Here is a 55124-nt window from a genome sequence, read left to right as displayed (position 1 = left end):
GCGCGGCGGCCATACCCATTGCCATCGCCTGCTGCTGCTGTTGCTGCTGCGCGCGCTGCTGGCGAATCTGCTCAACCTGCTCTTGCGGTACGATGACCGTCGGAGATACGCCGGACATTTCAGCGAAGGCATCGATAGCCTGATCAACATCAAGCTTGTCGAGTGCCTCAGGCTTGGCCTGTGCAAGCTGGCCAATAAAGCCAACGGTGGATGACAGACTGGATAGCCCGATAGATTTCTGCGCCTGCGCCATAACGGAGATGTATTCGATGCGCAGCGGCATACCCTGCAGGACGTCCGGCGGCGGCGGGAGGAGGTTTTTACGCGCCATGATGGAGAAGGTGCGATCGATAAGCGGGTTCAGGCATTCATCGTTCAGACGCTCCAGCACCGGGCCCAGCATCAACAGCTTCTCTTCTTTCATCTCGATCACTGCTTCAACCGGCATCGAGCGGGTATTGATGTTCTGCAACATCATGAAGAGGTCGACAAAGTAGGCGCTGTTGATGATCTGCCGGGTATCCTGGATATCGGCGAGCAGGTCGGCGGTATTCGGGTTAACCAGATAGGCTGGCTTAAACCCGTCCTGGCCGGTGACCTGATCGATGTAGGTGATATCGCCAGGCAAAAGAGAAACGCGCTGATTCTTAAGCGATGACGGACCAACCATCGGCGGGTTTGTCGCTTTGTCGATGAGTTGGCTTTTGCGTTTCTGCTCCAGTTGCAGGGCCTTAACCTGCCCCAGCGCAATCATGCCCGGGCAGGAAGAGCCGTAAACGTCCTCGCCGTTGACTTCCCAGCGCGGCGCCATAATGGGGAATTCATCGAAACCTGACTCACGCAGCACTTTGTCGCTGTCGCCGCCAACCTCGTAATAAACCGATTTGACCGGCTTATTTTTGCTGTTGAGCTTGGCAGTATCTCGGTCAATGTTCGGATAAACGGCGTGAATTACCTCGATCCAGCTTTCGTAACTCCCGGCATCCCAGAGACTTTTCACCGAGGTGCTGACATTCTTCATGCCGAATTCCATCACCAGTTGACGCACAGTCATGGAGAACTTACGGAAGTTGGTATCAACGCTGCCGCGTGCGGAGTTAGCCATGTAGTAACTGCCGATCGGGAACATCATCGTGCGGATAACATCGCTGTCATCTTCAAGGACGGCCATCGCGCCTGTGCTGTAATTCCCCAGGCTGGCGTAAAGCAGCGGTAAAGACTGATAAAGATTCGACTTGTTGAACACTTCATTCATGCGGCGCTGGACAACTTCAAGCCAGAGCTTGACCGGGCCATAGTCCATCATGTCAGGGTCAGGCGTTGCCAGCTTGAACCACGGGCGCGCCGGTGAAGTGATCCCCGACATCATGCCGCTTGATAGCGTGCGGGCTGCAAGTGTGGCGGTGGGGTCAACAATTTTCGTATTGCGGCGGTCATCGCGGTTTACATCGGTGACAAGGAAACGGGAACCACGCGGATTGATGAAGTCGCTCAGTTCGCGCCAGTGCGGTTCGAACGATGAACGATCATTGGTGAGTTGAGCCTGCTGTTTTTGCAGTTGCTCTTTCAGGGTTTCCGCTGCCATTCCCCGCGCTCCTGTTACTGGCCGAGCAGCGTTTTACCGCTGGTATTGGCTGTTGAGGTGTCACCCTGGGCACCAGTGAGCAGAGTCGATGCTCTGCCTGCGGCGGCACGGCGGCGGCGGATTTCTTCATCACGGGAATCGACTACGGCCTGATCCTGCTCCTGCGGTGCTGCCTGAATCTCCGGCGCTGCGGGTACAGATGGCGAACTTCCGATGCACATAGCGATGCTCCATACGCGTTTAAATTATTACCAATTTAATCACATATGATTTATTTAGCGTAGTGTATTGACTTTATGAGATGCAATTATTACCTTTAAGGTAATTAAACGGTGTATGGCACATGCATCGTGGCATTTATGCCGAAGCGGTCCGGCGGGGTTCCTTGATATTCCTATCCCCGAGCGGGTAGCCGGAATGTGCAAGCCAGTGAACGGTATGCACTGACAAGGGATTCACCATCCCGGCGATACGGTGTGACACCTCGGAAGAGACGAGGATGCAACAGGTAAGAGAATTGGACGTTATCGGGCTGTTCCACCCAGCATAATGTCGAGCCAAACCAGTTCTCTTTCCGTTGTGGTGAATGCGCAGGCTGATGCGCTAACTTGAGTGGGATGCGGTATTTTACCGTGATTCCGGGGATTAACTGGCCCGGATGCGTAGCCGAAGGGATGCGCCCACACGACACTAGGAATCGGCAAGCCGGAGATCAGCACCGGCCACCACAACCCAATCACGCCTCAGGACCGTGATGCAGTACCAGTGTGATGCAGTCTTGGCGGTGGCAGTAGTTCTCCCACTTACTGACCACCGCCCTTTTTACAGCAGGACGCCATTGCGATGACTTCATGCTGTAAACCCTGTGACACCCAGCCAAGGATGGAACCCCTCATTGCTTCCATTTCGCCCGGTTCGCCGGGCATTTTTTTAAGGTGAAAATCATGAATGAATGTTTATTAGAAATGCCGAAATACCAGTGCCATAAAAAAGTATGGGCGCTAAAGATTCAGCAGGTTTATTCTGTTGGCACTCAAAACTTCATCGTTCCAGCCGATTACGGATATGATGATTTTCCTGTTTCTCAGGAATACATTGATAAGCACAAACCACAGGAAGGCGGTTATTACGTTCAGTATGAAGATGGCTACGAATCATACAGTCCGGCAGAAGCATTTGAATCTGGTTATTCGCGCATTTAACACCGTGACATGTCACAATAGCCCGCCGATGCGCGGGCTTTGTGTATACTGACTGAATTAAATCGATGGGGGGATTGGATATGCAAGACCATATTTTCACACATGAAAATGAGTTGCTCGCCATGGCACCACTTAGTGCCGAAGATGATCACAGCCTTTTCAAAAAACAACAAGTTCAAATATCCGTCGCCGGTTATATCCAGTGGGATTTCCTTCTGCACGATGGCCGTGAATGGCATTTCAGAGAGAAAATATTTCATCTAAAAAGTGAAAATCAGCCGAAAGAGTTTAAGCAATTCATCCGCTATGAACTGTGGTCTTCCTCTTATGCCCAAGGATCGTAGTCAGTGATAGCCTTGCCCTGCTGCTGCCCAGGTATATTTAACTTTTTGGCGACCGGGAAGGCAAACGTTAGCAGCAGAGCATCACCCTTGCCGGGCGACCGTCCCAGACGATCTTTGATATCTTCCTTAGGCTCCATGACTATCTTACCGTCAACCCTGACCTTGTACTCTGCCGCCGACAGGTCATCAGCCGTCTCCTGGTCATCCAGTGCGCCACCGAGTTTAAGCCACGTTTTGCAGGCGTTGAACATCTCGCCCCGCTTATTCAGCATCTGCGGATCCGTTGATGCGCCGCCGAACGGCACAAGCTGCCATGAGCGGCCCCATCCGTCACCGATGGACTTGAGCCCGGTGCCGTATCCGAAGTCGATAAATACCGCATCGGCTTTGTATTCGTCCTCAAAGTCGGCGATACGCTTTGCCATAATCAGATCGTCCGTGGTCTTGTTGCCGGTCCAGAGAACTTTGCTGTGCAGTCCCTGGCGAAGATAAATAACCACGTCATCCACGCCGGAATACGCCGGGTCGACGCCGATAATCACCGGAGCATGCGCCACCTGCGCCGCGGTAACGACTCGCTTCATGGCCTCATCGGTCAGGCCTGTGGGGATAAACTGTAGCTCTGATGCATCAGGGAAGATCCCGCGCACGCGGACCTTCACAAAGTCGCTGTCCTCGCCGTAGTCGTCAACCCACTTCTGCAGCTGCTGCTTGTTGGTGCCTTCCACCGTGCGGCTGTCGATCTGCGCGCACTTCCAGCGGTGCTTGTACTTACGGAAGCACTCGCGAAATCGCCCGGTGTTACGCGTCGGGTTACCGAATGCCACCCAGATAATCTCTGTATCTTCGTCCGTCAGCGCCCCCTCGGCTACCTCCCACACCAGATCGGCAATATTGGAGGCCTCATCGAATACGACGATGATGCGCTTGCGCTCGTTATGCAGTCCGGCGAACGCCTCGGTGTTGTGCTCAGACCATGGTATTGCATCAGCGCGCCAGCGTTTATCATGGCCCGGGTCGTTGCTGTACATCGCCGTAGCGGTGCAGGTGAACCATTCTTTCGTTATGGCCAGGTTCGACCATTTGATGATCTCCGGCCAGGTCTTGGTACGCAGCTGGTTGTCGGTGTTGGCGGTCACCACCACCTTGCAATCCTCGCATGTGGACATGCCCCAGTTAATCAGCATCGAGATAAACGCAGATTTACCGATACCGTGACCGGATGCACGGGCCAGCATCAGCGGCTGATGACGCGTCGCGGGGTTCTGCAGGTGGTCACGTATCTCTCTGAATGCATCAGCCTGCCATTTACGGGGGCCGGTGGCGTGCGCCAACTCTGTGCCATTCTCGCCCCACGGAAACGCATACAGCGCATAGCCCAGCGGGTCATACGTGAAAGAGGCGATATCCTCGACAAGCTGCTCTTCCGGCGACAGGGCTGCGGCTGTCATTCTTCACCACCAGCCTGTTCTTTGACGCGGCGCCGGGCGGCGGCCATGCGGTCGGCAATCGTGACTGTGCCGGAAACCTCCAGGCGCTCTCTGAACGCATTTACGTCGACGTGCTTACCAATCAGCTCGAGGTTCTTCACCTTGTCGGGCCATTTTATTTTCTTGAGGATGGTCTCTATCGAGGACTCATCCATGTTCATGATGGTTGACGACAGGTCAAAGCCGCTGAGGGTTGTGCGCCATATCTTCGGCCAATCTCGGATAGGCTTAAGGCTGCCGTCATCGTTCAGGATATCCAGCACATCCATCTGGTCGATTTCCACCAAGCGCAGCAGAACGTAATCAGCGCTGACACGCAGGCGCTTATTGCGCTCTTCCATGAGCTCAGCTATCCGTTTCTGAATTCGCTCATCGCGCATCATCACGCTGGCTTTGACGGCTGCTGTCTTAGGCGAAAATCCGGCGTTAATCGCCGCCTGAGTCTGATTCTCAGGGCATTTCGTGTATTCCTGGGCGTAAGCTTCCTGCATTGCCGTCAGCGGCTTGTACTGCGTGGATTTGCGTTTGGGGTCCTTTGGCATGGTAACTGCTCCGCAAATAATTACCGTTTTGGTAATAGTATCATGCCATTCGCGATGTTACATGATCGGAATATCATCTTCGTTGTGCCAGCCCTCCCGGTTTATCAGGTATGTCACCACCCCTTTAACCTCGACATCATTCAGAGCGTCACCCTCGATCGCTTCTCCGTCACTGGTAATCAGCGCCCGCCCGCGCACAATGGCGAACTGCGCGCTGCCGCAAAACGAGATGAGCACGTGAGAGCCCTGCTTTGGCCTGATGGATACGTTGATAACTGCATAGCCTGCACTGGTTTCGATAGCGCGGCAGTTGGCGTCAAACTGGCAGAGAATGGTTACGCTGAGACGCTGCTCGATGTAGTCGGTTGCTGGAGAGGGAAAACCCATAGTGGACCTCACATAAAAATACTGTATATTTAAACAGTATAATCATGTGAGGATTTAGTCAAATCGTCGTGACATGTCACAGAGGTAACTTTGTTTCATGCCAGCCAAGAGTTGCCCAGCATTGGGAATCTCCAGCGCACGGGCATGATGCCACCGGCAGTTGATCGCCGCACTTACCACAGCGCCGTTTGCTGATGGCGTTAATCTTACCGCGAACCCGGGCATCATCCTGACGGATCAGCAGCGCGATGTACTCGGCCATTTCATACGGCGCACGCCCAGGGCGCCGGGCGGCGCAGTTCCGCGCCAGCATTTCCTGCTCCTGTTCATCCAGCACCAGCTCAATCTTGCGTTCACCGGCGGCGGACTGCCGCGCGCGCTGCGCGGCTTTGCGTTCTGCGGGGGACTTGCTCACTGTTTTATCCCCTGCTCGGTATTTTTCAGATCGTTTTCTGCGAAGAGGATTGACGTTCTGGTAGAGCGCAACCGGGCCTTTGCGTTTTTCTCTTCGCGTTCGAGGTTGGCGACGGCTTCGCGCAGCTCATCACGACGATTATGAAGCTGCTGAATCTCTCTCACCACAGCCTCGCCATCAGTCGCGCACTGAAGAACGTACTGGAAAGGGTCAACGGCACAGCCACATTGAAGGCACAGAATGATCCGCCCTTTCTCATCGACTTCAACGGCTTTATGCTTGCAGTGTTGCTGCCTGTAGTCCTTTCTGTCGGTTACGGTGATATTCAGTAGCTTCTCTTCGTCTCGCTTGGGCTGCACCAGAGTGATGACGTTGTCGCTCTCATTTTCCATCTGGCACCTCCTGCGGGGCGGCTGCGAGCGTGGCGGCGTTCCAGGCTTCAAATTGACCATCAATGCCATCGTCACAATAGCCGTCAGTTGTCCGTAACGAATCCCAGCCATCGAGGGGCGCTCCGTTCTGTGATTCCCACCATTTTTCAAATATGGAGCGGTCAGGCACTACCGGCGCTGGCTGCTCTTTGATATGCAACCGTGGCTCACCGTCTTTCGGCTCAGGCCATTCGCGCTGTTTGTTCACTGCCAGCTTTTCGATCATTGCCTGAGTAATCTGCTCGTCATTGATACCGGCACGGCGTTGGGCATCCCACATCAGGAATTGCATATCAGCCCATTCGGAGAGGTCGCCAGGTTCGGCAGCGGCTTCCAGCGCTTCTTTGCTGAGGTGCTTCAGCGGGCCTACCGTGCCGACATTACCGAACGTAGCCTGTGACCACTCGGCGTGCTCGCGGCGTACCTGGTCGCGTTCATTGACGCCATCGGCCATAGCGAAAACTTCACGAACCTCGCAACCCTCACGAACGGCCTGGTTCTTACCATGTTCATCAATAAGCCCCAACCAGTCGCCATTTACTGATTTGAATTGCCAGCCTGCCAGCTCAAGGCCTTTTGCTGGCTGCGCGTGGCGATAGAGCTTGTCACCAATCTTTAGCCCCATACTCATCGGTGGGACGTAATAGACCAAAGTCCACTGTTTATCGATGTACGCCACCGGCTCGCTGTCCATTGCGGCCAGCGCCAGCTTGAATGCGGCCAATGTGTTGCTATCAGTAATGCCAACGGCTTCGATTGCTGAAATTTGATGCTGTAACCATTCTTTGGTTAATTTGCTGGTCATTGGTTGGCTCCACGAAATAAAATTGCCTGCTGAAAACCGATTAAGAACCACAGCCCATCAGCACGCTGGCTCATTTCGTACCAGTCCTCTTGATTGAGGTCAGAAACGAGGTTGTCGCCACAAATGCAGATATCGGTACCGCGAGGTTCTGAGTCGTATACGGCGCCAGGAGTAAACCAGGCTGGCGTAGTGGAGCTGACGCATATCATTTTTTTTACGCCCATCTACTCAGCCTCCACCTTGATGCCAGCGGTAGACGAGAACACTTCAAAGGCAGCCCGCCAGGCATCTTCGCAATAAGCAATTGTCATGGTTCCAGCTGTCGCAGGGAGTTTTCCGTTTGCCCATTTTCCGAATCCGTATGCTTGACCATCCTCATCATCCGGCAGTTTCACGGTGCGGGACTCAGCCAACTGCTTTAACCCTTCCTCAGTCATGCGCTTGTAGTGGTCGCGAGACTGGATGACCTGAGCGTTGCTTTCTTCCAGCTCGGCGATGCGCTGGCGGTAATCAGCCACCATTCGACGGACTTGCTCGATCGGCTCAACATCGCCTCCGTCTGGTGGGTCCATGTACTCAACACCGGGAGGTAAGAGCTTACAAAGTTCGTCGTCAGCCTGCTGCGCCTTCTCCAGCGCCTCTACCAGCGATAAAGCGAGTTTTCGCAGATGGTCTTTACTGCCAATTGCCGGATTTGAAAGCTCAGCACGCAGCTGCGCCAGTTCGGTGATATCAGTCATTCCAGGCCTCCAACTCGTTCTGAATCTCTTCGTCGATTTCTTCGGTAGTGGCTTCTTCGTTCAGAAAGTCACGAGCCTCCTTGAGATACTGCTCCCGGCGTTCGTGGTACCAGGCTGAGAATTCAGGGCTCCAGCCATTTGGTGAGCCGTCATAGTCAACTTTGGCGTTACGCTCAGCCATGCTTTCAACCATGCTGTAAGCGGTGGTGAGTGCGGCTTCTCGGATGTAACCGCGCAGGTCTCTTTTGCGCCAGTGGGGGTTGTGTTTTGAGTCGCAGAGAGGCTTAAACTCCACTTCCCAGCGGCGGATACAGCGTGCGTTTAGTGATTTGCTCATTTGGCCCCCTCGCGCAGCAAACGCGCTACTTCCGCGCAGATGTTCGGCGCATCGGTGAAGTCGTTATCATCCGAAGTTACCAGCGCTCTAACGCATGCTTCTGCACCATCAGCCTTAATCCCGGCTACGATGCGATCGGTGGCGGGGGTATTGATATCGAGCAACATTCTCACGCTTTCAACGTTTTCCACATCGGTAGATTGCTGCCATCCTATGGTTGCATCAATTGCCGCTTTCAGCGCCACATTCTCCGCAGCCAGCTGCTGGTAAGCTTTCGCCAGCGCCATAACCTTTGTCTCTTTGATCGACAGCTCGCCTGCCGACTCCAGCGACTGAATGAGCTCGTTTACTTGTTCTGTGTTCATGCCGTCACCCATTCGATCATCATGCATACGCCCCAGGTCACAGCGATTACTGCAACCCACCCGGCAACATTGACCAGTGCCGCAAACCAGAACAGCGTGCTACGACTGCAATGTTCAAAGTCCATACTTACCCCCGATTACCCGTTTAACTTATTGATTCATTTGATATCTATCAGGATCGTCGATTCAGAACTCTTCGACCTTCCACCCGCCGCCCGCTTTGGCCGGCAGTTTCGTTACCCCGATGATCCGGAATGGATACTGGTCTGCTGCGACCTTGGTTTTCACCCTGGCATCGTCGGTCCAGAACCCTTTCACTTCATGCAATTCCATCTGTCCATTCGCCAGCATCACTGCGAAGTCAGGCGTGTAGAACGTGCTATCAGCCAGCCTCAGCTTGATTCCTTCAAACCGGTACCAGGCGATTTCCCCGTAGCGCTTGCGCAGTTCGAGGTGCTGGCAGTAAGCCGTCTCGGTTTTATTCATCTGCCCGGCTTTGAGTCTCCCGAGCGCCTGCAATGATTTCTTCATGACGTTTACCTTATTGGTAATATAAATCTATATTCAGATCGATATCAATAGTCTTGCGCACATTTTATTACCATTTTGGTAATTTTGAAGACGTAAAAAAATGCGCTACTGCGCTACCGATTCCGTCAGTGTGTCGGCCCGCCTCTGAATCCTGGCGGGATCTGCGTATCAGGCTCAGAGATGGCGTTTACATCTCGCCTTTCCGTTCCGCCTTTCAGCTCAAACAGCCCTTTCCAGCCTTTGGCCATGCTCTGCTTCACGATCTGCATCTGTCGCGCGTGGTTACCACCAGATAAGTTAATCAACTCGGTGATCGCCGCCCCCTCGCTCCGTTCGGTTGGCGCGTAGGATTTAAACCGCATTTCTGACCTGTAGGCCTTCCACTCCTCCCAGGCTTCAGCATTGAGCTGCTCAGGATACGGATATGATTTTTTAGGCTCCCTTCCCCTTGGGGGGTTAGGGGGGCTTTTATCTTTTACTTCTTCCTCTTCCTCTTCCTCTTCCTCTGGTAACGCTTTTTGTAACGCTGACTGCGTTACTTTTTGCGTTTCATTTTTACGGTGAGCCGCAACCCTTCTGTTTGTAAGTGCCCGTTTTTTAGAGCTTTCTCCGTTATGACGCTCAAAGTTTGGCAATACAAGCTTATTACCGTCGTAGGCGAGCCAACCAACGGCGATCAGTGCGTCAGCGAATCCTGTAATAAAAGCGATACGGTCGAGCACTCCTTTTGTAACGCTGCCAGCGTTACCGTCAACGGTCTGTTGATCTGCCCATGCCCATATGCGAACGAGCTTACCGAGTACTGCGTCGGGGTCGATATTCAGGATTTCCGCTATCTGGAAAATCTCTGGTTTATCTGGCGTGATTACCTCAACTTTTATCCAGCTACTGGCCATGTGACACCCCCATATAAGCGCGTATAAAAGCCGCCGCAGCCTGGGCATTTATGGCATTTCCGTACCCTTTCAGGCGGCCGACGCGGTTGCTGCTTGCCACTCTTGCCACCCCGGGCTCGACTCGTCCCATGCGTGCGGCAGACCCATCAACCAGCGGGAATGTGCCGGGTTCAACTGGACGCCATTTGCCATCTCGACAAAGAAGCCAGTCCGCATCTCGCCAAAAACCGTTAACCTCAAGGGGCAACAGGTGAACGCCTGGCGCGGCAGTTGGTCCAGTCGCTCTTTCCCGTCCCGCTGCGCAGTCATTCCCGCCGAGTCCTTCCAGTCGCGTGACGTTGGAGTTACCCAGCCCGCCATTCTGACTGCCCCGCCCAATGTTGTTCCCCTGTTTGGCGCATTCGCGGCTGCTGCCTGTCCTGCAACCTGGTTGTTGTCGATCGTGGTTGGCGTTGGCCACCCAGTAGGCCCGCTCTCTGATGTGCGGCGCACCGATGCCCGCTGACGTAAACGGCACAAGCCCGAAGGCGTATCCCAGTCCTTCCAGGTCTGCTTGTACAAGGTCGAACCATGTGTTTGCGTTACCGCTTGCAACCTGTTCGCCAAAGACATGCTGAGGTCTGCGCTCGCTGATGAGATGGAAGAAGTGGGGCCAAAGGTGCCGCTCGTCAGCAAACCCATCTCCTTTGCCTGCCGCGCTGAAAGGCTGGCACGGGCAGGAGCCAGTCCAGACTGGTTTATCGTCAGGCCATCCGGCGAGGCGGAGTGAATGGGACCATACGCCAATCCCGGCGAAAAAGTGGCACTGGGTAAATCCTCTGAGGTCGTCAGGTGTGACATCTTCAATACTCCGTTCGTCAACTTCGCCCGGGGCTATGTGACCGCCGGCGATTAGATTCCGCAGCCATTCCGCTGCAAAGGGATCGATTTCGTTGTAGTAGGCCGCGGGCTTCATGCTGCCTCCCGCGCCTTTCTGGCTGCCTTTAATTTCTCAGAGCGTAACTGCTGCTGACGACGCGCACGGTCGTTGTTGCACTGGACGCATTCGCCGCTGATTGTGTAGCGCTGGCTATCGTGGCCATGGATGCACTTTTTACCGGTATAGAACCGGGTCAGGCCGAGTTCGAGCGCCTCGCGCTGTGTAATTCGCTTCATCGGTTTACCCCTTTGTTATTTATCTTTGGTAATTTTGCATCAAGGCGAAAAAAGATCAACCGTATTCGGATAAATATTACCATTTCGGTATTGAGAGGATGCCAGGAGCCGCCGGGGGTGGCGGCACGGGGGGAAGGAAAGGAGATCAGAGGTCGCAGAAGTAGAGGACGAGGTCGTTTTTATTCCTGGTCCATTCACGGGCCTTGCACGCTTTAAACAGTCCATCCATCAAACGCTTGCGTGGCATCTTGCGGCGCCCGGTGAGATGGGTCTGGATGTAATGGCTGGTTGTTCCGGCTTCCGCAGCAAACGCCTCGCGCTCAGCGGGCGACAAATCAAGCCAGCACTTTTTGAAATTAAATTTATTTTCTTCGCTCATAGTTTGCTTATCTCAGCCTGTCTATTCATGGGTAAATTATTACCTTTCTGGTGAATAAATCAATGATTATTACCATTTTGGTAAGTTTACCTTTATGGTAATATTCTATTAAATTTAATCAGTTAGGTAATAATTGCAGGCAAAACATAATAGACATGAAAAGCATCTACGACATACGACGTGATAACCTCAACGAAATAATCCGGCAGAACTTCGATAACACGCAGTTGAGATTCGCCGAAAGGATTAAGAAATCGCAGAACCTGGTTAACAGGTGGTGTAAGGGTACGAAAAACATCGGCGGCAATGCCGCACGCGAGATTGAGGCTTTCGCAAGGAAGGAACGTTTCTGGTTGGACATCGATCACATGTCTGATGCACCCGCGCAGCTCGGGCTCCTTAACCCGGATGAATGGAGCGTGGAAAAGCAGGCATCTTTCACCCTCGGCCTCTGGATGGGTTCGCACCCTACTCTGAACTCTGAGAAAAAAGTCTCTGACGCTGCAGGTATTGGCCAGGCCACCGTTAACCGCATTCTGAACTGCGACGGAAGCACCAGCATCGGCGTTCTGCATGCCATAGCGCGGGCCTTTGGCAGAGAAGCCTACGAGCTGATTATTCCGTCTGACGCGCGCGGCATGATTGAGTATGACCACCAGGCTTTCGAAAAACTTCCGCAGGAAGAGAAGAACAAGATCACCGCGTTCATTGACTTCATTTTCAGTCAGAACAGAGAAAGCTGATCTTCTGACACTCCCCGCCATCCGGAGGCATGACTCTTACCGCGCCTCGCAATTACCATTTTGGTAATATTTTTCTCATCACCTCTATTGACATAATCATTTTTTGATCGGATTATTACCTTAAAGGTAATCAGGACTCGTATTAATTACCCGAAAACCACCGCCGGTGGCTTTCTTATACGCCTGATTATTACCAAACGGTAATAGAGAGGTTTGTATGCAATGGCAAATCATTAACGGCTGGTACTGCGTCACAGCTTGCGGGCTGATGAGCTGGAAGTTTCGCACGCTGCAGGAGGCTATCAGCTGGGCATTCGTCAGCAAACTGGCGGCAAAAACGGAAATGGGGATGGGTAAATGAGCGAATCAAAAGAGTTGGTTTTGGTAACACTGCCAGCAGCGGCAGAACTTGAGGCAGCATTCATTAGCGATGACTACATCAATCGCCTTATTTCTGACATACGCCAGAAAGCGACGTCAGTCGTTGGTGACGTAAATACGGTTAAAGGTCGTGGCGTTTATATCAGCATGGCTTCAACCGTCCGCCGCACAAAAACGGTAATTGATGATGCAGGGAAAGCGCTGGTTGCAGAAATGAAAAAGCGCCCGGCACTGGTAGATGCGAGCCGTAAAAAGATTCGTGACGCGCTTGACGAACTGGCTGTTGAAATTCGTAGCCCAGCAACTCAATGGGAAGAAGAAAAGGCCCGTCTGGATGCTGAAGAGGCTGCAAAAAAAGCAGCTGAAGAGTTGGCAGCAAAAGTCGAGCTCGATCACGAGATGGCGCTGTTGATGAATAAAGATATCGACCGCGATCGTGCCGAAAAAGCAGCAGAGGCAGAGCGCCAGCGCATAGCACACGAAGAAGAGATTAAGCGTCAGGCTGAAGAAAAAGCGAAATGTGAAGCGGCAGAACTGGCGCAACGTGAAATAGACGCGATAGCTGCCAGAGAGCGCGAGGCGATTCTGGCGAAGGAGCGCGCCGAACGTGAGCAGAAGGAAGCCACAGAAAAGGCTGAGCGTGAAGCAAGAGCCGCGGCAGAAAAAGCAGAAGCCGACAAACAGGCAGCTATCGATGCAGAACGTCGCAAGGCCCAGGAAGAAGCCGAGCGAATCCGCCGTGAAGCCGAAGAAAAAGAGTCGGCTCGCCTGGCTGAGTAGAAACGCATTGCAGAAGAAGAAGCGCGGCGCGCAGCTGATAAAGAACATCGCCGCACAATCAATCGTCAGGCAATTTCTGACCTTATTGAAAATGGGCTTACACAGGAAATGGCGGAGAAAGCATTGATCGCCATCGCCAGCGGGAAAGTATCTGCGGTCCAGATCAAATACTGAGGTGGCTATGAATACTCAACAGCAACGCAATCTGCAAAAAATTATGGCCGGTTTCGACAGCGACTATCGCATCGCCGAAGTATTGCACGCCAGGCAGGTAGAGCTTCAGGAAACGCTTAAGACTGAATACCTGCTCCCGGCATTCGACAATCTGCGCCGCGCCAGGGTCCGCCAGGACGTCATTAACGCTGCACTTGAAAGCGTTGAGTTTGAAGAATCACTGGCGGCATTCATCAGTGAACTGACCGGGATCATCGGCAAGTGGGATCTTGCAGACCAGATCGACAGCGCGAGGACAGCGGCATGATGCAGAACGCCGGAAGCATGGACAGAACCAAATACCTCGGCGGCAGCGATGTCGCCGGTATTCTCGGGATTAGCCCCTGGCGAACTCCGCTTGAGGTTTATCTGGATAAGGTTCAGCCACGCATCAAGCCAGTAGACCATTCAAAGCAGAAAGTTTTCACGCGTGGCCAACGCATGGAGCCATACGTTATCGACCTTCTTTCTGAAGAGACCGGCCTCGAAATTATTCATCGTGGCAACCGTTATATCCACCGCGACTACGGTTTTATCGCAGCAGAGATCGATGCAGAAGCGGCTACCGGCGAGAACATCGAGATAAAAACGGTTAGCCCGTTCAAGGCTAAGGAATGGGGGGAAGTTCAGACAGATGCGATCCCAGTTCATTACACGGCTCAGGCCATGCATGGGTTGATGGTTACCAATAAACAGGTATGCGTCTTCGGAGTGCTGATTGGCGGTGATGATTTCCGTATCTATCGGGTTGAGCGGGACGAAGAAACTATCCAGGCCATTTTGGAGAGAGAGGTCGCTTTCTGGGACCGGGTGAAAAACCTAAACCCGCCTGAGGCCACCACCGTAAGCGATATCTCTCTGATGTTTGAGAAGGATGCCGGATCCAGCATAGAGGCTGATGGAAAGGCACTAGCGCTGTTCAACGACCTCTGCGACATGAAATCGCGCTACAAGTCGCTGGGAGAAGAAATTGCCGTTTCAGAAGAGAAGTTGAAGTTGTACATGCAGGAGCACTCAATTCTGACGCTGGACGGTAAGACGATCTGCACATGGAAATCTCAGGTAAGCAATCGATTCGACCAGAAGTTATTCCAGGTTGAGCACCCTGAGTTGTACGAAAAATTCAAAACAGCAACGACATCACGCGTATTCAGAATGAAGTAAGGAGAAAAAATGTCTACCAACGCACTTAAAGCAGCAGCGACAGGAAATCAGGTTGCACAGCATAACGAGAAACCAACCACGCTGGCAGGACTTCTCGCAGATCCAAAAATTAAGGCTCAGATGGCGCTGGCTCTTCCAAAGCACATGACCGCTGATCGCCTGGCGCGCATCGCCACCACTGAGATCCGAAAGATTCCAAAACTGGCAGCATGTGACCAGGCAAGTTTCCTCGGGGCAATTATGCAATGTGCTCAGCTTGGACTGGAACCGGGCGGTGCTCTTGGCCACGCGTACCTGATACCGTTCGACAAGCGCCAGAAAGTTAATGGCCGCTGGGAAACAGTATCGACAGAAGCGCAACTAATTATCGGATACCGCGGGATGATTGACCTTGCCCGCCGCTCCGGGCAGATCCTGAGCATCTCAGCGCGTACCGTCCATGAAAACGACAAATTCAGCTACTCGTATGGCCTGGATGAAACCCTCGAGCACTCACCCTGCGAAACTGGTGACCGCGGAGAACTGACTCATGTTTACGCAGTCGCGCGACTGAAAGATGGCGGTGTCCAGTTTGAGGTTATGAGCCGGGCAGACGTTGAAAAAGTACGTGCGCTGAGCAAAGCCGGCAGCAGCGGTCCGTGGGTTGATCACTTCGACGAAATGGCGAAAAAGACAGTGATCCGCCGCCTGTTCAAATACCTGCCTGTATCTATCGAACTACAAAAAGCTGTTGTGATGGATGAACGCGCTGAAGCTGGCCTGAGTCAGGATAACGCAGCAGTTATCACCGGCGAGTATTCCGTTGTTGATGATGATCAGCCGAGCCTGACAGTCGTTTCTGACTCTGATCGCGAAGAAGCGCGGGAATACGTTAGCGCAATTCTGAACAGCCTGGATTCATCCGCAGCGGACGCCAAGGCGATGTTTAAACGTGCCGAAGATGAGATCAACGCCATGGCTGAGAAGCTAGGTGACGAATACCACCAGGGCTTTATGACAACGCTTAATGATATGCGTCCAGAATTCGAATAACACCACCGCGGCTCCACGGCGCCGCACTGAAACAGGAGAAGAAATATGAAAGGTGCATTAGGCAAAAAGGAACTGCTGGCGGTGGTGCCGTTATCAATGAGCACAATAGATCGCCTGGAGAAGAACGGCCAGTTCCCTAAGCGCTGGTATATCACGGACAAGCGCTGCGCATGGACTCAGGAAGAGGTTGAGAAGTGGCTTGATGAACGAATGGCTGCCAGCCCGGTAGAGTTTGGCGGAAAAAAGCCGCCGGTTGAACAGCGAGTATTTCGCCCGGTAGGTAACGCTACGTGATGTCGCTGGCGCAGTACTGGAAAAGGTGGTCAGGATGGTTTTACTACCTGGCCGCCGTATCCGCCTGGCTGTTCCTGCTGGCGGTAATCTTTCGAGAAGGCTGGATAAAATGAACCGTATTGAAAAATATCACGCTCAGTACGCTCCGCAGCGTAGAGCATCAAAGGTCATCGCCGTTACACCTGCAGCCCTTGCGTTTGAACAAAGAGCGATAGAGCGCGAAAACAAAGGCCAGTATCGCCTGGCCGCCCGCCTGTGTCTTGAGTGTATGGATGCCGCGACCGGAGAGGTTGAGCGTGCACGCATTGCGGTACGCAGGGATCAGTGCATCGGCAAAGGTAATGGCCTGCGTCGTGGTGGCTATGCTGGGATCTGCGCTACTGCCGGGGTGGTTTATGACTAATCCGCACGACAACATTCGCGTAGGTAGTGTCACCCTGGTTTATTCATCATTGCGCCGTGGGTGGCTGGCGCCGGGCGGCCAGGTCATCCAGAACCCATTGAAGGCTCAGCGCGTGGATGAACAACTGAATAGCAAGAAGGTGGTAGCATGACCGGTAAATACACACTGATATATGCGGATCCGCCCTGGTCATACCGCGATAAGGCAGCCGACGGCGACCGCGGCGCCGGGTTTAAGTACCCGGTGATGAATGTTATGGATATCTGCCGGCTGCCCGTGTGGGAGCTCTCCGCCGACGATTGTCTGCTGGCGATGTGGTGGGTTCCGACGCAGCCTGTCGAAGCGCTGAAGGTTGTCGAGGCCTGGGGCTTCCGACTGATGACAATGAAAGGATTCACCTGGCACAAGATCAATAAGCACAAAGGAAATAGCGCGATCGGCATGGGCCACATGACCCGGGCAAACAGCGAAGACTGCTTGTTTGCGGTGCGCGGCAAGTTGCCGGAACGAATGGACGCTTCAATATGCCATCACGTCACGGCTCCGCGGCTGGAGAACTCGCGCAAGCCTGACGTTATCCGAGAGAAACTGGTGCAGTTGCTGGGCGATGTTCCGCGTATTGAGCTATTCGCGCGCCAGTCGTCTCACGGTTTCGACGTGTGGGGAAATCAGTGCATAGCGCCGGCGGTTGAACTGCTGCCAGGCTGCGCCGTGCCGGTAGTAAAAACGGAGGCCGCATGAATATTTCGGAAGAGGCATCGCTTATCCGCCAGCTCGAAGAGGCTCGCGCTGTTATCAACCAGCGCAATGGGGAAATATTGCGTCTGCAGAGAGAGGCGGAGCGCTACCGCGAACAGCGTGATTCTGCAAACGCGATGGTTCAGTTTCTGCGAGAGACCTTTGAGAACAGTACCGCTACGCATATGCGAATTTGTCCTTATTGCCAGCAGATCCATGATGACAGGTTAGCGTGCCCAGCATTCACGAAAACAGGTGGATTATTGTTCGGTCATCCACCTTTCAAACGCTGAAGGGGAGAACGGCACCAGGTCGTAATGCTCCCCGTCTATCCATGCATCAATCATATTGGCCCACTGCTGCAGCATGTAGGCGCGCTGGCGGGAATACTCCGCCTTATTGTAAACCGCCCGCACGCCCTTCTGTTCATGCGCCAGCGCCTTCTCTATCCAGTCTGACGGGAATCCCGCTTCATGCAAAAGCGTGCTCGCTGTGCGGCGCAGGTCGTGCACCGTGAGAGGCTGTAAACTTTCCCCTGCATCCGCGGTAGCAGCTACTGCGCGATCGATAACGGAGTTAAGAGCTGCATTCGATAACGGCTTACTGGTGCTGTAGCGCCCGGGCAGAAGATAGTCACTGCCACCGGCGCACATCTGCAGGCCTACCATAAGATCCTGTGCCTGGGACGGCAGGTAGATGACATGCGACCTGCTCCCCTTCATCCTATCAGAGGGTATCGTCCAGGTGCCTTTGCTGAAATCCACTTCTTTCCACGTCGCCATGATGAACTCTGTTTTGCGCACCATAGTGATCAGGATGAGCTTTACCGCCAGTTTTAAAGTCGGCAACGTGCTGACGGTATCCAGCGCCCTGAACAGAACGCCTATTTCTTCCGGCTGCAGGCAACGGTCTCGCGGTTTAAACATGGCGATCGCCGAAGGTTTGATATCTGCGGCAGGATTGAATAACCCATGCCCGCGGTCATTGGCGTACCGGTAGACGCTGCTGATTATTTCACGCGCCTGCACCGCCGTCGCACGTCCACCGCGCTCGACTATCCTGTCGCAGAGGTCGCGCACCATAGGCGTAGTGATTTCAGACATCAACTTATTCCCCAGCGCCGGGAGGATATCCCTGTCAATAACCGCCTGCTTCATTGCCCTGGTGCTTTCAGCAAGGACGACATGTTTCATGTGGGCGTCGGTATGTACCGCGAATGTTTCGGCGCCGCGGATCCGTTTGATACCGTCACGTTTCGCCGCAGCTGGCGACTGGCCTGCATTGAGAAGCTTTTTAGCGGCTATCAATTCATCCCTTGCTTGAGCAAGCGTGATACCGTCACGGCCATACTGACCAATAACCAGCGTTTCCCGGCGGCCGTTGATTCTGTAGTCGTACCGAAACGAGACACTCCCTGACGTGAGCACGGCAACATACAGCCCGTCGCGGTCTGAAACTTTGTAGAGTTTGTCCTGAGGCTTGAGGTTTTTTAATTTGGTATCGGTAAGCACGTTTCACCCGTATAGCATCCATTAATCTGACGGTATGAGAATATACCTTTAAGGTAATACCGTCATAAATACCGTCAAAAAAAGTGAGATAGAGTGAATAGAATTGAAGTGATATAAAGAAAAACCCTCTGTAAAAACAGAGGGTTGGATTTCATAATGAGTAGATATGATTAGCAATAACGTAGCTGTTAATCATTCCCACTCAATGGTAGCCGGCGGCTTACCGCTGATGTCATACACCACGCGGGAGATACCGTTAACTTCATTGATGATGCGGTTGGACACGCGGCCGAGGAAATCGTACGGCAGGTGCGCCCAGTGAGCGGTCATAAAGTCGATGGTTTCAACTGCGCGCAGGGAGACCACCCAGTCGTACTTACGGCCATCGCCCATTACGCCGACGGAACGCACCGGCAGGAATACGGTGAACGCCTGGCTCACTTTGTTGTACAGGTCAGCTTTGTGCAGCTCTTCAATGAAGATGGCATCCGCGCGACGCAGCAGGTCACAGTACTCTTTCTTCACTTCGCCCAGCACGCGCACGCCGAGACCCGGGCCCGGGAACGGGTGACGATACAGCATGTCGTACGGCAGGCCCAGCTCGAGGCCAATCTTACGCACTTCATCTTTGAACAGCTCGCGCAGCGGTTCAACGAGGCCCATCTTCATCTCTTTCGGCAGGCCGCCCACGTTGTGGTGAGATTTGATAACGTGCGCTTTGCCGGTTGCGGAAGCCGCAGACTCGATCACGTCAGGGTAGATAGTCCCCTGCGCCAGCCATTTCACGTCTTCCAGCTTCAGCGCTTCTTCGTCAAACACTTCAACAAACACGCGGCCGATGATTTTACGCTTCGCTTCCGGATCGTTTTCGCCCGCCAGCGCAGCCAGGAAACGCGCCTCGCCTTCGACGTGAACGATGTTCAGACCGAAACGATCGCCGAACATATCCATAACCTGCTGAGCTTCATTAAGACGCAGCAGACCGTTATCCACGAAGACGCAGGTCAGGTTTTTGCCGATAGCGCGATGCAGCAGCATTGCGGTAACAGACGAGTCCACGCCGCCGGAGAGGCCGAGAATGACTTTATCGTCGCCCACTTGCTGACGAATACGTTCGATGGCGTCGTCGATAATTTTGGCCGGGGTCCACAGCGCTTCACACTGGCAAATCTCGCGTACAAAACGCTCCAGCATACGCAGGCCCTGACGGGTGTGGGTCACTTCCGGGTGGAACTGCACGCCGTAGAAGCGCTTCTCTTCATTGGCCATAATGGCGAACGGGCAGGTTTCGGTGCTGGCAACGGTAACGAAGTCAGATGGGATGGCGGTGACTTTGTCGCCGTGGCTCATCCAGACGTCCAGCATAGCGTTGCCGTCCGCGCTCAGCGCATCTTCAATGCCGTGGATCAGCGCGCTATCGGTCTGAACTTCAACCTGCGCGTAGCCAAATTCACGCTCATTAGAGGCTTCAACGTGGCCGCCCAGCTGCATCGCCATGGTCTGCATACCATAGCAGATGCCAAAGACCGGCACGCCAGCTTCGAAGACATACTGCGGCGCGCGCGGGCTGTTATCTTCGGTAGTGCTTTCCGGGCCGCCGGAAAGAATGATGCCGTTAGGATTGAACTCACGAATTTGAGCTTCCGTCACGTCCCATGCCCACAGTTCGCAGTAGACACCCAATTCACGAACGCGACGCGCAACCAGCTGGGTGTACTGAGAACCGAAGTCCAGGATAAGAATACGATGTTTATGAATGTTATCCGTCATTGACGATAATTCCGAGGCAAGTGATACAGGTTAAATAAATCGCCCGGCGCGTGGCCGGGCGATGAAAATCAGGAGCCCATGCGGTAGTTCGGGGATTCCTTGGTAATGGTCACGTCGTGAACGTGACTCTCCTGGATACCCGCGCCGCTGATGCGCACGAATTCCGCTTTGGTCCGCAGGGTGTCGATGGTACCACAACCGGTCAGGCCCATACAGGAGCGCAGTCCGCCCATCTGCTGGTGAATAATCTCTTTCAGACGGCCTTTATAGGCGACGCGACCTTCGATACCTTCCGGTACCAGTTTGTCGGCGGCGTTATCGGTCTGGAAGTAGCGATCGGAGGAGCCTTTAGACATCGCGCCAAGGGAACCCATACCGCGGTAAGATTTGTAAGAACGCCCCTGGTAGAGTTCGATTTCGCCCGGGGACTCTTCGGTACCCGCCAGCATCGAGCCAACCATGACGGCTGAAGCACCAGCGGCGATGGCTTTGGCGATATCGCCGGAGAAACGAATACCGCCGTCGGCGATAACCGGTATACCGGTGCCTTCCAGCGCTTCAACCGCGTCAGAAACGGCGGTGATCTGTGGAACACCCACGCCGGTCACGATACGCGTCGTACAGATGGAGCCAGGGCCGATACCCACTTTCACCGCGCTGCAGCCTGCTTCCGCCAGCGCACGTGCGCCCGCGCCGGTCGCCACGTTGCCGCCGATGATTTGCAGGTCAGGATATTTTGCGCGGGTATCGCGAATACGCTGCAATACGCCCTCAGAGTGACCGTGAGAAGAGTCGATCAGCAGAATATCGACGCCCGCGGCAACCAGCGCATCAACGCGCTCTTCGTTACCCGCGCCCGCGCCAACCGCTGCGCCAACGCGCAGGCGACCCTGCTCATCTTTACAGGCGTTCGGTTTACGTTCCGCTTTCTGGAAATCTTTAACGGTGATCATGCCGAGAAGATGGAAGCTGTCATCCACAACCAGGGCTTTCTCAACGCGTTTTTCATGCATTTTGGCAAAGACCACTTCGCGGCTTTCACCTTCGCGAACGGTAACCAGACGCTCTTTCGGCGTCATATATACGCTAACCGGCTGGTTCAGGTCGGTGACGAAACGCACATCGCGGCCGGTAATGATGCCGACCAGCTCATTGTCTTCGGTCACAACCGGATAGCCAGCAAAACCGTTACGTTCAGTCAGCTCTTTAACTTCGCGCAGAGTCGTAGTCGGCAGAACGGTCTGCGGGTCGGTAACCACGCCGGACTCATGCTTCTTCACGCGCTTAACTTCTTCCGCCTGACGCTCGATAGACATGTTTTTATGAATAAAACCGATGCCGCCTTCCTGTGCCAGGGCAATCGCCAGACGCGCTTCCGTCACGGTATCCATTGCTGCGGAGAGCATAGGAATATTCAGGCGAATGGTTTTCGTCAGCTGGGTGCTGAGATCGGCGGTGTTTGGCAGAACGGTTGAATGAGCGGGAACGAGGAGGACGTCGTCAAACGTCAGAGCTTCTTTAGCGATACGTAGCATGGGCAATATCTCGACCAGGGTGGATAAATATTGCCGTGGCATTATACAGAGCGTAACCGATTGCATCTACCCTTTTTTGCAAATAATACTTGCGATCCCATCTCAGCAGGTTACTATCGACTGAATAACCTGCTGATTTAGAATTTGATCTTGCTCACATGTTGCCATCTCAATCCCCCTCAATTTACACGGTTAGCCGCCTCAATCAGTCGGTCCGGCTGCTGCTGGAACGTGAAATGGGCCAGGTATGGATCAGCGGCGAGATTTCCAATTTCAGCCAGCCCTCTTCCGGTCACTGGTACTTTACCTTAAAAGACGATAACGCCCAGGTGCGCTGCGCAATGTTTCGCAACAGCAACCGCCGGGTGACCTTCCGTCCGCAGCACGGGCAGCAGGTACTGGTTCGCGCCAACATCACCCTTTACGAGCCGCGCGGCGATTATCAGATTATCGTGGAGAGCATGCAGCCTGCGGGCGAAGGACTGCTTCAGCAGAAGTATGAACAGCTGAAGGCCGCCCTGGCGGCGGAAGGCTTGTTCGATCAGCAGCATAAAAAAGCGCTTCCCTCCCCTGCGCACTGCGTAGGCGTCATTACCTCTAAAACCGGCGCCGCGCTGCATGATATTTTACAGGTGCTCAAGCGTCGCGACCCTTCCCTGCCGGTGATTATTTATCCGACCGCCGTTCAGGGCGAAGACGCACCGGGGCAGATTGTTCGCGCGATTGAACTGGCCAACGCGCGCCGCGAATGCGACGTACTTATCGTCGGACGCGGCGGCGGTTCGCTGGAAGATTTATGGAGTTTTAACGACGAGCGGGTGGCGCGGGCGATATTTAGCAGTCCGATTCCCATCGTCAGCGCCGTGGGCCATGAAACTGACGTCACTATTGCCGATTTCGTCGCCGACCTGCGCGCGCCAACGCCTTCCGCGGCGGCAGAAATGGTCAGCCGTAACCAGCTGGAGCTGCTGCGCCAGCTCCAGTCAGGACAGCAGCGTCTTGAGATGGCGATGGACTACTTCCTTGCCAACCGCCATCGTCGCTTTACCCAGATATTTCACCGCCTGCAGCAGCAGCATCCTCAGTTGCGCCTTGCTCGCCAGCAAACGGAGCTGGAAAGGTTGCGTCAGCGCATGCGTTTCGCTCTTGAGACGCAGATGAAGCGCGCCGATCAGCGCCAGCAGCGCGCTACGCAGCGTCTGAATCAGCAAAATCCGCAGCCGCGTATTCACCGTGCCCAGAGCCGTATTCAACAGCTGGAATATCGCCTGGCGGAAAATATCCGCAGCCGCCTCGGCGAGCAGCGCGAGCGCTTCGGCAATATGGTCACGCATCTGGAAGCCGTCAGCCCGCTGGCGACGCTCGCCCGCGGCTATAGCGTGACTTCCGCCAGCGACGGCAAAGTGCTGAAGCAGACCAAACAGGTACGCGAGGGAGACCTTCTCACTACCCGCCTGAACGATGGCTGGGTGGAGAGCGAAGTGAAAAACATCACGCCGGCGAAGAAAACGCGCTCCCGTAAAAAAGCCTGATTATTCTGCCTTTTCAACCGGGGATAACTATACTGCTCTCATGCCCTTTTTAAACGGTTCTATCCGGCTAAGGAGCGTGATATGCCTGTTGCTTATCCTCGTTATGTGATTCCGCCCTATATTTTACGCCGCATTGTCGACCATGGCTCGCTTCAGCAGCAGCGCTGCGCGCAGAATACCCTCAGCCATGTTCAGTCCCTGATGGCGCATGTTCCCGGACGCCCCGCTGCTCCCCATGTCACCACGCCGGGCCAGCTTGAGCGCGACATTTACGATGCCGGGCAAACCCAGGAACTACCGGGAACGCAGGTCCGTTTTGAGGGGCAGCCCTCCAACGGTGATGTGGCCGTTGATGAAGCCTATGACTATCTCGGCATCACCCATGAGTTTTTCTGGAAGAGCTACCAGCGCGATTCTCTGGATAACCGCGGGCTAAAGCTCACCGGCAGCGTCCACTATGGCCACGAATATCAAAATGCGTTCTGGAACGGCCAGCAAATGGTATTTGGCGACGGTGATGGCGAGATTTTTAATCGCTTTACTATCGCCATTGACGTCGTCGCGCACGAGCTAAGCCATGGCGTGACGGAGAGCGAAGCCGGTCTTATCTACTTCGAACAATCTGGCGCGCTTAACGAATCACTCTCGGACGTCTTTGGCTCGCTGGTCAAACAATATCAGCGCCAGCAAACGGCGGACAAGGCGGACTGGCTAATAGGTGAGGGACTGCTCGCGAAAGGCATTCACGGCAAAGGTCTGCGCTCTATGTCTCAGCCCGGCTCCGCTTACGATGACCCCATCCTTGGCAAAGATCCGCAGCCCGCTCACATGAAAGATTTTGTGCATACCCAGCAGGATAACGGCGGCGTACATATCAATTCCGGCATTCCTAATCACGCCTTTTATCTCGCCGCCCGCGCGATCGGCGGTTTTGCGTGGCAAAAAGCGGGCCACGCCTGGTATGACGCGGTGTGTGATAACTCTCTGGCAAAAGACGCTGATTTTTCAACCTTTGCCAGGCTCACGGTTCGCCATGGCGAAAAACGTTTTGGCAAAGAGATCGCTGATGCCATTACTCAAGCCTGGGGGCGCGTCGGAGTGGTGCTATGAATCTTGCCGATCTTAGCGATGATGCGATTATTGAACTGGCTCGCGAGGGGGGCGTCGCCTGGATCCCGGCGCTCAGTGGAATGCGTAAGATTGTGGTTGCGAAGCTCAACGAGCAACAGAAGCAGCGGATCGCTTCAATTCTTCAACAATCGCTACCGCTGGGCAAGCCGCCGGGGCAGCCCGACTCGCCGGGCAGCGGCGACCAGCGTTTTTTTCGCATTCAGATCGTCAGCGAGCAGCACTACCACAGCCTGATTATTCTCATCCCGGAGGAGCGTGCGCCAGAATCACTGGTTGAACTCTGGCGCGACGGTGAAAGCTGCGTCAGCGATAAAAATTAAACCGGCACAAACTCGACGCGTTTTTTTGAAATCAGCCCGTGGCCATTCTGACAAAAATAATCTACCGCGCCGCAGGCTTTTAATACTTCCAGCGGCTTGTGGCAGTCCGGGCAGCGGGCTTCAACAACATACTCTTTCGCGCAATGCGCGCAGTGGGCGCTATTGCCCTGCACAGCAAGCTGCGCATGGCACACGGGGCAATCAAATTCCATGGTGACTCCTGACGACGGGTATGTGGCTTTATTTTATCACGGTTGCACAATCTGTGGCTGCTGCCAGCCACTGAACTCCAGCAGACTATTCGCTCCCGAGCGGATCGCCGCGTTTATTTTACTCACCCTGCATACTGAACCGGGACTGAGCAAAAGCGTCGTACACCTGCTTATCGGTGAACGGCGGGAAGGTGGCCCGTTTAGCGGCATCAATCAGCGCAGCGCAATATTTTTTATTACCTTCACTCGTTGTGATGCTATTCAGTTTCCCCTCATAGCTGAAACTCACATGGATCGTGCATTTTTTCCCCGTCCAGCCGTAGCGATTGGATAATCGGGAATCAATAGACTCTTTTATCGATCTCGCCTGCCTGCCATATTCATCATCATCGCTGAATCGTCCAGAGCTACAGCTCCCAAGCGCTGAGGTTTTATGACAGTCAGCAGGATGAAACGGCGTACAGCTGCTGGTTAATATGACCAAAGCGAACATCACGATTGTTTTTTTCATATCCCTGTTCCCGGCGTTTATTTCGATTGTCCCTTCGTTATTTCACGTGCATTCATCTTAGCGAAAAGGGACGCCACCGCTTCGAATACTGCCGGGCTGATTTGGCGCTGGCACCTCAACGGAACACGGCCCCGGCGTGAAATGAATGGTAATGATGTTATTGCTGGAAGGCTTCCCTTTAACGTATCGCCATTTTCCCATTGCGGCCCTGACTTCATTATCAAACATTCCGGAGGGATCGGAGCTTAATAACTGAATGTTAGTCACCCGCCCATTCTCGTCAACGTCAAATTGCGCTTTAACCTGACCCGGTATCCCTTTTTTTGCGGCTTTCGCTGGATAAGCAGGCTTAACGCGCGGTTCAACAGGTTGTGATTCAGCGGTACAGGCTATGGGAAAAAGAAACAGCATCAGGAGAGTTAAGAAGCTTTTCATTCTGACCTCATTGTCACAAAAATATTTATCCTCCCTGGTTTTTCTCACATTTATAACGCAGCCTCAAGCGAGTTTATTATTCTGCGCATGATCGGTGGCCGATAATAAAAAAGCCCGACGGATGCGGGCTTTCTATTTTTAATGCTGACGGATAGCTTATTTGCTTTTCTTGATGTGTTTAATCAAGCGCTTACGCTTACGCATCTGATTAGGCGTCAGAGTATTACGTTTGTTGGCAAACGGGTTTTCCCCTTCCTTGAACTGAATGCGAATTGGCGTGCCCATCACTTCCAGTGATTTACGGAAGTAGTTCATCAGGTAGCGCTTATACGAATCCGGCAGATCTTTAACCTGATTACCGTGAATAACCACGATCGGCGGGTTATACCCCCCGGCGTGGGCATATTTCAGCTTCACGCGACGACCGCGCACCAGCGGCGGCTGATGGTCTTCGGCAGCCATGGTCATGATGCGGGTCAGCATAGCGGTACCCACGCGACGGGTTGCGCTGTCGTACGCTTCGCGCACGGATTCAAACAGGTTGCCTACGCCGCTACCGTGCAGCGCGGAGATAAAGTGCACGCGGGCAAAGTCGATAAAGCCCAGACGGTAGTCCAGAGTCTCTTTCACCTGCTCTTTAACTTCCTGGCTCAGGCCGTCCCATTTGTTAACGACAATCACCAGCGAGCGACCGCTGTTGAGGATAAAGCCCAGCAGAGAGAGATCCTGATCGGAAATCCCCTCCCGCGCATCAATCACCAGCAGCACCACGTTGGCGTCTTCGATCGCCTGCAGGGTTTTAATCACCGAGAATTTCTCGACGACATCGGTGATCTTACCGCGTTTGCGCACGCCGGCGGTGTCAATCAGCACATATTCACGCTCGTCGCGCTGCATCGGGATGTAGATGCTGTCGCGGGTCGTTCCGGGCATGTCGTAGACCACTACGCGGTCTTCGCCCAGGATACGGTTGGTGAGCGTTGACTTACCCACGTTCGGGCGACCCACTATCGCCAGCTTAATCGGCAGATCCTGTGGGTTAAAATCTTCTTCCGGCTCTTCAACTGCTTCGCCGTTCTGCTCGGCTTCAAACTGTGCCCAGTATGCCGCGTCTTCGTCCACTTCTTCCGGCGGGTTCACCTCATCAACCCACGGCAGCAGGACGTGCTCCAGCAGACTGGTGACGCCGCGACCGTGTGAAGCGGCGATAGGATAAATCTCGCCTAACCCCAGCGACCAAAAATCGGCGATCGCCTGATCGGCATCGATGCCGTCAGTTTTGTTTGCCACCAGGAAGGTCGGCTTTTCGCGGGAGCGCAGATGTTTAGCGATTGCCGAGTCCGCCGGCATCAGGCCCGCCCGCGCATCGACCATAAACAGCACCACGTCCGCTTCTTCAATCGCCAGCAGCGACTGTTCCGCCATCCGCGTTTCTACGCCATCTTCGGTACCGTCGATCCCGCCGGTATCGATACAGATAAATTCGCGGCCTTCCACTTCAGCACGACCGTACTTACGGTCACGAGTCAGCCCCGGGAAATCCGCGACCAACGCATCGCGAGTGCGCGTTAAGCGGTTAAAAAGCGTGGATTTTCCAACGTTAGGGCGCCCGACAAGCGCGACCACAGGTATCATGTTAAATGCCTCATACTAAAATCGATACAACGCCATTTTCACGGCGTTTTTAAAAAAGCCAAAACGGCCCCTGTCTGCCAGGGGCCGTTTCTCAAAAATAGACTACCGCTGTTGTTAACGCGTAATCGCGTACAGCGTACCGTCTTTCGCCTGAATCAGCAGTTTGCCGTCAGCAACAACCGGATCGGTCAGGAAGCCTGAGCTGTCTACCTTCTGCTGAGCCACAAAGTGACCATCTTCCGGGTTGACCCAGTGCATATAGCCTTCGCTATCGCCAACAACCAGGTTGCCATTATACAGCACAGGCGCCGTCAGCAGACGGTGCAGTAGATCGCTTTGCGTCCACAGCGTCACGCCGCCGTCGGTGGTGAGCGCCAGCAGACGGTCGTTTTGATCAACCAGGTAAATACGGTTGCCGTCGACGATGAAATCGTTCACTGAACCCAGCTCGCGTTTCCACATAATCTGGCCGCTGCGCAGATCCAAAGCCGTCAGGTTGCCGTTATAGGCCAGCGCATAAATCACACCGTTCACGATAACCGGCGTCGTATCGACGTCGTTAAGACGGTCGATTTCCGTCGGACCGGTGGCGGTAGAGATACGTTGCTGCCAAATCATCTGCCCCTGCTGCATCAGCACCGCGCTGACGCGACCGTTATCGCCGCCCACAATCGCTGCGCCGTATGCGGTAGCCGGAGCGGATTCGCCGCGCAGAGAGAGCGCTGGCATATCCAGGTTAACGGTCCATTTCACCGCGCCGTCAGCTTCGTTCAGCGCCTGCAGCTGACCGTTAGTGGTGTGAATCAACACCATACCGTCACTGACGACCGGACGGGAAATCGCTTCACCCGCTACGCTCGCTTCCCATGCGACGGTGCCGTCGCTGGTATTCAGCGCGTAAACTTTCGCTTTTTCGCTACCGATATACACATGGCCACCCGAGACGGTCACGCCGCCGGAGAGCAGCGCAGGCGCGCGGGAGAACCAGCCGTCTTTCTCGGCCAGGTTAACCGACCACACCTCTTTGCCGTCGCCTGAATTCAGGGCTTTAACGGTGCCTTTACGATCGGCGGCATACACAACGCCATCAGCAAAAGCCGGGTGCAGGTTAGAGTAGAATTCGCCAATACCGCCGCCAACGGAGGTGCTCCAGGACGTGGACGGCGTAAACTGGTTTTCCACCGTCGGCAGTGGCGACATTTTCACCACATCTTCTTCGCTGTTAAACAGCGAACAACCGCTCAATAAGGTAACGGAAAGCAGCCCTGGCAAAAGTAATTTACGCAATTGCATCGAGTCCCTCTCAGATGGACAAATTATTTATTTTCATACGCATCATTTCGCTGAGCGCCGGCGAAGCATCGCTTTTCGCGCCCGCTTCCCAGGCCGCTTTCGCCCCTTGCTTATCGCCTTTGCTCAGCAGGATCTCGCCGCGCAGGTCGGCGACAATCGCGGTCCAGCCTTCGCCTTTCACGGCATCCAGGGTTTTCAGCGCGGCATCAGGCTGCTTAAGCTGTAGCTGTACGCGAGCAAGACGCATATTGATAACCGATTTCAGGTTATCATCAGAAGCAGCGGCAAGCCCCTGCTGAAGCTGCTTTTCAGCGTTCTGCAGATCGTTTTTCTCAACAAACTGCTGCGCCAGCTCAAGAGAAGCAAACGCACCATAGGTGTTTTTGCTGTCGGCGGCAAATTTCTGCGCCGCGTTCAGCGCCTCTGGTTTATCCGCTTTAAGCGCGGAAATCGCATTTTCATAAGCCAGAGACGAGCCTCTGGCGGTATCCAACTGATGGGAGGTCCAGTAGCGCCAGCCAACCAGCGCGCCAACGCCCAAAATCACCCCAACGGCCAGCGCTTTGCCATTTTCAGCAAAGAAGCGCTTCAGCGCGTCGACCTGATCGTTTTCGTTATTGTAAAGTTCCACGCAGTCCTTCTCCTGACTAATGTTTCCCGGGAAATTAACCCAGAAGTGTGCGCAAATGCGCGGCAACGCTATCCTGCGTTACGGTAGTTTGCTCACCTGAGCGTAAATCTTTCACTACCACGTTTCCGTCAGCGATTTCTGCTTCGCCCAGCACCAGCGCAACGCGAGCGCCCCATTTATCAGCGCGAGCAAACTGCTTCTTAAAGTTGCCGCCGCCGTGGTTGGTCATCAGCTTAACGCCGGGTAACGCATCGCGTACCTGTTCAGCCAGACGCATTGCTGCGGACTGGGTGTCAGTTCCGGAGGCTACCAGGTATATATCGACAACAGGATCGGCTTTAAATTCCGGATTCACTGCCTGAACCAGTAAAACAAGACGTTCCAGCCCCATCGCAAAGCCGACGCCAGGCGTTGCGCGACCGCCAAGCTGCTCAACCAGACCGTCATAACGCCCACCGGCACAGACGGTTCCCTGTGAGCCGAGGCTGGTGGTAACCCACTCAAACACGGTGCGGTTGTAATAGTCGAGACCGCGCACCAGACGCTGATTCACGGTATAGCGAATACCGGCATCGTCCAGCAGCGCGCAAAGCCCGGCGAAGTGCGCTTTGGACTCTTCGTCAAGATAATCACCCAGCGTCGGCGCATCGTTCAGCAGCGCCTGAACTTCCGGGTTTTTAGAATCCAGCACGCGCAGCGGGTTGGTGTACATGCGGCGTTTGCAGTCTTCATCGAGCTTATCCTTATACTGCTCAAGATAAGCCACCAGCGCGTCGCGATAGCTGGCGCGAGCTTCCAGCGAACCGATAGAGTTCAGCTCAAGGGCAACGTGGCTGGAGATCCCCAGTTCACGCCACCAGCGGGCGGTCAGCATGATCAGCTCGGCATCGATATCCGGCCCCTGCAGACCGAACGCTTCCGCACCAATCTGGTGGAACTGACGATAGCGGCCTTTTTGCGGACGCTCGTGGCGGAACATTGGCCCGATATACCACAGGCGCTGTTCTTGATTGTACAGGAGACCATGTTCGATGCCGGCGCGTACGCAACCCGCCGTACCTTCCGGACGCAGGGTCAGGCTATCGCCGTTACGGTCCTCAAAGGTATACATCTCTTTTTCAACCACGTCGGTCACTTCGCCGATAGCGCGTTTGAATAACGGGGTCTGCTCTACAATCGGCATACGGATTTCGCTGTAACCGTAGCTACCAAGCACCTGCTTCAGTGAGCCTTCAATGCGCTGCCAGAGAGCGGTTTCGCCCGGCAGATAATCGTTCATGCCGCGAATGGCTTGAATGTTCTTTGCCACGTTTATTCTCTTTATATATACAAAAATGAACCCCGGCGCCTCGCGCCCGCAGGTTCAATCATACACGGGAAGCGTATCGCTTCCCAACACGTTATTTCGCTTCAACCTGCTGAATATCGATACGACGCGCCTCATCCAGCATCGATGCTTTAGCGCGAATACGCGCTTCCAGCTGATCGATCATATCGTCGTTATCCAGTCGGTCTTTACGGACGCCGTCTTCGTACAGGCCGCTTTTCTTGTTGCCGCCGGTCACGCCGAGCGTCGACACCAGCGCCTCGCCTGGGCCATTCACCACGCAGCCAATGATCGAAATGTCCATCGGCGTAATGATGTCTTCCAGGCGCTGCTCCAGGGCGTTAACGGTACCGATAACGTCAAACTCCTGACGTGAACATGTCGGGCAGGCAATGAAGTTGATCCCGCGAGAGCGAATGCGCAGCGACTTGAGAATATCGAAGCCAACTTTGATCTCTTCAACCGGATCCGCTGCCAGAGAAACGCGCAAGGTATCGCCGATCCCTTCAGACAGCAGCAGTCCGAGGCCGATCGCGGACTTCACCGCGCCGCTGCGCGCGCCGCCCGCTTCGGTAATCCCGAGATGCAGAGGCTGGTCGATCTGTTTCGCCAGCAGACGATAGGATTCGACCGCGAGGAACACATCGGAAGCTTTTACGCTGACTTTAAACTGATCGAAATTGAGACGATCGAGATGATCGACATGGCGCATTGCCGATTCCAGCAGCGCCTGCGGAGTCGGTTCACCGTATTTCTCCTGGAGATCTTTTTCCAGAGAACCAGCGTTTACCCCGATACGGATGGGAATATTTTTATCACGAGCGCAGTCCACCACCATGCGGATACGCTCTTCGTTACCGATATTGCCCGGGTTAATACGCAGACAATCAACGCCGTATTCCGCTACCTTCAGCGCAATGCGGTAATCGAAGTGGATATCGGCAACCAGCGGTACGCTCACCTGCTGTTTGATAAGCTTAAAGGCTTCTGCCGCGTCCATCGTTGGCACCGAAACACGAACGATATCCGCGCCAACGCGCTCAAGGGCTTTAATTTGATTTACCGTCGCCGCCACATCGGTGGTGCGCGTGTTTGTCATCGACTGTACGGCGATGGGGGCGCCATCGCCAATCGGCACATTCCCAACGTAAATTCGCTTTGATTTTCTACGTTGAATCGGAGCCTGGTTATGCATGAAAAATCTCCCGCGTTACCCGTCTGTTACTGCGCCGGTGATTGTTCGGCATTAAGGGTCAGACGTGCAACCTGGTTAGTTCTGATAAAACGACTCAAATCGACTGGTTTACCCAGATACTGTATCTGTACCGCCGCCGGTGCACCGATTTTCAATTTATAAGGTGCCTGGCCGCTCAGATTGAGATTACCGCCTTTACGCTGCAACCCGCTGAACAGCTTTTTACCCGTCGCATCGCTCACTTCCAGCCAGCAGTCGGCGGTGAAATTCAGCACCAGATCCTGAGCCGAGGCCGGCGCAGCGGTCACGTTTGCCTGGTCGGTCGGTAGCGGCGAAGTTGGACTGGCGGGCGCTGGGGTAGCCGCCGTGTCAACGTTCGCCTGAGAAGGCGCAACAACGGCGTTGTTATCGACCGGGGCCGCAGTCGCAGCCGGAGCAGAGGTTGCTGGCGCAGAAGAGGTCTCTGCCGGCGCGCTGTTAGCAGCGGTATCGGCGGAAGAATTCGCCGAACCATTGTCCAGAGGAATGCTTTGGCTGTTGTTATCGCCAGCGTTCAGCTCGGCGGAGGACTGATCGGCCATGGTGGAGATCTCGTCCTGCTGCGCTTTGTGGTCCTGCCACCACCACGCGCCGCTGAGGCCAATCACCACGAACAACACCAGCCAGGTAAAACTCATTAGCCAGCCGTCGCGTTTTTTGCGACGTTTACCCAGCGAGAAGCTCTGCATTGGCGCCACTTTTGCCGCACGAATGGGAGCCTGCTTCGCCATCATCGGCAGCAGTTCTTCTTCAGGGATGTGCACGAGGCGGGCATAAGAGCGGATATAGCCGCGCAGGAAGGTTGAAGCCAGATCGGCGGGTGCCTTATCGTCTTCAATATCACGAACCGTGGAAACCTTCAGGCATAAGCGCTCAGCCACCGCTTGCTGGCTGAGCCCGAGTTGTTCGCGGGCGTTACGCAAACGCGCGCCCGTAGTGTTTGCTTCTTGATGGTCTTGAGTGGCTTCAGTATTCATTCGCTACAACTACTGGTACGTGAAATTTAAAATTCAGCGCCGGTGACCCCGCGCCGCGAGACATCTGCTCAACGTCAGACAAACAGTATAAGTCCGTATGACGTACTATCACAGAGACTTATCAATATTGAATGCTAAGCGGTTGTTGTACCGCTACATACTGCCTCAAAGTCGACAAAAACGCACCGTAATTATTAACCAGAACAGCGTATTTCGCCCGGCTATACAACATAAATATGCAGCGCACCGCCCAGGCTGTGCGCTGCATCATTTATCAGACTGCCTTCACGTCGATCGCTTCGCCCTGCATACGTTTACGCAGCGTACGTTTGGTTCGGTCGATAACGTCGCCGGCCAGCTGGCCGCAGGCTGCGTCGATATCGTCACCGCGAGTTTTACGCACGATAGTGGTGAAACCATACTCCATCAATACCTTGGAGAAACGGTCGATGCGACTGTTGGAGCTGCGGCCATACGGCGCTCCCGGGAAGGGGTTCCACGGGATGAGGTTGATCTTGCACGGCGTATCTTTTAACAGCGCCGCCAGCTCGTGGGCATGCTCGGTACCGTCGTTGACGTGATCCAGCATGACGTATTCGATCGTCACGCGGCCCTGGTTGGCATTGGACTTCGAAATATAACCACGTACCGAGTTCAGGAAGGTCTCGATATTATATTTCTTGTTGATCGGCACGATTTCGTCACGAATGGTATCGTTTGGCGCGTGCAGAGAGATAGCCAGCGCGACGTCAATCATATCGCCAAGCTTATCAAGCGCAGGCACCACGCCGGAAGTGGAGAGCGTGACGCGACGTTTTGAGAGCCCAAAGCCGAAGTCGTCGAGCATGATTTCCATAGCCGGAACCACGTTGGTCAGGTTCAGCAGCGGCTCGCCCATGCCCATCATTACCACGTTGGTAATCGGACGCACACCGGTGGTCTTCACCGCACCGACGATTTTCGCCGCGCGCCAGACCTGGCCGATAATTTCCGAAACCCGCAGATTGCGGTTAAAGCCCTGCTGCGCCGTGGAGCAGAATTTACACTCCAGCGCACAGCCCACCTGAGAAGAAACGCACAGGGTGGCGCGATCGTCTTCCGGGATATACACGGTTTCGACGCGCTGATCGCCAACGGCAATCGCCCATTTGATGGTGCCGTCGCTGGAGCGCTGTTCTTCCACGACTTCCGGGGCGCGGATTTCCGCGACTTCCTTTAATTTGCCGCGCAGAACTTTGTTGATGTCGGTCATCTCGTCAAAGTTATCGCAGCAGTAGTGATACATCCATTTCATCACCTGATCGGCGCGGAAAGGCTTTTCGCCCATGTTTTTGAAAAACTCGCGCATCTGCTGACGATTCAGATCCAGCAGGTTGATTTTGGCATCTTTGTTCGGCACCGTCAGTGCGGCGCTATCAGGTGTGACTATTTGTTCAGACATAATTGATTCCGGCCTCGTTATTACACGTTATGGCCCCTGGAGGGTTAAAAAGAAACGCCCCGGGAGCGACTGCTCAGCCGGGGCGCTGTATTCTACAAATTCTGGCCCATCAATACTACGTCTGCACGCAGCAATGATGAAAAAATCTGTAACTGCCAGGCAGCTCCTCGTGACCGGGGTGAACGCGCGCAGCCAACACCGCGACGGTCGAAAAGGCGACGAGGATGGTATCTCCAAAGCATTTTACGTCACGGCGAGGCGGCGAGTTCGCAAATCCCCGGGAGCATAGATAACGATGTGACCGGGGTGCGCGAATGAAGCCAACAAAGCGGTGGCGTGAAAGACGCGGGAGATTAGCGGGTGCGCGGGCAAACCTCGCCTTCAGCAAAGAAAAACGCGATTTCGCGCGCAGCGGATTCAACGGAATCGGAACCGTGGGTGCCGTTCTCGGTGAAGCTGTCAGCGTAGTCTGCGCGCAGCGTACCCGCCAGCGCGTTCGCCGGGTTGGTTGCGCCCAGCAGGTCACGATGACGCTGAACCGCATTTTCGCCTTCCAGCACGGAAACAACGATCGGACCGGAAGTCATGAACTCAACCAGACCGTCAAAGAACGGGCGACCTTCGTGCTCAGCATAGAAGCCGCGAGCCTGCTCAACGGTCAGATGCAGCATTTTAGTGCCAACGATTTTGAACCCTGCAGCTTCAAAGCGAGAAAAGATGCCGCCAATAACGTTTTTTGCCACCGCGTTTGGTTTGATGATGGAAAAAGTACGTTCAATAGCCATGATAACCTCTTTATATATGTTGTTCTGTTTTGCAGATGAGCAGATGAGACCGATAAATACGGCGCGAATTATAATCATCATCTAAGGCGATTGCCTATGTGTTTAGGTAACATTTTTTTAAAAAAAAGCGACCTTAAACAACAAATCCAGCCCATTACGGCAAGTTCTGTTTATTGCACCGTGAAGTTCGCGGCAACAATTTGCCCCGCCTCATCCATCACCACCAGTTGATAACGGTCAGGGCGATCGATGTTAAGGGTCGCGCTGGAGCCTTCCGCCAGCAGCGGCTCGCCGTTCAGAAACCACCAGCGCCGCCCTTCCCCTCCGGTCGTTTGCAGCGACAGCATCACCCTCTGCTCGCCGGGCAGTCGTTTAACGACTGCGCCCTCGCGTATGCCCGAGAGCACCAGCGGTGCGGCATCAGCGCTTTGGACCGGCGGACACGCCGCCGAAACTGCAGGCAGCCTGACCCGACGTCGTTCGCCTGCGGGTAGCCAGGGTTCGAGCGGCAGCGGCCAGACGTCGAAACTTTTCTCTACCGCGCCGGGGCAATCTGCCGCCACCCGCTGTCCTTTTTCGTTCAGCCAGACCGGAAAGCGGATCCCACGCATACCTTCCTGTCCAGGGAGCAGCAAGGTCGGCGGCTGACTCTCATCAAGTAGCCAGGTGGCCAGCCGTCGGCGACAGTTCGCATCCCCCGCAGGTAAATACTGCCCGCCGGGCCAGCAAACCGTTCCGGCGCTGACCGATGAGGGACGCGGGTCGCTCGGCAATCCGCCGCGGCTCATTGCCGGCCGCGCCAGCAGCATATTATTGACCTGATTCAGCAGCGGCACCGCGCTGGCGAAGCCAAACTGTCCGACAACCGGCGTGCCGTCAGGTCTTCCGGTCCAGATACCTATCAGATAGCGGGCGTTCACGCCGATTGCCCAGGCATCGCGATAGCCGTAGCTGGTTCCGGTTTTCCACGCCAGCGGCACCACCTGTACCAGCGACGCATCGGGAACCGGCTGCGCTTCGCCGGCCAGAATGCGCCGCACAATCCAGGCGGCCCCCGGCGACAGCAGCGGTCGTTCAACCAGCGGTGAATCAGGAGTGATGCGCAGTTGCCCCGCCTTACCGTGACGGGCGAACGCGCTGTACGCCGCCACGATATCCGCCAGACGCGCGCCGGCGCCGCCGAGGATCAGCGATAGATTCGGCTCCGCGCCGGCGGGCAGCATCAGCGGCAATCCGGCATTGCGCAGCCTGGCGGCAAAACGCTTCGGCCCGTAGGCCTCTAGCACCTGCACAGCCGGAAGGTTCAACGAGCGAACCAGCGCTTCGCTGGCGCTTACCGGCCCGTGAAAACCGCTGTCAAAGTTGCCCGGCCGGTAGTCGCTAAACCGGCGCGGGACATCCTGTAATAGCGAAGCCGGATGGATCAGCCCCTCATCCAGTGCCATGCCATAAACAAACGGTTTCAGTACCGAACCCGGGGAGCGGATCGCCGATACCATATCAATGTGGCCAAAGCGGCTATCATCACTGATATCCGCCGATCCTACCCAGCCGCGCACCTTCATATTGGTATGGTCGACCACCACCATCGCTAAAGAGCTGCGCGGCGGCAGGCGCGATTTCCAGTTCAGCGCCAGATCCTCCAGCTGCCGCTGCAGCCCGGCATCCAGCGTCGTTACTACCTTCTCAGACCGGCTGCTCGCCAGCGCGCGGCGGGAGAAAAGCGGCGCCAGCTGCGGCATCTGCCGCGGAAACAGCCAGACGGGCTCTTCGATAGCTTCTCGCACCGGCTGCTGCGGCCACACGCCCTGATTTTCCATTCTCAGCAGCACTTTATCGCGCGCCGCCTGCGCACGTTCCGGCCAGCGGTCCGGGCGCAGCCTGCTTGGCGCCTGCGGCAGAACGGCCAGCAGCGCCGCTTCGCCGTAGCTTAGCTGTGCGGGCGGTTTACCGAGATAAGCCCAGCTGGCCGCGCCAATCCCCTGCAGCGTGCCGCCGAACGGCGCCCGATTGAGATAGAGCGTGAGGATCTCGCTTTTTGACAGATGCCACTCCAGCTGCAGCGCCCGCCATAGCTGACGCAGCTTGCCGCCGAAGGTGCGGGGATGAGGATCGAGCAGGCGCGCCACCTGCATGGTCAGGGTGCTCCCTCCGGAGATCACTCTCCCGGAAGTGAGATCCTGCCAGGCGGCGCGAGCGATCGCCAACGGGTTAACGCCGGGATGCTCCCAGAACCAGCGATCTTCATAGTGGATCAGCGCCTGCAAATAGCGCGGCGAAACGTCAGCCAGCGTTACCGGATAGCGCCAGACGCCCTGCGCATCGGCAAAGCGCCACAGCGGCGTCCCGTCTTCCGCCACCACTACTCTGGCAGGGGTAACCTCACGCAGCGGCAGCGGCCACAGCCGGTCTGCCGCCAGCAGCAATAGCCACAGCAAAAAAATAAACGCCGCCAGCCAGCGCCAGCGGCGTTTGATACGCCTCAGCACCCGCATTTATGGCGCAACGGTTAGCGGTCCGCTGGCTGCGCCAGTTGCCCGCCACTGCGGCACGTACATCGACTCAACCTGCGGCTGCGGTACCTGATAGGTGCCCGGCGTCACCGCGCGCGCCAGATAAACCAGCGTCACCGGCTGGCCTTCATTGATAGCTACCGCGGCCACAAAGCGATCGTCGCGAAACTCAATATGCTGGATATCGGCCTGCTGCATCTGGTTAAGCAGATTTTGCACCACCTCGCCGTTCTCCTGCAGACTGGCGCTGCTGTTGGCCAGATTCTGGTTTTCCAGCTCCAGCCCCGCCGGGAGTAAATCCACCACCAGCGCGTCCGGGACGTTACGCTTAGCCGTCACCTCCAGCTTCACCAAAACCAGTTCGCCGCTGCGCAGCGAAGAGAGCGATTTCTGCTGACCCTGGGTATCGAAAACTTGCCGTTCAATGCCCAGCACGTTGCCCCCCGGCTGCGGCGCGTTCTGCGGATAGCCGCTGCTGTCGAGACGGAGCCACAGCGGCTGCTGACCGGTATTGGTCACCTGCAAGGCCGCCAGCTGATCGCCGGTCAGGTTACGGGTTTGCGCTTTCTCGCCGGAGAGCGGTTCGGCCTGCACGGAGGTTTGCGCCTGCCAGCTGCCGGGAAGATCCTGCAACGTACGTCCGGCCAGGAACAGGGCATTACTCTCCTGCGTCGAGAGCCAGCGCTGGCCGTAGGCTTCTTCCGCCAGATGGCTGAGCAGCGTATTTTGCGCTTCCGGCAGCAGTTTGTTCTCCTCCAGCAGCGCCAGCTTCAGCGCATCGTCGCGCAGCTCGCTGCCGTAATCGCCGAGCCAGCGGTTCGCCTCCTGCCGCGGCGTGGTCATCGCCAGCTTCAGGGCTTCGTCGCCGCGCGGCGCATCGCCCATCAATTTCAGGGCCACGCCCAGCTGCAGTAGCGGCAGACCGGAACGCGCCTGGTCGTGACGGCTCCAGATTTCACGCAGCGCGCCGAGCGGCGCTTTCTGCTGCCGTGCCAGCACCAGCGCGGCGTAGGCCTGAGCGGCAAAACGGCTGGCCTGGGCATCATCGCTGTAGCGGACGGCGATCAGCCCCGGCTCCTGTAAATAACGCAGCAGGCGCTGGTTGCCGTTATTGACGGCGTTGGTTGGTACGCTATAGCCCTGCTCGCCCGCCCGGACGAGGAAGTCCATCGTGTAGGCGGTTAGCCAGTACTCTTCCGGCCCCTCTCTGTCCCACAGGGCGAAACCGCCGTCATCGCGCTGCATCTGCAGCAGGCGAGAAATGCCGATATCCACCGCCGCGCGTCGTTTTTCATCGCTATCGCCGCCGATCCCCAGGGCTTTAAGCTGGGCGGCGTTGGTATAGAGCGACGGGAATAGCCCGCTGGTGGTCTGCTCCAGGCAGCCGTAAGGATAGGCCTTCAGGTCGCGAATATAGCGCGCCAGGTTCAGCGGCGGCTTGCCGCTAAACACCAGCTGCCCCTGCAGCGTGGCCGGCGAGAAACCCTCGCTTTGCGCCGCCGGAGCCTGCCAGCTTTCCCCCGGCTGGAGGACAGCGCCGGAATTCACGGTTTGCGCCGGGAAGGCGGGACGCACGCCCAGCTGCCACTGCTTCTGCATTGGCGTGAAAGTTTCACCCGGCAGGTTCAGGCCGCTGATAGTGGCATTTACCTCACCATCGGCAAAGCCTTGTAGGGCGCGAACGGGCACAAACAGGGTGCTGCGCGCGCCGGGCGCCAGATGCACCGGCGGTATTTCTCCCCCTGCAAGCTGCAGCAGACCGCTGGCTGCCAGCGCAACGTTGAGCGTCTGCGGCTTATCGGTCAGGTTGCTGAGATCCAGCGCCAGGCGAGTGGTATCTCCGCTGGCGAGGAAACGCGGCATATTCAGCTCCGCAATCACCGGCGCCGCCACGATCGTTTTTTCTTCGCTGCTGCCGAAATCATCAGCCGTCCACGCCTGCGCCATGATCCGCAGTTCGCCGTTAAAGTCGCCGATTGGCAGGGTCACCGTCCCTTCGCCTTTCTCATCCAGCATAACCGGCTGTGCCTGCTGGGCGATAATCGTCACGTGATTAACCGGCGGCTTACCGCCGCGTTTCAGTTCATCGCCGTCGCCGCCAAAGCGCAGGCTGGCGAGCCTCCCCTGTCCTTCAATGACCTGACCATAGATATCGTAAATATCGGCGCCGTAGCGTTTCTGGCCAAAGAACGCGTTCCAGGGATCCGGCGTGGCGTAGTCGGTAATATTGAGTACGCCGCTATCGACGGCAGAGAGCAGAACGTTAACCTGTTTCGGCGTCTCGCCTTCTTTGAGGCTGGCCTTAATCTTCACTTTCAGCGGCTGGTCAGGACGCATTTTATCCGGTGCTTCCAGCGCCAGATTCAGACGACGGTTATCATCGCCAAGCGGCAGGTGCAGCAGCCCCACGGCCCGTTTTGGCGTTGCGGACTGGGATTTATCCCCCGGGCGAATCACCAGGGTGCTGAGGTACAGGTCGTGACGATTCCAGGCTTTATCCACCGGGATAGATAACTCCATCCCTTCCGCCGGGACGTCAATCTCCTGCCACCACAGCGGCCCTTCGCTTGATTCCACCAGCGCGTAGCCTTTACCGGCAGCCGGAGCGGCAATATGCAGCTTGATCGTATCGCCGGGTTTATAGGCCGGTTTATCCAGCTTCATGGTAACGCGGTCCGGACGCGCCGCCCCCTGGCCTTCGCTGTTATCCTGCCAGCTGTACCCTGCCCAGAAGCGTACGCTGCTGACGACATCATCTGGCCCTTTGACTTCCAGGCGATAGGCGCCCCACTCTACCGGGAAACTGACTTTCGCCGTTTGCCCGGCAGAGAGATCGAGCGATTCCTCACCTTCCTGAAGATCTTTTTGATCGAACTGTGACTGCCAGCCTTCGCTCTCGGACCAGTTCCAGTAGTAGTCGCGACGTTCGCGAATTAATCGCACCTGCAGCCCGGAGACCGCTTTCTTTTCGCCTTTGGCATCGGCGTAGACAATTTCAAATGCGGCGTTGCTGTTTTCATCCACTACCGGCTGCTTGATCGTGCTGTCGGTACGATAGTCATAAACCTCTTTCAGGGCGAATTCCGGACGGATGCCAGGCAGCGTTTCGGCCGGCCAGATCGGCTGCCTGACGGTGCGCGTAACCGGTCTGCCGCCGGACTCCAGCAGGCTGGCCTGCAGGATCACCTGCAGCGGCGAGCGGCTCTCCTGCCACTGGCTGGCGGCGGTGACTTCCGCATGTCCCTGGTCATCCAGGGTGGTCTGCACTTCATCCAGGCTGCGGGAAAGATTCTCCTCGGCAATGTCGCCAAACTGGAAGCCCGGCAGCGCAGGTACCGCGTCGCGCAGCGGACGCAGGAACAGTTTACCCTGCAGCGAGTTGCCGCTGGCCGGCGCGCCGTACAAATACGCCCCGCTTACGGCAAAGCTGACATCCGCAGCCGGCGAAACGGGGGCATTTTGCGGCGTGAGATTCAGCGCCATGCGCTCAGGCATAAAATCTTCAACGTGAAAATCCCACTCGCGCGGCTGGTTATCGCCGGTACTGGCGCGAATGTGCCACATCCCGGTCGCCGCGCCGCTATCGAGCGGATAAGTAAATTGATACAGGCCATTGATCGGTTTGCTGACCGTCGAGCGGATTACCTGGCCATCCGGCTGCACCACTTCCAGCTTTACCGGCTGTTCGGGAAGCGGCCTGCCGTCGCTATCGCGCAGTAACGCGTTGAGGATCACCGTTTCGCCCGGGCGGTAGAGATCGCGCGGACCAAACATAAACAGCTGCTTGCTAAAGCCCGGCGCGCCGGCAATAGAAAACTCAGCCAGATCCAGCGCCGGAAGTTTAAGATCCAGCAGAGTGGTTTGCCCGTCCTTACGCGCCAGCAGCAGCGCCGCGTCTTTATCCGTTTGCAACGTCACGTGCCCCTGAGCGTCGCTCTTCGCCTGCGCCAGGGTTTGCCCTTTGGCGTTCAGAAGCTGCACATCGATACCGGACTGCGCCGCGCCGTTTTCCAGACTCTGGGTAAAGATATCCAGCCGATGGTGATAACGGTGCGCGGATACGCCAATATCGCTGAGGGTGAACAGCGTCGCAGCGTTGCTATAGCTGTAGCGGCCCGCCTGATTCATCACCGCGATATAGACGCCCGGCTCCTGCAGTGGCTTGATATCCGCCAGCGGCAACAGCAGCTTTTCGCGCGTATTGCGCGCGGGGTTGAGGTCAAAACGGCCGGTGTAGACCAGATCGGCCATCTTCAGCAGCTCGTCCGACTCCCAGTTGCTCAAGGAATTCCGGTATTCCCATTGGCTGACGAAGGCCGAAAGTGATTCAGGTTTAATCCGGAAAAAATTGACGTCGATGTTATCGACATTCAGCGCCATCACCGGCAGTCCGGCCACGACTTTCCCCGGCAGCAGCGAGCCGCGGCTGGCAAAGCCGATGCTCGGGGCGATGTCGCGGGTGGTAATGGTTTTTTCAAAGCTGCTGTCAAAAGTCGCTTTATTCAGCGCCGCCAGGGTGGGATCCACCGAAACGATCAGCTCGCGTTTTGGCTCAAGATGGCGAAGACGCAGCTCTTTAAGGTTGGGCGCCAGCTCCCATGCCCCGTCAACTTTGCCGCTTTTTTTGTCGACCAGATGCACGCTGCGGGAGAAATCCTGATCCGGCTGTAGAGGAATAGAAAAAGTCAGCACCAGCGTCGCCGCGCCGTCGAGCTGAACTTCAGAGGCATCCAGCAGCGTTAACGCTTTGCCTTTGCTTTTCTCAGCCAGCGCCGCCAGCTGGGCGCTGTCCGGCTTCGCGGGCGCGTTATCCGCCGCTGCGGATGCCGCCGGCGCGGCCGCCTGCGGTTTGCCGCTGTCGTCGCAGCCGGTTATCGATAGCGCGGTAAGTAGCGCCAGAGACAGCGCCGCCAAACGAAATGGTTTCATCCTTCTAACCCCTCGGCCCGCAGGCCAGATACATTCAGTGAACACATTATTAAGCGTTAACGGCAGAATTACCAATAGCCCGTCAGCCCGCAATATTGGTAGATAACCGGAGCGGCGACCCCGCGAACCACGGATAGCTGGAGTGAATTAATTTAGCGGATATATCGCGCTACGATTTTTCTTACCTCGACCTTTAATATCCTCAACCATCGGCACTTTTTATTCTGAAATCCCGCTCTCTCCGGCCATATAAATTGACAAGGCGCGAGTTTTCTATTTATTGTTCGGGATATCAATGCCTTTAAAATATAAATCATTACCCTGGCGATGATAGTGACTGTCCGTTCCACAGTCTTCCGGAAAGCACAACATCAACCCATCTCATATTCCTTATATGGGATAAATAATATGGAAGTTATTTATGTCTCAAATGGTCGCACTGTCGATTATTATTTTAATTCTTTATATCGGCGACGTTGTTTCTACCCGCACAAAAGCCTGGATTCCCTCGGTATTTGTCTGTGCCGTTCTGTTTTTAGTCGGCTACTGGACATTTTTTCCGGCAGATATCATTAGCCGGGCCGGGATCGGTACGCCAGTTGCCATAATGCTCATGTATCTGTTAATCACTAATATGGGCACCCTGCTGTCGCTGAAAGAGCTGGCGCAGCAGTGGAAGACCGTGGTCATCTCTCTCGCCGGTATTGCCGGGATCGCGGTGGCCGTCTTTGCGGTGAGCATGATGCTATTCGATCTTAACACCGCGCTGGTCACCATTCCTCCGCTGGTCGGGGGTATCGTGTCATCGCTGATTATGTCGCAGGGCGCCAGTAACGCCGGCCTGGTAGACCTGTCGGTTTTTGCCATTTTGATTTACGTGATGCAGGGGTTCGCCGGATATCCGCTGACCGCGATTATGCTGCAACGAGAAGGCAAAACGCTGCTTGCCCGCTACCGCAGCGGCGAACAGCGCCCTGATGACATTGCCGAAGAGCACGCGATGCTCGCCGTCGGCGAGGAGAAAATGCCGCGCCTGTTCAGTAAAATCCCCGTCAGCTACAACAGCAATTACTTTAAATTCCTGCGTCTGGCGCTGGTCGGCTGTCTGGCCTGGGTCGTCGCTGACCTCGCAAAGCCAATCGTGAATATCAGCCCCTTCGTACTGTGTCTGTTTTTTGGCGTCGTATTTACCTCGTTAGGCTTCCTGGAAAAACATACCCTGCATAAGGCTAACGGCTTTGGCTTCGCCATTATGGCGTTGATGCTCTTTATCTTTGATACGTTGAACAAAGCCACGCCGGAGATGCTGCTGCGTCTGCTATTCCCGATGGTAGTGTTAATCGCCACGGCGGTGATAGGTATGTTTGTTGTCTCCTGGCTGGTCGGAAAACTGCTTGGCGTCAGCGGTCCGATGGCATTCGCCATCTCTTTGACCGCGCTGTACGGTTTTCCCGCCGACTACATTATTACCAACGAGGCCATCAACGCCCTCACCCACGATGAAAAAGAGCGCCAGATGCTCACCCACCATATGCTGGGCCCGATGCTGGTTGGCGGATTCGTCTCCGTCACCATGGTTTCGGTGGTGTTAGCCGGAATTCTGGTCGGCTATCTGACGCCGGTGCTCGGTTGAGCGCGTTGAATTTTTAGCAAATTATGGAGCCATTGATGATTAACCCTGATATCACCGCGATTATCGCCAGACAAGAACAGGCGATGATCGCTTTTCGCCGCGACCTGCACGCCCATCCGGAACTTCCCTGGGAGGAGAAGCGCACGACGGATCGCGTCGCCGCCGAACTGGAGGCTATCGGTATCCCTTACCGCCGCACTCATCCCACCGGAATCATCGCCGACATCATCGGCGGCAAGCCGGGTAAAACTGTGGCTCTGCGCGCCGATATGGATGCGCTGCCGGTACGGGAGCTGAACGATCCGCTCGACTATAAATCACAAACGCCCGGGAAAATGCACGCCTGCGGCCACGACGCCCATACCGCCATGCTGCTGACCGCCGCCCATGCATTATATGATGTTCGCGAACAGCTGACGGGCAACGTACGGCTCATCTTTCAGCCTGCGGAAGAGATTGCCGAAGGGGCAAAGGCGATGATACAGCAGGGAGCGATTGATAACGTGGATAACGTTTTCGGAATGCATATCTGGTCGGGCACGCCGTCCGGCAAAATCTCCTGTAACGTCGGTTCATCCTTTGCCTCAGCCGATTTACTGAAAGTGACCTTCCGCGGCCGCGGCGGCCATGGTTCGATGCCGGAGGCCTGCGTCGATGCGGCGGTCGTCGCTTCCGCTTTCGTGATGAATCTACAGGCTATTGTGGCGCGAGAAACTTCCCCGCTGGAATCTGCGGTAGTGACTATCGGCAAAATGGATGTCGGCACGCGCTTTAACGTCATCGCTGAAAACGCCGTTCTTGACGGTACCGTACGCTGCTTTAGTCTTGAAGCGCGCCAGCGGCTGGAAACGGCGATTAGCCGCTATGCCGAGCATACTGCCGCAGTGTATGGGGCGACCGCTCAGGTTGACTACTGCTACGGTACGCTACCGGTGATCAACGAAGAGCGCAGCGCGCTGCTGGCGCAGTCGGTTATCCGCGACGCATTCGGCGATAGCGTCCTTTTCAACGAAAAGCCGACTACCGGCGGAGAAGATTTCAGTTTTTATATGGAAAATATCCCCGGCGCCTTTGCGCTGCTTGGCTCAGGAAATAAAGAGAAAGGCAGCGACTACGCGCACCATCACGGCTGCTTTAATATTGACGAGCAGGTGATGAAAAGCGGCGCTGAACTGTACGCGCAGTACGCCTGGCGCTATCTGCAGCAAAACGCGTTTTAAGCCCCCCCTCCCCCGACGCTGCTCGGGGGAGCATCACATTCCCACCGCCTCTTCTTGAAAATGCCTTGTCGATATCGCAAAAAACAACAACAATCACTCTATTGTTGATGACACGGAGGCACTCATGTCTACCTCGTTTTTTGTCGCTGCCGACTGGCTGGCAGAGCATATTGATGACCCGGAAATCCAGATTATCGACGCGCGGATGGCGCCGCCGGGACAGGAAGAGCGCGATCTTAACGCTGAGTATCAGGCCGGTCATATTCCCGGCGCCGTCTTTTTTGATATCGAAGCCCTCTCCGATCACACCAGCCCGCTGCCGCACATGATGCCGCGCGCGGAGGCGTTTGCCGTCGCCATGCGCGAACTAGGCGTCAGCAGCGATAAGCACCTGGTGGTATACGATGAAGGTAATCTCTTCTCTGCGCCGCGCGCCTGGTGGATGCTGCGCACGTTCGGCGTTGAAAAGGTGTCGATTGTTGCGGGTGGGCTGGAAGGCTGGCGCCGCGATGGGCTACCGCTGGAGCAAGGCCTTCCCGAACTGCCGGAAGGGGATTTTGACGGACGCGTCGATCCGCTGGCGATCAAGCGGCTGACCGATGTGCTGCTGGTCAGCCATGAAGGATCGGCGCAGATCGTCGATGCGCGTCCGGCAGGGCGCTTTAATGGCCAGGTGGCAGAGCCGCGACCGGGCCTGCGCTGCGGGCATATTCCCGGCGCGCTAAACGTGCCGTGGACTGAACTGGTGATTAACGGCGAACTTAAAACCACTGATGAACTCAACGAGATTTTTGCGCGTCAGGGCGTCGATTTTGAACGGCCGATTATTGCCAGCTGCGGCTCTGGCGTAACGGCGGCGGTCGTCGTGCTGGCGCTCACTACTCTCGGCGTTAACGGCGTTAGCCTGTACGACGGCTCATGGAGCGAATGGGGCGCGCGGACGGATTTACCGATTGAGCCGGCCCAATAGGCAGTAGATAGCACAACGGGGGCCCGGGCCCCCGTTGTGTTAAATAATACGATTTTGCTTAAAGTCGCGCAGGAAGCTGCCCCAGCGCTTTTCATAAAATGGCGTAATGTGGGCGATCATAAAGTGGCTAATTCCCTTTTCACCCTCCACCACCTGACAGATGTCAATCGGCTCATCGCCGGGAAGCGTATCGGTCGCCACGCTGCCGGTCGCCTGAATAACCTCCTCAATATCGCCTTCCGCTTCAATGCCAATCAGCAGGTTGGCTGGCGCATCGGCGCTGTCTTTGATAGAGCATAAAAACGCGCGCTTCACCGTTTTCAGCGTCTTAAACAGCGTGGTCAGCGAGTCCACCATCTGCGCGGGCGGCTCGGCAACCTCAGACAGCAGCAGCGACTCTCCGCCTTCCAGCACGGTCTGGGTGCTGAGCGGGCTGCCCTCTTCGCCCAGCAGATGGCTGATCTCACGCGGCGCAAACTCTTTGCCGGTGGCGAGTTTGGCATTGAGATAGAGCGTCTCGCCGAGGGTCATGGCAAATAGCGTGCGCACCGGCATCACCACGAAAGACTGTTCGTCCTCAACGGCCTGCTGCAGCGCCGCCAGCGAGGTGAAGAAAGGAATGACCGATGTACCATCATCTTTTTCCCAGTGCTGCAGATCCAGTACGCTGTCTTCAACGACCTGCTCGCCCTGCGCGGCGGCTCCCGGTACCCAAACGGTGGCTTCCAGCAAACTGCGGAAAAAAGCCGGACGATGGCCTGGTTCTATAGCCGCCTTCTCCAGCAGGATTTCTAGCTCATTTTTAGTTTCGGACATAGTAGTTCCACAACGATGATCCCTCCGCCCCGACGCTCTCCTCAGCGGGAGAAAACCGAACGTTGTCTCATCCTCAGGGAGAGAGTCAGGGTGAGGGGAAAGAGTTATTCCGCGGTCAACAGATTCGCAATAGTGCGCACGCCGAGGCCGGTCGCGCCCGCCGACCACTGCTCAACCGCAGATTTGCGGTAGGTCGCCGAGCAGTCGATGTGCAGCCAGCCTTCATGGTAATTCTCCACGAAGTGGGACAGGAAGCCCGCCGCGGTGCTGGCGCCGGCCGGATAGGCCGCGCTGCCGGTATTGTTCAGTTCAGCAAAGTTGGACGGCAGCTGGCCGCGGTGGAACTCAGCCAGCGGCAGACGCCAGAAAGCTTCGTTTTCAGCCTGCGCGCTCGCCAGCAGGCGATTCGCCAGCCTGTCGTCAAAGCTGAACAGGGCGTGATAGTCATTGCCCAGCGCGGTTTTCGCCGCGCCGGTCAGCGTGGCGGCATCGATGATCAGCTCCGGCTTTTGCGCCGAAGCATCGATCAAGCCGTCCGCCAGCACCAGACGACCTTCCGCATCGGTGTTCATGATTTCCACGGTTTTGCCGTTGCGATAGTGAATAATATCGCCCAGTTTGAAGGCGTTACCGCTAATCAGGTTATCGGCACAGCACAGATACAGCTTCACGCGCTTGTTCAGGCCGCGAGTAATGGCGAACGCCAGCGCGCCGGTTACCGTCGCCGCGCCGCCCATATCGGACTTCATTGAGTCCATAAATGCGCTCTGCTTGATGCTGTATCCGCCTGAGTCAAAGGTAATGCCTTTGCCGACCAGACAGGCGTATACCGGAGCTTCTTTGTCGCCAGTCGGGTTATAGTCCAGCGCCAGCAGGACCGGCGGACGCTCGGATCCGCGGCCGACGGTGTGGAGGCCCAGGTAGTTCTGCTCGCGCAGATCTTCGCCCTTAGTGATGCGATAAGAGACGTTATCGCAGGCCACGCTGCACAGCAGGTCTACCGCACGCTGCGCCAGCTGTTCCGGCCCCAGCTCTTCCGCCGGGGCGTTGATGGTGTCGCGCACCCAGTCAATAATGGTCAGGCGGTTATCCAGTTCGCTTTTCTGCGCATCGTCAAGAGCTGGCCACTCAACTTTGCGACTGCCTTTCGGGCCTTTATAACCCGCCCAGAACGCCCATGCGCGGTCGGTATCCCAGCCCTCGCCGTCAAGCGCGACATGTTTAATACCCATGCCGTCAATTTTACGCGCCGCGCGCTGAATCAAACCCAGGTCGTCTTTGCCGTTCAGGTGCAGGGCGATGCCGTCGTTATTCATGCTGTAAGACGCTTTTTCTCCCCAGCGCGCATCGGCTGGCTGAGCGGTAAGCGTAATTTTCATAGCTTCGGTCATTATCATTATCCTTCTTAGCAAACGGGCCGCCGTATGGCAGCCCGTAAAGTTCTTTCGCTCGTTGATTCACTCGGCTTAAAACCACCGGGTAAATCATGACGCGAAAATTATTCGGCTTCGTCTAACCAGACTAGCAGAATCGCCTCAAGAATTTTTTCATTGGATGCGTTTGGATCGTCATCAAACTCTTCCAGGTCGCAAATCCACTGATGCAGATCGGTGAAGCGAACGGTTTTCGGGTCGAGATCCGGGAAAGCGTCGTACAGCGCTTCGCCGATTTCACGACTATCGGTCCATTTCAGTCCCATATTAATGCTCGCGTGCGTGGTTGATGGTGTAACGCGGAATTTCGATGACCAAATCTTCGTCAGTCACCCGCGCCTGGCAGCTCAGACGGCTGTCGGGTTCAAGCCCCCAGGCCTTATCCAGCATGTCGTCTTCATCTTCGGTACTTTCAGCCAGCGAGTCAAAGCCTTCGCGCACGATGCAGTGGCAGGTGGTGCAGGCACAGGATTTTTCGCAGGCGTGTTCAATCTCAATGCCGCTACGCAGAGCAGCATCAAGAATGGTCTCACCGGTCTCAGCTTCCACAACTACGCCATCCGGACACAGGTCCTGGTGGGGCAGAAAAACAATTTTTGGCATTTTAAACCTCGTCCACGGATTGGCCTTTCAGCGCGATACGGACCGATTGATCCATACGACGTGCGGCAAATTCCTGGGTTTGTGTGTCGATATTTTTAATCGCTTCTTTGATTGCATCGGCATCATCGCCTGCCGCTGCGGCGCGTACTTGCTCCGCGGCGTCATCGATAGCCTGACGCTCTGCGGCGCTTAACAGCGCGGCGTCGGAGGCCAGCGCGCTGACCAGACTTTCCAGCACGCGTGCGGCTTCAACTTTTTGCTCGGCCAGCATACGCGCCTGGACGTCCTGTTCGGCGTAGCTCATCGAATCTTTAATCATGCTGGCGATCTCGCCGTCGGTCAGACCGTAGGACGGCTTCACCTGAATTGAGGCCTCGACGCCGGTCGATTTCTCCATCGCCGTCACGCTCAGCAGGCCGTCGGCATCCACCTGGAAGGTCACGCGAATATGCGCTCCGCCCGCCGGTAATGCCGGAATGCCGCGCAGCGCAAAGCGCGCCAGGGAACGGCAGTCCTGCACCAGCTCGCGCTCGCCCTGCATAACATGGATAGACATCGCCGTCTGGCCATCTTTGAAGGTGGTGAACTCCTGCGCGCGCGCGACAGGTATGGTGGTGTTACGCGGAATAACCTTTTCCACCAGGCCACCCATGGTTTCCAGCCCCAGGGAGAGTGGGATGACATCAAGCAGCAGCAGTTCGCTGTCCGGCTTATTGCCTACCAGAATGTCCGCCTGAATCGCCGCGCCGATGGCGACGACTTTATCCGGATCGATAGAGGTCAGCGGCGTACGGCCAAAGAACTCGCCGACGCGTTCACGCACCAGCGGCACGCGGGTCGAGCCGCCCACCATCACCACTTCCAGAACCTCTTGCGCCTCAACGCCTGCATCTTTCAACGCGCGACGGCAGGCCAATAATGTACGTTTTACCAGCGGCGCGATCAGCTCATTAAACTGGCTGCGGGTCACTTCACCCTGCCAGCCACCGACATTCACCCGCGCCGTATCGGCATCGCTGAGGGCGATTTTTGCCGCGATGGCCGCGTCGAGCAGCTCACGCTGCAGGCGGTTATCGCTGCGATCGTTCAGGCCAGCCTGCTCGCGCAGATAATCGGCCAACAGATGATCGAAATCGTCACCGCCGAGCGCGGAATCGCCGCCGGTCGCCAGGACTTCAAATACGCCGCGACTCAAGCGCAGCACGGAGATATCAAAAGTGCCGCCGCCGAGATCGTAAACCGCGATAGTTCCTTCCTGACCGGAGTCCAGACCGTAGGCAATCGCCGCCGCAGTGGGTTCGTTCAGAAGACGCAGGACGTGCAGGCCCGCCAGACGCGCGGCATCTTTGGTACCCTGACGCTGGGCATCATCGAAGTAGGCCGGCACGGTGATCACTACGCCGTCAAGCTCGCCCGCCAGCGCCTCGGTGGCGCGTGCGGCCAGCGCCTTCAGAATATCGGCAGAAACGCGAACCGGATTGAGCAGTCCGCCCGTTGTCTGAATCATCGGCAGGCCGTTTTCGCTGGCCTGCAGGTGATAAGGCAGATGCGGGTAGCGGGCCTCGATATCGGCCAAAGAGCGCCCCATCATGCGTTTGACGGAGCTAATGGTGTTGACCGGATCCTGAGCGGCGTTTTGTCGCGCGTCGTAGCCCACCGTCAAACCCGAAGCCTGATAGTTCACCACCGATGGCAGCAAATAGCGCCCCTGATGGTCGGGCAGGGTTTCGGCCTGGCCGCTACGCACGGTAGCAACCAGTGAATTGGTGGTGCCCAGGTCGATACCCGCCGCCAGACGTCGCTGGTGCGGCGCGGCGCTCAGGCCAGGCTCACTAATTTGTAATAAGGCCATAATTGCTTCCGAAAATTAAAAATCGAGCAGTTTTTCTTCGAGTTGTTCCGCACTGCTTCGCAGTTTATCGAGAAAACGCAGCTTGCGCACGGTATCCGCCGCCGCCTCCCACGTCTCGTTATTCAGTTGTTCAACCATCAGCTGATGCCGGGTATCAAATTGCGCTTTGACCCGCTTGATAAAACTTTCCAGCCGCGCTTCATCTTTCGCCTTGCCTATCTCATCAAGCTCTTCGCGCAGTTCCAGCTGTTCCATCAGGAACGCGGTATCGCGCACGGTATGCTGCTCGCTGGCGAGATCGAATCCGTGAAGCGAAAGGAGATATTCGGCGCGGGTCAGCGGGTGGCGAAGGGTTTGCCACGCCTGATTGATGGTGGCGGACTGCTGCACCGCGGCAAGCTGTTCGGCCGCGCTGCCGCTGGCGAACTTGTCCGGATGATACTGGCGCTGTAGCTCCTGGTACCGGGCAGCCAGAGGTTCTAACGAAAGGGTATAGCTGGCCGGTAACCCGAAGAGGGTAAAATAGTCCATAACAACCTCAGGGTTAACGAGATAAAGCAAACCCCACTTACGGATGTCCGCAGTGGGGTTAAGATGACATTGCAATTACACGTTAAAGCTTTCGCCGCAGCCGCACTCGTCTTTCACGTTCGGGTTGGTGAACTTAAACCCTTCGTTAAGACCTTCTTTGACGAAGTCCAGCTGCGTGCCGTCGAGGAACTGCAAGCTTTTGCCGTCGATCACGACCTTCACGCCTTTGTCTTCAAACACGGTGTCTTCTGCCGCCGGCTCGTCAACAAACTCCAGTACATAAGCCATACCCGAGCAGCCGGAAGTTCTGACTCCCAGGCGCAGACCAAACCCTTTACCGCGGTTGGCCAGAAAGGTGTTGACTCGCGCTGCTGCACTGTCGCTTAAAGTAATCGACATAACAAACCTCAACTCTTAATTATTTTGCTTCACGTTTGCTTTTGTAATCCGCAATCGCGGCTTTAATCGCGTCTTCCGCCAGAATAGAGCAGTGAATTTTCACCGGCGGCAGTTCGAGCTCGTCGGCGATATCGGTGTTTTTAATCGCCTGAGCTTCGTCCAGCGACTTCCCTTTCACCCATTCGGTCACCAGGGAGCTGGAGGCAATAGCGGAACCGCAGCCGTAGGTCTTGAAACGCGCGTCTTCAATGATACCTTCATTGTTGACTTTAATCTGCAACTTCATCACGTCGCCGCACGCCGGTGCGCCAACCATACCGCTGCCGACGTTTTCGTCGCTATTGTCGAAAGAGCCGACGTTGCGCGGATTCTCGTAATGATCGATAACTTTTTCGCTGTAAGCCATGATGAATTCTCCTTATTGGTGCCGAATTAGTGATGTGACCATTCAATGCTGTTCAAATCCACGCCCTGCTTGAACATTTCCCACAGCGGAGAGAGTTCGCGCAGACGGCCGATGGAGTTACGGACCAGATTGATGGTGTAGTCAATCTCTTCTTCGGTAGTAAAACGACCTAAAGAGAAACGAATAGAGCTATGCGCCAGCTCGTCGGTCATCCCCAGCGCGCGCAGCACGTAGGACGGCTCGAGGCTTGCGGAAGTACAGGCTGAACCGGAGGAGACCGCCAGGTCTTTCAGCGCCATAATCAGCGACTCGCCTTCAACGTAGTTAAAGCTGACGTTGAGAATGTTCGGCGCGCCCTGCTCGAGATCGCCGTTCAGGTAGACCTCTTCCATATCTTTTACGCCGTCCCACAGACGGTTACGCAGGCCGCGCAGGCGGGCCATTTCGCTTTCCATCTCTTCTTTCGCGATACGGTAAGCTTCACCCATACCGACGATCTGGTGGACTGGCAGCGTCCCGGAACGCATACCGCGCTCGTGACCACCGCCGTGCATCTGCGCTTCGATACGGATACGCGGCTTACGACGCACGTACAGCGCGCCGATGCCTTTCGGGCCGTAGATTTTGTGGCCGGAGAAGGACATCAGGTCCACTTTCAGCTGGCTCAGGTCGATAGGCAGCTTGCCCACGCTCTGGGTCGCGTCAACGTGGTAAATGATACCGCGGGCGCGGCACATCTCGCCAATGGTAGCGATATCCTGCACCACGCCGATTTCGTTATTCACGTGCATAATGGAAACCAGGATGGTGTCATCACGCATCGCGGCTTCCAGCTCTTTTAAATCGATAATGCCGTTACGCTGCGGGGCGAGGTAGGTCACTTCAAACCCTTCGCGCTCCAGCTGACGGCAGGTATCCAGCACGGCTTTGTGTTCGGTTTTGCTGGTGATGATGTGCTTGCCTTTTTTCTGATAAAAGTTGGCTGCACCTTTAATCGCCAGGTTATCGGATTCCGTCGCGCCGGAGGTAAAAACGATTTCGCGCGGGTCAGCGCCGACCAGCTCGGCAATCTGATTACGGGCGATATCTACCGCCTCTTCAGCCTGCCAGCCAAAACGGTGTGAACGAGAGGCCGGGTTACCAAAGGTCCCGTCCAGGGTCAGGAACTGCATCATTTTCTCGGCAACACGCGGGTCCACCGGCGTGGTTGCGGAGTAATCGAGATAGATCGGTAATTTCATTGCTCTATAAACTCCGTACATCGCTTCAATGCAAGGAATCAGGCAACCGGCTGGATGTACGACCGAGTACACAGGATGTCGGAGCATCCCGGCCTGATTCGAAAATCTTTTTATCTTTTTTACTCAGTTCGTTTCAGCTTGCAGCACATCGCTGCAAGATGAAACTGAACGAGAACTACGCGCGCAGTTTGACGTCGATAGCGTCCTGAGCACGGGTATTACGCTGGGATTCATGGTTGTGCTGACGACCGGAGACATCGAGGATTTCCTGGTTATTCACCAGTTCGCCCAGCGTGATGTTATTCAGAAAACCTGTCAGTCGCTCGCTCAGATCGCGCCACAGCGCGTGAGTAAGGCACTTATCGCCGCCCTGGCAGCCGCCTTTACCCTGACAACGGGTGGCGTCAACGGATTCGTCTACTGCGCTGATAACTTCACCAACCGCGATGCTACCCGCTTCTTTACCTAACAGATAACCGCCGCCTGGACCACGTACGCTGGAAACCAGACCATTTTTGCGCAGGCGAGAGAACAGCTGTTCCAGATAGGAAAGCGAAATTCCCTGACGCTCTGAAATATCAGCCAACGGAACCGGACCCGATTCAGAGTTGAGCGCAACGTCAAGCATCGCGGTCACGGCATAACGCCCTTTAGATGTCAGTCTCATGTCTTACTTAACCTCAAACTCGCCCCTGCCCGGGCTTTTTATTAATATGGGTATTGCATAGCAAGGGCAAGTCTGACATTCCCGAGTAAATTGGTCAACTATTTACTTGACTGTTTTAGTCAGGTATTTGGCTTTCCGTGCCGTTTCACTTCAGCGCGGCCTGACGCCCTCACTCCGCCCCTCTTCCACAGGGAGAGGGGAACCCGCAACGACCGTGCCAGCATCGCGCCGCCGGGCAACGGCGGGCACTATTATTCTTTATTTTTCTGCTGCTGCTCA

The 55124-nt window shown here is 55.8% G+C and carries 60 protein-coding genes and 2 pseudogenes (2 of these 62 cut by a window edge); 19 read left to right on the top strand and 43 right to left on the bottom strand.

Going from position 1 to position 55124, the window contains the following annotated elements:
- Together K2184_RS06280 and K2184_RS06275 are read right to left on the bottom strand one after the other, a co-directional pair.
- A protein-coding gene (locus K2184_RS06280) for a portal protein (RefSeq protein ID WP_032745664.1) crosses the window boundary here: on the bottom strand, nucleotides 1–1585 show its 5' portion. The gene continues 98 nt to the left of window position 1, outside the view; the window shows 1585 of its 1683 coding nt (coding positions 1–1585); the start codon lies at nucleotides 1583–1585; its stop codon lies beyond the left edge, outside the window.
- Between the two features lie 14 nt (nucleotides 1586–1599).
- Entirely contained in the window at nucleotides 1600–1806 is a 207-nt protein-coding gene (locus K2184_RS06275; protein ID WP_098992384.1) for a hypothetical protein, read from the bottom strand.
- Between the two features lie 723 nt (nucleotides 1807–2529).
- Between K2184_RS06275 and K2184_RS06270 the strand changes: the two genes are divergently transcribed.
- On the top strand, nucleotides 2530–2787 hold the full coding sequence (locus K2184_RS06270; RefSeq protein WP_206998745.1) for a hypothetical protein: 258 nt from the start codon (nucleotides 2530–2532) through the stop codon (nucleotides 2785–2787).
- 80 nt (nucleotides 2788–2867) lie between these two features.
- Complete coding sequence (locus tag K2184_RS06265; protein WP_439237733.1) at nucleotides 2868–3131, top strand: hypothetical protein; 264 nt, start codon at nucleotides 2868–2870, stop codon at nucleotides 3129–3131.
- Here K2184_RS06265 and K2184_RS06260 read toward each other — a convergent pair.
- The 14 genes and pseudogenes from K2184_RS06260 to K2184_RS06195 all read right to left on the bottom strand — a co-directional run bounded on the left by K2184_RS06260 (nucleotide 3113) and on the right by K2184_RS06195 (nucleotide 11604).
- The gene (locus tag K2184_RS06260; protein ID WP_439237732.1) at nucleotides 3113–4582 is read right to left on the bottom strand and encodes a terminase; all 1470 of its coding nucleotides are present in this window, start codon (nucleotides 4580–4582) and stop codon (nucleotides 3113–3115) included. The two genes, K2184_RS06265 and K2184_RS06260, sit on opposite strands and share 19 nt — an antisense overlap.
- Complete coding sequence (locus tag K2184_RS06255; RefSeq protein WP_098992388.1) at nucleotides 4579–5163, bottom strand: terminase small subunit; 585 nt, start codon at nucleotides 5161–5163, stop codon at nucleotides 4579–4581. The genes K2184_RS06260 and K2184_RS06255 overlap by 4 nt, the downstream gene beginning before the upstream one ends.
- Before the next feature lie 57 nt (nucleotides 5164–5220).
- Nucleotides 5221–5550, bottom strand: a complete 330-nt coding sequence (locus K2184_RS06250; RefSeq protein ID WP_098992389.1) for a hypothetical protein — start codon at nucleotides 5548–5550, stop codon at nucleotides 5221–5223.
- A 76-nt stretch (nucleotides 5551–5626) separates the two neighbouring features.
- Entirely contained in the window at nucleotides 5627–5965 is a 339-nt protein-coding gene (locus tag K2184_RS06245) for a hypothetical protein (RefSeq protein ID WP_098992390.1), read from the bottom strand.
- Nucleotides 5962–6357, bottom strand: coding sequence for a hypothetical protein (locus tag K2184_RS06240; RefSeq protein ID WP_098992444.1), 396 nt, complete (start codon nucleotides 6355–6357; stop codon nucleotides 5962–5964). Before K2184_RS06240 ends, K2184_RS06245 begins: the two co-directional genes overlap by 4 nt.
- 166 nt (nucleotides 6358–6523) lie before the next feature.
- Nucleotides 6524–6838 (bottom strand): annotated as a pseudogene (locus K2184_RS06235) (DUF550 domain-containing protein); the annotation flags it as partial.
- 587 nt (nucleotides 6839–7425) lie between these two features.
- Nucleotides 7426–7941 (bottom strand): hypothetical protein, encoded by a 516-nt coding sequence (locus tag K2184_RS06230; protein WP_193767953.1) that lies wholly within the window; start codon nucleotides 7939–7941, stop codon nucleotides 7426–7428.
- Nucleotides 7934–8278: a hypothetical protein gene (locus K2184_RS06225; protein WP_098992392.1), complete on the bottom strand. Its 345-nt coding sequence runs from the start codon at nucleotides 8276–8278 to the stop codon at nucleotides 7934–7936. Before K2184_RS06225 ends, K2184_RS06230 begins: the two co-directional genes overlap by 8 nt.
- Nucleotides 8275–8643 (bottom strand): hypothetical protein, encoded by a 369-nt coding sequence (locus tag K2184_RS06220; RefSeq protein ID WP_098992393.1) that lies wholly within the window; start codon nucleotides 8641–8643, stop codon nucleotides 8275–8277. Before K2184_RS06220 ends, K2184_RS06225 begins: the two co-directional genes overlap by 4 nt.
- Nucleotides 8644–8829: 186 nt before the next feature.
- Nucleotides 8830–9174, bottom strand: coding sequence for a DUF1064 domain-containing protein (locus tag K2184_RS06215; RefSeq protein WP_053064341.1), 345 nt, complete (start codon nucleotides 9172–9174; stop codon nucleotides 8830–8832).
- A gap of 125 nt (nucleotides 9175–9299) precedes the next feature.
- A complete protein-coding gene (locus tag K2184_RS06210; RefSeq protein WP_265784239.1) occupies nucleotides 9300–10070 on the bottom strand; it encodes a DNA replication domain protein in 771 nt (256 codons plus the stop codon).
- Complete coding sequence (locus K2184_RS06205) at nucleotides 10060–11025, bottom strand: DNA cytosine methyltransferase (RefSeq protein WP_439237731.1); 966 nt, start codon at nucleotides 11023–11025, stop codon at nucleotides 10060–10062. The genes K2184_RS06210 and K2184_RS06205 overlap by 11 nt, the downstream gene beginning before the upstream one ends.
- Nucleotides 11022–11225 (bottom strand): hypothetical protein, encoded by a 204-nt coding sequence (locus K2184_RS06200; protein ID WP_032715135.1) that lies wholly within the window; start codon nucleotides 11223–11225, stop codon nucleotides 11022–11024. Before K2184_RS06200 ends, K2184_RS06205 begins: the two co-directional genes overlap by 4 nt.
- Before the next feature lie 145 nt (nucleotides 11226–11370).
- A complete protein-coding gene (locus K2184_RS06195; protein WP_032715137.1) occupies nucleotides 11371–11604 on the bottom strand; it encodes a hypothetical protein in 234 nt (77 codons plus the stop codon).
- Between the two features lie 155 nt (nucleotides 11605–11759).
- On the opposite strand from K2184_RS06195, the gene K2184_RS06190 reads away from it, so the two are divergent.
- The 11 genes and pseudogenes from K2184_RS06190 (at nucleotide 11760) to K2184_RS06140 (ending at nucleotide 17645) form a co-directional block, all read left to right on the top strand.
- Entirely contained in the window at nucleotides 11760–12347 is a 588-nt protein-coding gene (locus tag K2184_RS06190; protein ID WP_098992396.1) for a helix-turn-helix domain-containing protein, read from the top strand.
- Nucleotides 12348–12564: 217 nt separating this feature from the next.
- Nucleotides 12565–12708 (top strand): hypothetical protein, encoded by a 144-nt coding sequence (locus tag K2184_RS06185; RefSeq protein ID WP_190971822.1) that lies wholly within the window; start codon nucleotides 12565–12567, stop codon nucleotides 12706–12708.
- Nucleotides 12705–13682, top strand: a pseudogene (locus K2184_RS06180) (cell envelope biogenesis protein TolA). The gene K2184_RS06185 and the pseudogene K2184_RS06180 overlap by 4 nt, the downstream one beginning before the upstream one ends.
- A gap of 7 nt (nucleotides 13683–13689) precedes the next feature.
- Nucleotides 13690–13989 carry a hypothetical protein gene (locus tag K2184_RS06175; protein ID WP_206998734.1) on the top strand — a complete coding sequence of 100 codons (300 nt, stop codon included), beginning with the start codon at nucleotides 13690–13692 and terminating at the stop codon, nucleotides 13987–13989.
- Nucleotides 13986–14885 carry a YqaJ viral recombinase family protein gene (locus K2184_RS06170; protein ID WP_439237730.1) on the top strand — a complete coding sequence of 300 codons (900 nt, stop codon included), beginning with the start codon at nucleotides 13986–13988 and terminating at the stop codon, nucleotides 14883–14885. Before K2184_RS06175 ends, K2184_RS06170 begins: the two co-directional genes overlap by 4 nt.
- 9 nt (nucleotides 14886–14894) lie before the next feature.
- Nucleotides 14895–15917, top strand: coding sequence for a recombination protein RecT (gene recT, locus K2184_RS06165; protein WP_206998730.1), 1023 nt, complete (start codon nucleotides 14895–14897; stop codon nucleotides 15915–15917).
- Between the two features lie 45 nt (nucleotides 15918–15962).
- The gene (locus K2184_RS06160) at nucleotides 15963–16211 is read left to right on the top strand and encodes a helix-turn-helix transcriptional regulator (protein WP_439237728.1); all 249 of its coding nucleotides are present in this window, start codon (nucleotides 15963–15965) and stop codon (nucleotides 16209–16211) included.
- Between the two features lie 109 nt (nucleotides 16212–16320).
- Complete coding sequence (locus K2184_RS06155; RefSeq protein ID WP_098992400.1) at nucleotides 16321–16614, top strand: perC transcriptional activator family protein; 294 nt, start codon at nucleotides 16321–16323, stop codon at nucleotides 16612–16614.
- Nucleotides 16607–16765, top strand: a complete 159-nt coding sequence (locus tag K2184_RS06150) for a DUF1317 family protein (protein WP_098992401.1) — start codon at nucleotides 16607–16609, stop codon at nucleotides 16763–16765. The genes K2184_RS06155 and K2184_RS06150 overlap by 8 nt, the downstream gene beginning before the upstream one ends.
- Complete coding sequence (locus K2184_RS06145; protein ID WP_098992402.1) at nucleotides 16762–17355, top strand: MT-A70 family methyltransferase; 594 nt, start codon at nucleotides 16762–16764, stop codon at nucleotides 17353–17355. The genes K2184_RS06150 and K2184_RS06145 overlap by 4 nt, the downstream gene beginning before the upstream one ends.
- On the top strand, nucleotides 17352–17645 hold the full coding sequence (locus tag K2184_RS06140; RefSeq protein ID WP_053064351.1) for a hypothetical protein: 294 nt from the start codon (nucleotides 17352–17354) through the stop codon (nucleotides 17643–17645). Before K2184_RS06145 ends, K2184_RS06140 begins: the two co-directional genes overlap by 4 nt.
- Here the strand turns inward: K2184_RS06140 and K2184_RS06135 are convergent.
- The 3 genes from K2184_RS06135 to guaB form a co-directional block, all read right to left on the bottom strand.
- Nucleotides 17613–18863 (bottom strand): tyrosine-type recombinase/integrase, encoded by a 1251-nt coding sequence (locus K2184_RS06135; protein ID WP_098992403.1) that lies wholly within the window; start codon nucleotides 18861–18863, stop codon nucleotides 17613–17615. The two genes, K2184_RS06140 and K2184_RS06135, sit on opposite strands and share 33 nt — an antisense overlap.
- A gap of 192 nt (nucleotides 18864–19055) precedes the next feature.
- The gene (gene guaA / locus K2184_RS06130) at nucleotides 19056–20633 is read right to left on the bottom strand and encodes a glutamine-hydrolyzing GMP synthase (protein ID WP_004104468.1); all 1578 of its coding nucleotides are present in this window, start codon (nucleotides 20631–20633) and stop codon (nucleotides 19056–19058) included.
- Nucleotides 20634–20701: 68 nt separating this feature from the next.
- The gene (gene guaB, locus K2184_RS06125) at nucleotides 20702–22168 is read right to left on the bottom strand and encodes an IMP dehydrogenase (protein WP_004104469.1); all 1467 of its coding nucleotides are present in this window, start codon (nucleotides 22166–22168) and stop codon (nucleotides 20702–20704) included.
- Nucleotides 22169–22326: 158 nt separating this feature from the next.
- Between guaB and xseA the strand changes: the two genes are divergently transcribed.
- The 3 genes from xseA (at nucleotide 22327) to K2184_RS06110 (ending at nucleotide 25151) form a co-directional block, all read left to right on the top strand.
- Nucleotides 22327–23700 (top strand): exodeoxyribonuclease VII large subunit, encoded by a 1374-nt coding sequence (xseA, locus tag K2184_RS06120; RefSeq protein WP_023321423.1) that lies wholly within the window; start codon nucleotides 22327–22329, stop codon nucleotides 23698–23700.
- Nucleotides 23701–23781: 81 nt separating this feature from the next.
- Complete coding sequence (locus K2184_RS06115) at nucleotides 23782–24810, top strand: M4 family metallopeptidase (RefSeq protein ID WP_004104471.1); 1029 nt, start codon at nucleotides 23782–23784, stop codon at nucleotides 24808–24810.
- Complete coding sequence (locus K2184_RS06110; RefSeq protein ID WP_004104472.1) at nucleotides 24807–25151, top strand: protealysin inhibitor emfourin; 345 nt, start codon at nucleotides 24807–24809, stop codon at nucleotides 25149–25151. Before K2184_RS06115 ends, K2184_RS06110 begins: the two co-directional genes overlap by 4 nt.
- Here K2184_RS06110 and K2184_RS06105 read toward each other — a convergent pair.
- The 13 genes from K2184_RS06105 to K2184_RS06045 all read right to left on the bottom strand — a co-directional run bounded on the left by K2184_RS06105 (nucleotide 25148) and on the right by K2184_RS06045 (nucleotide 43074).
- Complete coding sequence (locus K2184_RS06105; RefSeq protein WP_004104473.1) at nucleotides 25148–25363, bottom strand: zinc ribbon domain-containing protein; 216 nt, start codon at nucleotides 25361–25363, stop codon at nucleotides 25148–25150. The genes K2184_RS06110 and K2184_RS06105 overlap by 4 nt on opposite strands.
- A 118-nt stretch (nucleotides 25364–25481) precedes the next feature.
- Complete coding sequence (locus K2184_RS06100; protein WP_004104474.1) at nucleotides 25482–25874, bottom strand: cell envelope integrity TolA C-terminal domain-containing protein; 393 nt, start codon at nucleotides 25872–25874, stop codon at nucleotides 25482–25484.
- A gap of 57 nt (nucleotides 25875–25931) precedes the next feature.
- A complete protein-coding gene (locus K2184_RS06095; protein ID WP_023321425.1) occupies nucleotides 25932–26309 on the bottom strand; it encodes a TonB family protein in 378 nt (125 codons plus the stop codon).
- Nucleotides 26310–26465: 156 nt separating this feature from the next.
- Nucleotides 26466–27944, bottom strand: coding sequence for a ribosome biogenesis GTPase Der (der, locus tag K2184_RS06090; RefSeq protein ID WP_004104476.1), 1479 nt, complete (start codon nucleotides 27942–27944; stop codon nucleotides 26466–26468).
- A gap of 114 nt (nucleotides 27945–28058) precedes the next feature.
- A complete protein-coding gene (gene bamB / locus K2184_RS06085) occupies nucleotides 28059–29237 on the bottom strand; it encodes an outer membrane protein assembly factor BamB (RefSeq protein WP_004104478.1) in 1179 nt (392 codons plus the stop codon).
- A gap of 10 nt (nucleotides 29238–29247) precedes the next feature.
- On the bottom strand, nucleotides 29248–29868 hold the full coding sequence (locus K2184_RS06080; RefSeq protein ID WP_004104480.1) for a YfgM family protein: 621 nt from the start codon (nucleotides 29866–29868) through the stop codon (nucleotides 29248–29250).
- A gap of 34 nt (nucleotides 29869–29902) precedes the next feature.
- The gene (hisS, locus tag K2184_RS06075; RefSeq protein WP_004104483.1) at nucleotides 29903–31177 is read right to left on the bottom strand and encodes a histidine--tRNA ligase; all 1275 of its coding nucleotides are present in this window, start codon (nucleotides 31175–31177) and stop codon (nucleotides 29903–29905) included.
- A 91-nt stretch (nucleotides 31178–31268) separates the two neighbouring features.
- Nucleotides 31269–32390, bottom strand: a complete 1122-nt coding sequence (gene ispG, locus K2184_RS06070) for a flavodoxin-dependent (E)-4-hydroxy-3-methylbut-2-enyl-diphosphate synthase (protein ID WP_004104485.1) — start codon at nucleotides 32388–32390, stop codon at nucleotides 31269–31271.
- 26 nt (nucleotides 32391–32416) lie between these two features.
- A complete protein-coding gene (rodZ, locus tag K2184_RS06065; protein WP_004114411.1) occupies nucleotides 32417–33406 on the bottom strand; it encodes a cytoskeleton protein RodZ in 990 nt (329 codons plus the stop codon).
- A gap of 274 nt (nucleotides 33407–33680) precedes the next feature.
- Nucleotides 33681–34847, bottom strand: coding sequence for a bifunctional tRNA (adenosine(37)-C2)-methyltransferase TrmG/ribosomal RNA large subunit methyltransferase RlmN (locus K2184_RS06060; RefSeq protein ID WP_004104488.1), 1167 nt, complete (start codon nucleotides 34845–34847; stop codon nucleotides 33681–33683).
- 353 nt (nucleotides 34848–35200) lie between these two features.
- Nucleotides 35201–35632: a nucleoside-diphosphate kinase gene (ndk, locus tag K2184_RS06055; protein ID WP_004114414.1), complete on the bottom strand. Its 432-nt coding sequence runs from the start codon at nucleotides 35630–35632 to the stop codon at nucleotides 35201–35203.
- Nucleotides 35633–35802: 170 nt separating this feature from the next.
- Complete coding sequence (gene pbpC / locus K2184_RS06050; protein WP_023321427.1) at nucleotides 35803–38127, bottom strand: peptidoglycan glycosyltransferase PbpC; 2325 nt, start codon at nucleotides 38125–38127, stop codon at nucleotides 35803–35805.
- Complete coding sequence (locus K2184_RS06045) at nucleotides 38128–43074, bottom strand: alpha-2-macroglobulin family protein (RefSeq protein WP_023321428.1); 4947 nt, start codon at nucleotides 43072–43074, stop codon at nucleotides 38128–38130.
- A gap of 421 nt (nucleotides 43075–43495) precedes the next feature.
- Between K2184_RS06045 and K2184_RS06040 the strand changes: the two genes are divergently transcribed.
- The 3 genes from K2184_RS06040 to sseA all read left to right on the top strand — a co-directional run bounded on the left by K2184_RS06040 (nucleotide 43496) and on the right by sseA (nucleotide 46897).
- Nucleotides 43496–44707, top strand: coding sequence for a hypothetical protein (locus K2184_RS06040; protein WP_023321430.1), 1212 nt, complete (start codon nucleotides 43496–43498; stop codon nucleotides 44705–44707).
- Between the two features lie 35 nt (nucleotides 44708–44742).
- A complete protein-coding gene (locus K2184_RS06035) occupies nucleotides 44743–45927 on the top strand; it encodes a M20 family metallopeptidase (protein WP_004104498.1) in 1185 nt (394 codons plus the stop codon).
- Nucleotides 45928–46051: 124 nt separating this feature from the next.
- Nucleotides 46052–46897: a 3-mercaptopyruvate sulfurtransferase gene (gene sseA, locus K2184_RS06030; RefSeq protein WP_004104499.1), complete on the top strand. Its 846-nt coding sequence runs from the start codon at nucleotides 46052–46054 to the stop codon at nucleotides 46895–46897.
- Between the two features lie 39 nt (nucleotides 46898–46936).
- Here sseA and sseB read toward each other — a convergent pair whose 3' ends face one another.
- From sseB to trmJ, 11 genes are all read right to left on the bottom strand, one after another.
- The gene (sseB, locus tag K2184_RS06025; protein WP_004104500.1) at nucleotides 46937–47713 is read right to left on the bottom strand and encodes an enhanced serine sensitivity protein SseB; all 777 of its coding nucleotides are present in this window, start codon (nucleotides 47711–47713) and stop codon (nucleotides 46937–46939) included.
- Nucleotides 47714–47817: 104 nt separating this feature from the next.
- A complete protein-coding gene (gene pepB, locus K2184_RS06020) occupies nucleotides 47818–49104 on the bottom strand; it encodes an aminopeptidase PepB (protein WP_004104501.1) in 1287 nt (428 codons plus the stop codon).
- Nucleotides 49105–49211: 107 nt separating this feature from the next.
- Nucleotides 49212–49412 (bottom strand): Fe-S cluster assembly protein IscX, encoded by a 201-nt coding sequence (gene iscX, locus K2184_RS06015; protein WP_004104502.1) that lies wholly within the window; start codon nucleotides 49410–49412, stop codon nucleotides 49212–49214.
- A 1-nt stretch (nucleotide 49413) separates the two neighbouring features.
- A complete protein-coding gene (fdx, locus tag K2184_RS06010; protein WP_004104503.1) occupies nucleotides 49414–49749 on the bottom strand; it encodes an ISC system 2Fe-2S type ferredoxin in 336 nt (111 codons plus the stop codon).
- A 1-nt stretch (nucleotide 49750) separates the two neighbouring features.
- Nucleotides 49751–51601: a Fe-S protein assembly chaperone HscA gene (gene hscA / locus K2184_RS06005; RefSeq protein WP_004104504.1), complete on the bottom strand. Its 1851-nt coding sequence runs from the start codon at nucleotides 51599–51601 to the stop codon at nucleotides 49751–49753.
- 15 nt (nucleotides 51602–51616) lie between these two features.
- The gene (gene hscB / locus K2184_RS06000) at nucleotides 51617–52132 is read right to left on the bottom strand and encodes a co-chaperone HscB (protein WP_004104505.1); all 516 of its coding nucleotides are present in this window, start codon (nucleotides 52130–52132) and stop codon (nucleotides 51617–51619) included.
- Between the two features lie 75 nt (nucleotides 52133–52207).
- On the bottom strand, nucleotides 52208–52531 hold the full coding sequence (iscA, locus tag K2184_RS05995; RefSeq protein WP_004104506.1) for an iron-sulfur cluster assembly protein IscA: 324 nt from the start codon (nucleotides 52529–52531) through the stop codon (nucleotides 52208–52210).
- Between the two features lie 19 nt (nucleotides 52532–52550).
- Nucleotides 52551–52937 (bottom strand): Fe-S cluster assembly scaffold IscU, encoded by a 387-nt coding sequence (iscU, locus tag K2184_RS05990; RefSeq protein ID WP_002913991.1) that lies wholly within the window; start codon nucleotides 52935–52937, stop codon nucleotides 52551–52553.
- A 26-nt stretch (nucleotides 52938–52963) separates the two neighbouring features.
- On the bottom strand, nucleotides 52964–54178 hold the full coding sequence (iscS, locus tag K2184_RS05985) for a cysteine desulfurase (RefSeq protein WP_004134936.1): 1215 nt from the start codon (nucleotides 54176–54178) through the stop codon (nucleotides 52964–52966).
- Nucleotides 54179–54353: 175 nt separating this feature from the next.
- Nucleotides 54354–54845: a Fe-S cluster assembly transcriptional regulator IscR gene (gene iscR / locus K2184_RS05980; protein WP_004104510.1), complete on the bottom strand. Its 492-nt coding sequence runs from the start codon at nucleotides 54843–54845 to the stop codon at nucleotides 54354–54356.
- Between the two features lie 251 nt (nucleotides 54846–55096).
- Nucleotides 55097–55124: the 3' end of a tRNA (cytosine(32)/uridine(32)-2'-O)-methyltransferase TrmJ gene (trmJ, locus tag K2184_RS05975; protein WP_004114430.1), read on the bottom strand. Its footprint extends 710 nt past the window's final position; only the last 28 of its 738 coding nucleotides appear in the window; the start codon falls outside the window, past its right edge — the gene reads right to left on this strand; the stop codon is at nucleotides 55097–55099.

The organism is Klebsiella sp. K5-306, assembly GCF_051835185.1.
Lineage (GTDB): Bacteria > Pseudomonadota > Gammaproteobacteria > Enterobacterales > Enterobacteriaceae > Klebsiella > Klebsiella oxytoca.
Note: the sequence above shows the minus strand (reverse complement) of the source record. Positions and strands in the feature narration are given on the sequence as shown.

Excerpts from the sequence above, each read along its gene's own strand:
- K2184_RS06145 (WP_098992402.1), top strand. The coding sequence starts at position 16,762 with ATGACCGGTAAATACACACTGATATATGCGGATCCGCCCTGGTCATAC.
- K2184_RS06240 (WP_098992444.1), bottom strand. The coding sequence starts at position 6,357 with ATGGAAAATGAGAGCGACAACGTCATCACTCTGGTGCAGCCCAAGCGA.
- K2184_RS06185 (WP_190971822.1), top strand. The coding sequence starts at position 12,565 with ATGCAATGGCAAATCATTAACGGCTGGTACTGCGTCACAGCTTGCGGG.
- iscR (WP_004104510.1), bottom strand. The coding sequence starts at position 54,845 with ATGAGACTGACATCTAAAGGGCGTTATGCCGTGACCGCGATGCTTGAC.
- xseA (WP_023321423.1), top strand. The coding sequence starts at position 22,327 with ATGTTGCCATCTCAATCCCCCTCAATTTACACGGTTAGCCGCCTCAAT.
- K2184_RS06115 (WP_004104471.1), top strand. The coding sequence starts at position 23,782 with ATGCCTGTTGCTTATCCTCGTTATGTGATTCCGCCCTATATTTTACGC.
- K2184_RS06225 (WP_098992392.1), bottom strand. The coding sequence starts at position 8,278 with ATGAGCAAATCACTAAACGCACGCTGTATCCGCCGCTGGGAAGTGGAG.
- guaB (WP_004104469.1), bottom strand. The coding sequence starts at position 22,168 with ATGCTACGTATCGCTAAAGAAGCTCTGACGTTTGACGACGTCCTCCTC.
- hscA (WP_004104504.1), bottom strand. The coding sequence starts at position 51,601 with ATGGCCTTATTACAAATTAGTGAGCCTGGCCTGAGCGCCGCGCCGCAC.
- K2184_RS06170 (WP_439237730.1), top strand. The coding sequence starts at position 13,986 with ATGATGCAGAACGCCGGAAGCATGGACAGAACCAAATACCTCGGCGGC.
- K2184_RS06205 (WP_439237731.1), bottom strand. The coding sequence starts at position 11,025 with ATGAAGCCCGCGGCCTACTACAACGAAATCGATCCCTTTGCAGCGGAA.
- pepB (WP_004104501.1), bottom strand. The coding sequence starts at position 49,104 with ATGACCGAAGCTATGAAAATTACGCTTACCGCTCAGCCAGCCGATGCG.
- K2184_RS06175 (WP_206998734.1), top strand. The coding sequence starts at position 13,690 with ATGAATACTCAACAGCAACGCAATCTGCAAAAAATTATGGCCGGTTTC.
- K2184_RS06250 (WP_098992389.1), bottom strand. The coding sequence starts at position 5,550 with ATGGGTTTTCCCTCTCCAGCAACCGACTACATCGAGCAGCGTCTCAGC.
- recT (WP_206998730.1), top strand. The coding sequence starts at position 14,895 with ATGTCTACCAACGCACTTAAAGCAGCAGCGACAGGAAATCAGGTTGCA.
- iscA (WP_004104506.1), bottom strand. The coding sequence starts at position 52,531 with ATGTCGATTACTTTAAGCGACAGTGCAGCAGCGCGAGTCAACACCTTT.
- K2184_RS06140 (WP_053064351.1), top strand. The coding sequence starts at position 17,352 with ATGAATATTTCGGAAGAGGCATCGCTTATCCGCCAGCTCGAAGAGGCT.
- K2184_RS06110 (WP_004104472.1), top strand. The coding sequence starts at position 24,807 with ATGAATCTTGCCGATCTTAGCGATGATGCGATTATTGAACTGGCTCGC.
- iscX (WP_004104502.1), bottom strand. The coding sequence starts at position 49,412 with ATGGGACTGAAATGGACCGATAGTCGTGAAATCGGCGAAGCGCTGTAC.
- K2184_RS06155 (WP_098992400.1), top strand. The coding sequence starts at position 16,321 with ATGAACCGTATTGAAAAATATCACGCTCAGTACGCTCCGCAGCGTAGA.
- K2184_RS06035 (WP_004104498.1), top strand. The coding sequence starts at position 44,743 with ATGATTAACCCTGATATCACCGCGATTATCGCCAGACAAGAACAGGCG.
- K2184_RS06230 (WP_193767953.1), bottom strand. The coding sequence starts at position 7,941 with ATGACTGATATCACCGAACTGGCGCAGCTGCGTGCTGAGCTTTCAAAT.
- K2184_RS06105 (WP_004104473.1), bottom strand. The coding sequence starts at position 25,363 with ATGGAATTTGATTGCCCCGTGTGCCATGCGCAGCTTGCTGTGCAGGGC.
- fdx (WP_004104503.1), bottom strand. The coding sequence starts at position 49,749 with ATGCCAAAAATTGTTTTTCTGCCCCACCAGGACCTGTGTCCGGATGGC.
- der (WP_004104476.1), bottom strand. The coding sequence starts at position 27,944 with ATGATACCTGTGGTCGCGCTTGTCGGGCGCCCTAACGTTGGAAAATCC.
- K2184_RS06195 (WP_032715137.1), bottom strand. The coding sequence starts at position 11,604 with ATGAGCGAAGAAAATAAATTTAATTTCAAAAAGTGCTGGCTTGATTTG.
- guaA (WP_004104468.1), bottom strand. The coding sequence starts at position 20,633 with ATGACGGATAACATTCATAAACATCGTATTCTTATCCTGGACTTCGGT.
- K2184_RS06160 (WP_439237728.1), top strand. The coding sequence starts at position 15,963 with ATGAAAGGTGCATTAGGCAAAAAGGAACTGCTGGCGGTGGTGCCGTTA.
- K2184_RS06095 (WP_023321425.1), bottom strand. The coding sequence starts at position 26,309 with ATGAAAAGCTTCTTAACTCTCCTGATGCTGTTTCTTTTTCCCATAGCC.
- rodZ (WP_004114411.1), bottom strand. The coding sequence starts at position 33,406 with ATGAATACTGAAGCCACTCAAGACCATCAAGAAGCAAACACTACGGGC.
- K2184_RS06210 (WP_265784239.1), bottom strand. The coding sequence starts at position 10,070 with ATGGCCAGTAGCTGGATAAAAGTTGAGGTAATCACGCCAGATAAACCA.
- K2184_RS06260 (WP_439237732.1), bottom strand. The coding sequence starts at position 4,582 with ATGACAGCCGCAGCCCTGTCGCCGGAAGAGCAGCTTGTCGAGGATATC.
- K2184_RS06255 (WP_098992388.1), bottom strand. The coding sequence starts at position 5,163 with ATGCCAAAGGACCCCAAACGCAAATCCACGCAGTACAAGCCGCTGACG.
- K2184_RS06275 (WP_098992384.1), bottom strand. The coding sequence starts at position 1,806 with ATGTGCATCGGAAGTTCGCCATCTGTACCCGCAGCGCCGGAGATTCAG.
- K2184_RS06045 (WP_023321428.1), bottom strand. The coding sequence starts at position 43,074 with ATGAAACCATTTCGTTTGGCGGCGCTGTCTCTGGCGCTACTTACCGCG.
- K2184_RS06150 (WP_098992401.1), top strand. The coding sequence starts at position 16,607 with ATGACTAATCCGCACGACAACATTCGCGTAGGTAGTGTCACCCTGGTT.
- K2184_RS06215 (WP_053064341.1), bottom strand. The coding sequence starts at position 9,174 with ATGAAGAAATCATTGCAGGCGCTCGGGAGACTCAAAGCCGGGCAGATG.
- K2184_RS06040 (WP_023321430.1), top strand. The coding sequence starts at position 43,496 with ATGTCTCAAATGGTCGCACTGTCGATTATTATTTTAATTCTTTATATC.
- K2184_RS06190 (WP_098992396.1), top strand. The coding sequence starts at position 11,760 with ATGAAAAGCATCTACGACATACGACGTGATAACCTCAACGAAATAATC.
- ispG (WP_004104485.1), bottom strand. The coding sequence starts at position 32,390 with ATGCATAACCAGGCTCCGATTCAACGTAGAAAATCAAAGCGAATTTAC.
- sseB (WP_004104500.1), bottom strand. The coding sequence starts at position 47,713 with ATGTCCGAAACTAAAAATGAGCTAGAAATCCTGCTGGAGAAGGCGGCT.
- ndk (WP_004114414.1), bottom strand. The coding sequence starts at position 35,632 with ATGGCTATTGAACGTACTTTTTCCATCATCAAACCAAACGCGGTGGCA.
- K2184_RS06220 (WP_098992393.1), bottom strand. The coding sequence starts at position 8,643 with ATGAACACAGAACAAGTAAACGAGCTCATTCAGTCGCTGGAGTCGGCA.
- K2184_RS06060 (WP_004104488.1), bottom strand. The coding sequence starts at position 34,847 with ATGTCTGAACAAATAGTCACACCTGATAGCGCCGCACTGACGGTGCCG.
- sseA (WP_004104499.1), top strand. The coding sequence starts at position 46,052 with ATGTCTACCTCGTTTTTTGTCGCTGCCGACTGGCTGGCAGAGCATATT.
- bamB (WP_004104478.1), bottom strand. The coding sequence starts at position 29,237 with ATGCAATTGCGTAAATTACTTTTGCCAGGGCTGCTTTCCGTTACCTTA.
- K2184_RS06200 (WP_032715135.1), bottom strand. The coding sequence starts at position 11,225 with ATGAAGCGAATTACACAGCGCGAGGCGCTCGAACTCGGCCTGACCCGG.
- pbpC (WP_023321427.1), bottom strand. The coding sequence starts at position 38,127 with ATGCGGGTGCTGAGGCGTATCAAACGCCGCTGGCGCTGGCTGGCGGCG.
- iscS (WP_004134936.1), bottom strand. The coding sequence starts at position 54,178 with ATGAAATTACCGATCTATCTCGATTACTCCGCAACCACGCCGGTGGAC.
- hscB (WP_004104505.1), bottom strand. The coding sequence starts at position 52,132 with ATGGACTATTTTACCCTCTTCGGGTTACCGGCCAGCTATACCCTTTCG.
- K2184_RS06270 (WP_206998745.1), top strand. The coding sequence starts at position 2,530 with ATGAATGAATGTTTATTAGAAATGCCGAAATACCAGTGCCATAAAAAA.
- iscU (WP_002913991.1), bottom strand. The coding sequence starts at position 52,937 with ATGGCTTACAGCGAAAAAGTTATCGATCATTACGAGAATCCGCGCAAC.
- K2184_RS06100 (WP_004104474.1), bottom strand. The coding sequence starts at position 25,874 with ATGAAAAAAACAATCGTGATGTTCGCTTTGGTCATATTAACCAGCAGC.
- K2184_RS06265 (WP_439237733.1), top strand. The coding sequence starts at position 2,868 with ATGCAAGACCATATTTTCACACATGAAAATGAGTTGCTCGCCATGGCA.